52 protein-coding genes and 1 pseudogene (2 of these 53 cut by a window edge) are annotated in these 57,100 nt (G+C 62.1%); 20 read left to right on the forward strand and 33 right to left on the reverse strand.

The window, feature by feature from the left end; genetic code table 11:
- The 9 genes from J2W46_RS02055 to J2W46_RS02095 form a co-directional block, all read right to left on the reverse strand.
- On the reverse strand, positions 1-636 hold the beginning of the coding sequence (locus J2W46_RS02055) for an MFS transporter (RefSeq protein ID WP_310350849.1). Its footprint begins 687 nt before the window's first position; only the first 636 of its 1,323 coding nucleotides appear in the window; the start codon lies at positions 634-636; its stop codon lies off the left edge, out of view.
- Positions 637-648: 12 nt separating this feature from the next.
- Complete coding sequence (locus J2W46_RS02060; protein WP_310350851.1) at positions 649-1,887, reverse strand: MFS transporter; 1,239 nt, start codon at positions 1,885-1,887, stop codon at positions 649-651.
- Complete coding sequence (locus tag J2W46_RS02065) at positions 1,884-3,164, reverse strand: MFS transporter (RefSeq protein ID WP_310350853.1); 1,281 nt, start codon at positions 3,162-3,164, stop codon at positions 1,884-1,886. Before J2W46_RS02065 ends, J2W46_RS02060 begins: the two co-directional genes overlap by 4 nt.
- Positions 3,161-4,207: an amidohydrolase family protein gene (locus tag J2W46_RS02070; protein ID WP_310350855.1), complete on the reverse strand. Its 1,047-nt coding sequence runs from the start codon at positions 4,205-4,207 to the stop codon at positions 3,161-3,163. The genes J2W46_RS02065 and J2W46_RS02070 overlap by 4 nt, the downstream gene beginning before the upstream one ends.
- 12 nt (positions 4,208-4,219) lie before the next feature.
- Positions 4,220-5,371, reverse strand: coding sequence for a porin (locus J2W46_RS02075; protein ID WP_310350859.1), 1,152 nt, complete (start codon positions 5,369-5,371; stop codon positions 4,220-4,222).
- 45 nt (positions 5,372-5,416) lie between these two features.
- Entirely contained in the window at positions 5,417-6,796 is a 1,380-nt protein-coding gene (locus J2W46_RS02080; RefSeq protein WP_310350863.1) for an MFS transporter, read from the reverse strand.
- 73 nt (positions 6,797-6,869) lie between these two features.
- Positions 6,870-7,799, reverse strand: a complete 930-nt coding sequence (locus tag J2W46_RS02085) for an SMP-30/gluconolactonase/LRE family protein (protein ID WP_204521622.1) — start codon at positions 7,797-7,799, stop codon at positions 6,870-6,872.
- Positions 7,800-7,821: 22 nt separating this feature from the next.
- On the reverse strand, positions 7,822-8,769 hold the full coding sequence (locus tag J2W46_RS02090) for an NAD(P)-dependent oxidoreductase (protein ID WP_310350867.1): 948 nt from the start codon (positions 8,767-8,769) through the stop codon (positions 7,822-7,824).
- Entirely contained in the window at positions 8,769-9,467 is a 699-nt protein-coding gene (locus J2W46_RS02095; RefSeq protein ID WP_310350870.1) for an RraA family protein, read from the reverse strand. Before J2W46_RS02095 ends, J2W46_RS02090 begins: the two co-directional genes overlap by 1 nt.
- Positions 9,468-9,632: 165 nt before the next feature.
- Here J2W46_RS02095 and J2W46_RS02100 point away from each other — a divergent pair, with 165 nt between their 5' ends.
- Positions 9,633-10,343, forward strand: a complete 711-nt coding sequence (locus J2W46_RS02100; protein ID WP_020070947.1) for an IclR family transcriptional regulator — start codon at positions 9,633-9,635, stop codon at positions 10,341-10,343.
- Between the two features lie 165 nt (positions 10,344-10,508).
- Here J2W46_RS02100 and J2W46_RS02105 read toward each other — a convergent pair whose 3' ends face one another.
- From J2W46_RS02105 to J2W46_RS02120, 4 genes are all read right to left on the reverse strand, one after another.
- Complete coding sequence (locus J2W46_RS02105; protein ID WP_310350873.1) at positions 10,509-11,813, reverse strand: MFS transporter; 1,305 nt, start codon at positions 11,811-11,813, stop codon at positions 10,509-10,511.
- 83 nt (positions 11,814-11,896) lie between these two features.
- Positions 11,897-12,766 carry a class II aldolase/adducin family protein gene (locus tag J2W46_RS02110; RefSeq protein ID WP_310350875.1) on the reverse strand — a complete coding sequence of 290 codons (870 nt, stop codon included), beginning with the start codon at positions 12,764-12,766 and terminating at the stop codon, positions 11,897-11,899.
- A gap of 115 nt (positions 12,767-12,881) precedes the next feature.
- Positions 12,882-13,790 (reverse strand): LysR family transcriptional regulator, encoded by a 909-nt coding sequence (locus J2W46_RS02115; protein WP_020070950.1) that lies wholly within the window; start codon positions 13,788-13,790, stop codon positions 12,882-12,884.
- A gap of 173 nt (positions 13,791-13,963) precedes the next feature.
- Entirely contained in the window at positions 13,964-14,380 is a 417-nt protein-coding gene (locus tag J2W46_RS02120; protein ID WP_310350877.1) for a cupredoxin domain-containing protein, read from the reverse strand.
- Positions 14,381-14,597: 217 nt separating this feature from the next.
- On the opposite strand from J2W46_RS02120, the gene J2W46_RS02125 reads away from it, so the two are divergent.
- Positions 14,598-15,659: a YncE family protein gene (locus tag J2W46_RS02125; protein ID WP_310350879.1), complete on the forward strand. Its 1,062-nt coding sequence runs from the start codon at positions 14,598-14,600 to the stop codon at positions 15,657-15,659.
- Positions 15,660-15,885: 226 nt separating this feature from the next.
- Here J2W46_RS02125 and J2W46_RS02130 read toward each other — a convergent pair whose 3' ends face one another.
- Positions 15,886-17,574: an alkaline phosphatase family protein gene (locus J2W46_RS02130; RefSeq protein WP_310350881.1), complete on the reverse strand. Its 1,689-nt coding sequence runs from the start codon at positions 17,572-17,574 to the stop codon at positions 15,886-15,888.
- 413 nt (positions 17,575-17,987) lie between these two features.
- On the opposite strand from J2W46_RS02130, the gene J2W46_RS02135 reads away from it, so the two are divergent.
- Positions 17,988-18,590 carry a phosphatase PAP2 family protein gene (locus tag J2W46_RS02135; protein ID WP_310350883.1) on the forward strand — a complete coding sequence of 201 codons (603 nt, stop codon included), beginning with the start codon at positions 17,988-17,990 and terminating at the stop codon, positions 18,588-18,590.
- A 331-nt stretch (positions 18,591-18,921) separates the two neighbouring features.
- Here J2W46_RS02135 and J2W46_RS02140 read toward each other — a convergent pair whose 3' ends face one another.
- The 6 genes from J2W46_RS02140 to J2W46_RS02165 form a co-directional block, all read right to left on the reverse strand.
- Positions 18,922-19,665, reverse strand: a complete 744-nt coding sequence (locus J2W46_RS02140) for a YoaK family protein (RefSeq protein ID WP_020070955.1) — start codon at positions 19,663-19,665, stop codon at positions 18,922-18,924.
- Positions 19,666-19,875: 210 nt separating this feature from the next.
- On the reverse strand, positions 19,876-20,190 hold the full coding sequence (locus J2W46_RS02145; protein WP_204521631.1) for an EthD family reductase: 315 nt from the start codon (positions 20,188-20,190) through the stop codon (positions 19,876-19,878).
- A 162-nt stretch (positions 20,191-20,352) separates the two neighbouring features.
- Positions 20,353-20,844, reverse strand: coding sequence for a (2Fe-2S)-binding protein (locus J2W46_RS02150; protein ID WP_204521632.1), 492 nt, complete (start codon positions 20,842-20,844; stop codon positions 20,353-20,355).
- A complete protein-coding gene (locus J2W46_RS02155; protein ID WP_310350889.1) occupies positions 20,841-21,701 on the reverse strand; it encodes an FAD binding domain-containing protein in 861 nt (286 codons plus the stop codon). The genes J2W46_RS02150 and J2W46_RS02155 overlap by 4 nt, the downstream gene beginning before the upstream one ends.
- Complete coding sequence (locus J2W46_RS02160) at positions 21,698-24,085, reverse strand: xanthine dehydrogenase family protein molybdopterin-binding subunit (RefSeq protein WP_310350892.1); 2,388 nt, start codon at positions 24,083-24,085, stop codon at positions 21,698-21,700. The genes J2W46_RS02155 and J2W46_RS02160 overlap by 4 nt, the downstream gene beginning before the upstream one ends.
- Before the next feature lie 50 nt (positions 24,086-24,135).
- The gene (locus J2W46_RS02165) at positions 24,136-25,473 is read right to left on the reverse strand and encodes an MFS transporter (RefSeq protein WP_310350896.1); all 1,338 of its coding nucleotides are present in this window, start codon (positions 25,471-25,473) and stop codon (positions 24,136-24,138) included.
- A 363-nt stretch (positions 25,474-25,836) separates the two neighbouring features.
- Here J2W46_RS02165 and J2W46_RS02170 point away from each other — a divergent pair, with 363 nt between their 5' ends.
- From J2W46_RS02170 to J2W46_RS02185, 4 genes are all read left to right on the forward strand, one after another.
- Positions 25,837-26,601 (forward strand): enoyl-CoA hydratase/isomerase family protein, encoded by a 765-nt coding sequence (locus J2W46_RS02170; protein ID WP_006047399.1) that lies wholly within the window; start codon positions 25,837-25,839, stop codon positions 26,599-26,601.
- A 51-nt stretch (positions 26,602-26,652) separates the two neighbouring features.
- Positions 26,653-27,564 carry an SMP-30/gluconolactonase/LRE family protein gene (locus J2W46_RS02175; protein WP_310350900.1) on the forward strand — a complete coding sequence of 304 codons (912 nt, stop codon included), beginning with the start codon at positions 26,653-26,655 and terminating at the stop codon, positions 27,562-27,564.
- 88 nt (positions 27,565-27,652) lie between these two features.
- Positions 27,653-28,477, forward strand: a complete 825-nt coding sequence (locus J2W46_RS02180; protein ID WP_310350902.1) for a TetR/AcrR family transcriptional regulator — start codon at positions 27,653-27,655, stop codon at positions 28,475-28,477.
- A 29-nt stretch (positions 28,478-28,506) separates the two neighbouring features.
- Positions 28,507-28,950 (forward strand): VOC family protein, encoded by a 444-nt coding sequence (locus tag J2W46_RS02185; RefSeq protein WP_131318555.1) that lies wholly within the window; start codon positions 28,507-28,509, stop codon positions 28,948-28,950.
- Between the two features lie 126 nt (positions 28,951-29,076).
- Here the strand turns inward: J2W46_RS02185 and J2W46_RS02190 are convergent, their stop codons facing one another.
- Positions 29,077-29,946, reverse strand: coding sequence for a LysR family transcriptional regulator (locus J2W46_RS02190; RefSeq protein WP_088173854.1), 870 nt, complete (start codon positions 29,944-29,946; stop codon positions 29,077-29,079).
- A 152-nt stretch (positions 29,947-30,098) separates the two neighbouring features.
- Between J2W46_RS02190 and J2W46_RS02195 the strand changes: the two genes are divergently transcribed.
- The 3 genes from J2W46_RS02195 (at position 30,099) to J2W46_RS02205 (ending at position 32,764) form a co-directional block, all read left to right on the forward strand.
- Positions 30,099-31,517, forward strand: a complete 1,419-nt coding sequence (locus tag J2W46_RS02195) for an MFS transporter (protein WP_310350904.1) — start codon at positions 30,099-30,101, stop codon at positions 31,515-31,517.
- Between the two features lie 46 nt (positions 31,518-31,563).
- On the forward strand, positions 31,564-32,316 hold the full coding sequence (locus tag J2W46_RS02200) for an SDR family oxidoreductase (RefSeq protein ID WP_006047405.1): 753 nt from the start codon (positions 31,564-31,566) through the stop codon (positions 32,314-32,316).
- 145 nt (positions 32,317-32,461) lie between these two features.
- Complete coding sequence (locus J2W46_RS02205) at positions 32,462-32,764, forward strand: EthD family reductase (protein ID WP_087751126.1); 303 nt, start codon at positions 32,462-32,464, stop codon at positions 32,762-32,764.
- Between the two features lie 45 nt (positions 32,765-32,809).
- On the opposite strand, the gene J2W46_RS02210 is transcribed toward J2W46_RS02205, so the two are convergent.
- The gene (locus J2W46_RS02210; RefSeq protein ID WP_310350907.1) at positions 32,810-33,532 is read right to left on the reverse strand and encodes a TMEM175 family protein; all 723 of its coding nucleotides are present in this window, start codon (positions 33,530-33,532) and stop codon (positions 32,810-32,812) included.
- 445 nt (positions 33,533-33,977) lie between these two features.
- Positions 33,978-34,613, reverse strand: coding sequence for a TetR/AcrR family transcriptional regulator (locus tag J2W46_RS02215; RefSeq protein ID WP_310350910.1), 636 nt, complete (start codon positions 34,611-34,613; stop codon positions 33,978-33,980).
- 271 nt (positions 34,614-34,884) lie between these two features.
- On the opposite strand from J2W46_RS02215, the gene J2W46_RS02220 reads away from it, so the two are divergent.
- Entirely contained in the window at positions 34,885-35,778 is an 894-nt protein-coding gene (locus tag J2W46_RS02220) for an NAD(P)/FAD-dependent oxidoreductase (protein WP_310350912.1), read from the forward strand.
- A 425-nt stretch (positions 35,779-36,203) separates the two neighbouring features.
- On the forward strand, positions 36,204-37,067 hold the full coding sequence (locus tag J2W46_RS02225) for a class I SAM-dependent methyltransferase (protein ID WP_310350914.1): 864 nt from the start codon (positions 36,204-36,206) through the stop codon (positions 37,065-37,067).
- Positions 37,068-37,362: 295 nt separating this feature from the next.
- Here J2W46_RS02225 and J2W46_RS02230 read toward each other — a convergent pair whose 3' ends face one another.
- Both J2W46_RS02230 and J2W46_RS02235 read right to left on the reverse strand, forming a co-directional pair.
- Positions 37,363-37,878 carry a GNAT family N-acetyltransferase gene (locus J2W46_RS02230; protein ID WP_310350915.1) on the reverse strand — a complete coding sequence of 172 codons (516 nt, stop codon included), beginning with the start codon at positions 37,876-37,878 and terminating at the stop codon, positions 37,363-37,365.
- Between the two features lie 140 nt (positions 37,879-38,018).
- A complete protein-coding gene (locus J2W46_RS02235) occupies positions 38,019-38,924 on the reverse strand; it encodes a LysR family transcriptional regulator (RefSeq protein WP_310350919.1) in 906 nt (301 codons plus the stop codon).
- A 145-nt stretch (positions 38,925-39,069) separates the two neighbouring features.
- Between J2W46_RS02235 and J2W46_RS02240 the strand changes: the two genes are divergently transcribed.
- The 5 genes and pseudogenes from J2W46_RS02240 to J2W46_RS02260 all read left to right on the forward strand — a co-directional run bounded on the left by J2W46_RS02240 (position 39,070) and on the right by J2W46_RS02260 (position 45,564).
- Positions 39,070-40,458 (forward strand): M20 family metallopeptidase, encoded by a 1,389-nt coding sequence (locus J2W46_RS02240; RefSeq protein WP_310350922.1) that lies wholly within the window; start codon positions 39,070-39,072, stop codon positions 40,456-40,458.
- Between the two features lie 26 nt (positions 40,459-40,484).
- The gene (locus J2W46_RS02245) at positions 40,485-41,786 is read left to right on the forward strand and encodes an MFS transporter (protein ID WP_310350924.1); all 1,302 of its coding nucleotides are present in this window, start codon (positions 40,485-40,487) and stop codon (positions 41,784-41,786) included.
- Position 41,787: 1 nt separating this feature from the next.
- Positions 41,788-42,921: an aminotransferase class V-fold PLP-dependent enzyme gene (locus tag J2W46_RS02250; protein WP_310350926.1), complete on the forward strand. Its 1,134-nt coding sequence runs from the start codon at positions 41,788-41,790 to the stop codon at positions 42,919-42,921.
- A gap of 128 nt (positions 42,922-43,049) precedes the next feature.
- Complete coding sequence (locus tag J2W46_RS02255) at positions 43,050-44,165, forward strand: cupin domain-containing protein (protein ID WP_310350929.1); 1,116 nt, start codon at positions 43,050-43,052, stop codon at positions 44,163-44,165.
- A 219-nt stretch (positions 44,166-44,384) separates the two neighbouring features.
- A pseudogene (locus J2W46_RS02260) lies at positions 44,385-45,564 on the forward strand (porin).
- A 447-nt stretch (positions 45,565-46,011) separates the two neighbouring features.
- Here the strand turns inward: J2W46_RS02260 and J2W46_RS02265 are convergent.
- From J2W46_RS02265 to J2W46_RS02295, 7 genes are all read right to left on the reverse strand, one after another.
- Positions 46,012-46,791 carry an AraC family transcriptional regulator gene (locus J2W46_RS02265; RefSeq protein WP_310350932.1) on the reverse strand — a complete coding sequence of 260 codons (780 nt, stop codon included), beginning with the start codon at positions 46,789-46,791 and terminating at the stop codon, positions 46,012-46,014.
- 76 nt (positions 46,792-46,867) lie between these two features.
- Positions 46,868-48,136, reverse strand: coding sequence for an FAD-dependent oxidoreductase (locus J2W46_RS02270; RefSeq protein ID WP_310350935.1), 1,269 nt, complete (start codon positions 48,134-48,136; stop codon positions 46,868-46,870).
- The gene (locus J2W46_RS02275; protein WP_310350938.1) at positions 48,133-48,399 is read right to left on the reverse strand and encodes a (2Fe-2S)-binding protein; all 267 of its coding nucleotides are present in this window, start codon (positions 48,397-48,399) and stop codon (positions 48,133-48,135) included. Before J2W46_RS02275 ends, J2W46_RS02270 begins: the two co-directional genes overlap by 4 nt.
- The gene (locus J2W46_RS02280) at positions 48,392-49,573 is read right to left on the reverse strand and encodes an NAD(P)/FAD-dependent oxidoreductase (RefSeq protein ID WP_310350941.1); all 1,182 of its coding nucleotides are present in this window, start codon (positions 49,571-49,573) and stop codon (positions 48,392-48,394) included. Before J2W46_RS02280 ends, J2W46_RS02275 begins: the two co-directional genes overlap by 8 nt.
- Positions 49,555-50,535 carry a 4-hydroxyproline epimerase gene (locus J2W46_RS02285; protein ID WP_310350943.1) on the reverse strand — a complete coding sequence of 327 codons (981 nt, stop codon included), beginning with the start codon at positions 50,533-50,535 and terminating at the stop codon, positions 49,555-49,557. The genes J2W46_RS02280 and J2W46_RS02285 overlap by 19 nt, the downstream gene beginning before the upstream one ends.
- A 277-nt stretch (positions 50,536-50,812) precedes the next feature.
- Complete coding sequence (locus tag J2W46_RS02290; protein WP_288824027.1) at positions 50,813-51,964, reverse strand: branched-chain amino acid ABC transporter substrate-binding protein; 1,152 nt, start codon at positions 51,962-51,964, stop codon at positions 50,813-50,815.
- 310 nt (positions 51,965-52,274) lie between these two features.
- Entirely contained in the window at positions 52,275-53,219 is a 945-nt protein-coding gene (locus J2W46_RS02295; RefSeq protein WP_087751113.1) for a dihydrodipicolinate synthase family protein, read from the reverse strand.
- 410 nt (positions 53,220-53,629) lie between these two features.
- Here J2W46_RS02295 and J2W46_RS02300 point away from each other — a divergent pair, with 410 nt between their 5' ends.
- The 3 genes from J2W46_RS02300 (at position 53,630) to J2W46_RS02310 (ending at position 56,721) form a co-directional block, all read left to right on the forward strand.
- Complete coding sequence (locus J2W46_RS02300) at positions 53,630-54,442, forward strand: PadR family transcriptional regulator (protein ID WP_310350951.1); 813 nt, start codon at positions 53,630-53,632, stop codon at positions 54,440-54,442.
- A gap of 106 nt (positions 54,443-54,548) precedes the next feature.
- On the forward strand, positions 54,549-55,373 hold the full coding sequence (locus J2W46_RS02305) for a siderophore-interacting protein (RefSeq protein WP_310350954.1): 825 nt from the start codon (positions 54,549-54,551) through the stop codon (positions 55,371-55,373).
- A gap of 85 nt (positions 55,374-55,458) precedes the next feature.
- Positions 55,459-56,721 (forward strand): MFS transporter, encoded by a 1,263-nt coding sequence (locus J2W46_RS02310; RefSeq protein ID WP_310350955.1) that lies wholly within the window; start codon positions 55,459-55,461, stop codon positions 56,719-56,721.
- A 37-nt stretch (positions 56,722-56,758) separates the two neighbouring features.
- Here the strand turns inward: J2W46_RS02310 and J2W46_RS02315 are convergent, their stop codons facing one another.
- Positions 56,759-57,100: the 3' end of an enoyl-CoA hydratase/isomerase family protein gene (locus J2W46_RS02315; protein ID WP_310350957.1), read on the reverse strand. Its footprint extends 819 nt past the window's final position; the window shows 342 of its 1,161 coding nt (coding positions 820-1,161); its start codon lies off the right edge, out of view; its stop codon occupies positions 56,759-56,761.

The following is a 57,100-nucleotide window of genomic DNA, read 5'->3' on the forward strand; positions in this document are numbered from 1 at the left end:
CCATTTCGCGTTCTCCGGCTTGTTGGTCAGCATGAACAGACACGCAACGCCTAGCAGCACGGTCGGGACGCCTTCGAGAATGAACAGCCAGTGCCAGCCGCGCAGCCCCCAGAAGCCGTCCATCTGCAGAAGCAGCGCCGAAATCGGCGAGCCGATGAAGCTCGCGGCGGGAATTGCGACCATGAACGTCGCGACGATGCGAGCGCGATACGACGCCGGAATCCAGTACGAGAGATACAGCAGCACGCCGGGAAAGAAACCCGCTTCGGCGGCGCCGAGCAGGAAGCGCAGAACATAGAACGACGTCGCGTTATGCACGAGCGCGGTCGCCGCCGACACGATGCCCCACGTAATCATGATTCGCGCGATCCAGATACGCGCGCCGAACTTTTGCAGCGCGAGGTTGCTCGGCACTTCGCAAAAGAAGTAGGAAATGAAGAACAGGCTGCTGCCGAAGCCGAACACCTTCGCCGACATGCCAAGGTCATGATTCATCTGTAGCGACGCCATGCCCACGTTGCCCCGGTCGATAAAGGCAAGCAGATAGCACACCATCAGAAAGGGAATGAGTCGCCAGACGACCTTTCGTATCGTCCGGCGCTCGATCGCGGACTTGTCCATGAATCCAGTTTGCATCGTCGTCTCCGTTTATTGTGCGCCTGCGCGCTGATTCGTGAATCGTTGCGATGCAATGACGGCGATGACACCGCTGGCGAGCACCACCGCCATGGCTGCAAATGTGTGTCGTACGCCCAGCGCTTCGGACGCGGTCCCGACGAGCAGATAGCCGAATGGCATCGTGCCGTTGTAGGCCATCCCATACATGCCGACGAGCCCGCCGCGCACGTGTTCGGGGCATTGCCGCTGGATGGTCGCGTTCGTCGACGTGGCCGCGAACGTGAGGCTGAAACCGAGTGCGAAAAACGCCGGCACCGTGGCTGCCGCCTCCGATGTCGCGGCGAGCAACGCGAGCGCGCCGACGGCCGTCCACGGCGCCCACGCGATGAATCTTCGCGACGCCGACGTGCCGATCGCCGAAGAAAGCAGAATTGCCGCGCTCAGCGAACCCGCGCCGGCGCACGCGAAGAACACACCCGTAAAGCGCGCCGCGTCGTGGAACCCCTGGTCCGCGAGCAGCGGCACGAGTGTCTGGTAACTGCCCGCGAACAAACCGATGCACGCGAGTATCGGCAGATAGCGGGCGGAAAACGCATCGGACATCACGTAGCCGACTGCGTCGCGCAGGCTGCTGTCCGCGCGCGCGGGCCGAGCCGCCGAGGCCGTTCTGATCGAACGCACGCATGTCGCCATGAAGCAGAGCGCTACCGCATAAATCACAAACGATGTTCTCGGTCCGAGCGTGGGATAGACAAAACCCGCAATCGTCGGGCCGACCATCCGGCCGACGTTGTAAACCATCGTGTTCATCGCCACGGCGTTCGACGTATGCGTCGGATCTTCGAGACTCGTCAGCAGCAAAACCTGACGCGCGGGCGTCTCAACAGCGCTCGATACGCCGATGGCGAGCGCATGCGCGAGTATCAGCTTCACGCCCAGCACGCCGAGCAGCGACAGCGTGAAGAGACTGGCCGTCAGCACCAGCGACGCCGTGAGCACGCACAGCGTCGCGCGCTTCGCATTGGCCGAACTGATGCGCGAGCCGGCGATCGGGGCGACGATCAGTTGCGGTCCGTACAGCAGAAAATTGAGCAGCGCGAGAATCGCCGCCGACCCCGACAGGTGATACACGAGCAGATTTAGCGTGACGTTCTGCGTCCAGCTTCCGAGCACGGACGCGACCTGTCCGCTCAGATAGCGTCGCAGCGACGCCTCGGCTAGCGCCGGAAACAGTCTGCTGACGAAACCGGTTTGCGCGGCCATCGTCATGACAACGCCTTGCCGCGCGTTTCGGGCGCGAAGAACACGACGATGGCGGCGGCGACGAATGCGACGATGGTCGTTGCGAGTCCGAGCACGAATCCGCCGGAAGTCGATGCGAGCGCGCCGATAATCAACGGCGCGATGAAGCCGCCCAGACGGCCGCCGTTATACGCGAGGCCCATCAGAAATCCGCGCGACGCCGTATTGCCGATGATCTCCGCGAGGAACGGACCCGCTCCCGCGAAAATGCCGTTCACACTGAAGCCCGTCAGGAAGATCGCGACCATCAGCAGCAGCGCATTCGACGACACGATGTACACGCCCACGGCCCCCGCCCCCACCAGCAGATAGGCAAGGAACATCGGACGTCGACCAAGGCGGTCGACGAAAGCTGAGAACAGCAGGAAACCGCTGATCGCGCCGAACTGCAGCGCAAGCACGAATTTCAGGCTATGCACGAAGTCGAGATGCTTCACCGTGACGAGGAACGTCGGTGTCCACGTGAAGACACCCCAGTACAGGTACTGCAGAAAGAAGATAAAGCCGAACGCCGTCAGCAGTCCGCGCACATTGAGCGTGTCGCTGCTCGTCGCGTGCACGTTTTTAACCGATGTCTTCGCCTGCTTGCGTTCCAGCCAGATCGGCGATTCAGGCGTTTTTCGCGCAACCCAGAAGAGGATGAAGAACGGCAACGCACCGATCAGAAAAAGCAGACGCCAGCTATTTCCACCGAGTCCGTCATTCACGCCGCTGACGATGCCTGAAATCGTGATGGCGAGGATCGCGCCGATGGGCAATCCCATCTGCATCAGCGCGCCGCCCTTGCCGCGCCGGCTCGCGTGCCATGTCTCGGCAATCAGCGCGGCGCCCGCCGTCCACGTGCCGCCCATGCCCAACGCGCCGAAGAAGCGCAACGTCGCGAACCAGTGCTCGTTCGGCGCGAATGCAAGCAGACCCGAGAACAGCGAATAGATGCCGACGCAGAGCAACGCGGTACGCACACGCCCCAACCGGTCCGATACATAACCGAACAGAATCCCGCCGACGATCTGCCCTGCCGCCGTGATGCTCGTGAACAGGCCGAGCTGCGCCTTGCTGAGACCGAACTGAAGAGCGAGCGTCGGCAGCAGAAGCGAAAGCAGAAACGAGTCGTAGCTTTCGAACGTCCAGCCGAGTCCTGCAAGTGTTAGCGAGCGCCACTCGATGCCCGTGATGTTCCTCAATCCCCTGGCTTCGGCACCGTCCTTGAATTCGGTTGTCGCAACCGTTGCACTCGTTTTCATGTGTTGTCTCCGGCAATCGCGAGGCGATAGGTTGCCGCCGCAGTCCGGCTGAACAGGGCGGCTTTTTCATTGGCGGACATCGCGGACGCGAGTCGTTTGAAGGCGTTCCACAGCACGCCGTAACTGAACATCCCTTTATCGACGGGAAAGTTGCTTTCGAACATGCAGCGATTCACGCCGAACAGTTCGACGCACGTGTCGAAATACGGCCGCCACGCAAAGGCCAGTTCCTCGGAAGAAGGCGGCACTTCGCGCGCGGCGAAATCGAAGCCGAATACGTTCATGCCCGCGCCGCCGAGCTTGATGCGCGTGTTGGGCAAACTCGCGAGGCGCGCGAGTTTTTGCTGCCATTCGGCGCGAACCGCCGCACGTTGACCGGCGTGCGGACCCACTCCCAGCGGACCGCCAAAATGATCGATAACGACCGTCACGCGATCCGCGGCACGCGCGAGTTCATACAGATCGTCGAGTTGCGTGTGATAGACCCATGCATCGAGCGACAGCCCAAAGCGGCCGAGCGCCCTCACACCCTGCCGGTAAGCCGGATTTGCCATCATTTCGCGCGGCGGCGTCACGGGGCTCGAACTCACTTCAGGGCTCGCATGCCACGCGAGCGGATTGCGGATGCCGCGCAGGCGTCCGCCGGATACCTGCAACATCGCTTCGAGGACCGCATCGAGTTCCGCGCCCAACGTCAGATCCGCACCGCCGACGATCGCCTCGCAGCAGCGCGTCCGTCCATACGCGCCGCTCGCGGACATCGCGGCGATTCCGTTGGCGAACTCCACTTCGCCGACGGGCTTCATCGCCTCGGGACCGTCCTCGCGCAACATCGAGCGGCATTGCACGTAGACCGTCGACACGACCCGATGCCCGCTCGCCACGTCGTTGCGAAACTCATCCGCGAGATACCGCCCGGTCTGGCGGTCCCACAGATGATGGTGCGCATCGACAATCGGCAGTTCAGGCTCGAGAACAGGCTCCTTTCGCAAGGCAAGCCACTCCTCTCGAACCGGAAGATGGGGCGCATGGACTATCTGCATTACGCTTTCTCGTCAGAACTTCTGGCGCATGCCAATCGTGATGCCCGTCTGGTTATATCCGGGCGCGACCGTACCGTAGCCATTGACACCAAGTGCGGACTTGTCCTTGTTGTGAGCGAAGCCCGCGGTTGCGTAAAGGTCAGTGCGCTTCGACAGGAAATAGTCCGCGCAGAGCACCGCGAGCCACGGGTCGGCTCCCGTCGAATGCACGTCCTGGTAGTAGCCGGTGGCCGTGATAATGAACGCGGGCGTCACGTTGTACTGCGCACCCGCCCAGTAGAGATTCGCAGCGCTGGCTTGCGAGCCGTTTGCAACGACGATCGGGTTCACAGGCAGGAACGCATTAGATGCACGCAGATACCGGTAGCCCGCGAAGCCCTTCACGGGTCCGATCACATACGAAGCGGCTGCCGTCGCGCGACGCTCGGTGCCCGTGTTGGTCGCGACCGTGTTGCTGTTGCGCTGCTCGTACGACACGCTCGCCGCGAACGGGCCTTGCGCATAGGTCACCGCCCCGCTGAAAAAGCGCCCCGTGATTTCCGCGCCCGGCACTTCGGCGCCATAGCCCGTGTCGTAGCGCGTGCTGTACATCGCCTGCGCCGTCAGCGGCCCGAACACGCCGGTGTACTTCGCCGAGTTGTCGATGCGTCCGGCCATCGCGTAGTCGAGCGACAGCACCGAGTAGCGCGACGATGCGCCCATCGGATCGAACGCAACGGCCTGTTCGTAGAGCAGCGAATTCTGCCGGCCGATCGTCAGTTGCTGACCTTTATACGAAAGACCGACCCACGCCTGCCGGCCGAATAGCCGGGCGGTCGTCGCAGCATTGGCGCCCAGACCTCTGGTCGATTGAGCGGTCGTGCCGTCATTGATGTTAAAACCGCTTTCCAACTGGAAAATGGCCTTCATGCCGCCGCCCAGGTCTTCGGCACCCTTCAATCCCCAGCGCGAGCCGGACAGGTTGCCCGACACTTCGCGCGTCTGTGCGCCGCCAGCGCTCGTATTGTTGATGTGCTCGACGCCAACATCCGCGATCCCGTACAGCGTGACGCTGCTTTGCGCATGCGCAGCGCCGCAGGTAAGACTGACGCCTGCGGCGGCGACTGCGCCGAGCATGAAACGGACGTTCGTGTTGACGTTGTGGCTGGCTTTTTTGAACAGCATGGAGTCTCCAAACAGAGTTTTATGGATTGGTTTTGAATGCGTGGATCAGACCTTGTGAGCCGACGGCGCTTCGCCTGCGTCGGCGCCCGGGTCACCGAGCCAGGCGATGGTCAGCGCACCGAGCAGCAGCACACCAGACACGGCGAGCAGCGGCACGGTGAACCCGCCCGAGAGCTGCTTGAGCGCGCCGATCATCGACGGACCGACGAAGCCGCCAAGGTTGCCCACGGAGACGATGAGCGCGAGGCCGCCGGCCGCGGCCCGCCCCGTCAGAAAGCTGGACGGAATGGCCCAGTAGGTCGCCTGGAAAGCGAGGATGCCGCTCACCGTGAAACAGAGTGCGATGAGCTTCAGCACAGGCGCGTCGAGGAAGGTGCTCGCGCACAGCGCGGCGGCCGCCACGACCAGCGCGCCGGCCACATACGGAATGCGGTTTTGCGAGCGATTCGCGACGCGCGCCCACCAGAGCATCACGACTGCGCCGATTGCATACGGAATCGCCGTGAGCCAGCCCACGACCGTGTGCGCGACGCCGAACTGCTTGATGATTTGCGGCATCCACAGGCCGACGCCGAGCGACCCGACGATGCCGCAGAAGTTGATGAACGCGAGCACGAACACGCGCCAGTTGGTCATCGCGTCGCGCAGCGTGCTGCCGTGACGTGCGCCGATGTCGCCCTGTTCGAGCGCGAGACGCTTCGCAAGCGACGACTTCTCTTCGTCGGTGAGCCACTTCGCTTTTTCGGGGCGGTCCGCCAGCACGAACAGACAGGCGATGCCGAGCAACACGGCCGGTCCGCCTTCGATCAGCAGCAACCACTGCCAGCTACGCAATCCATGCAGGCCGCCGAGTTCGAGCAGCGCGCCCGAAACGGGAGAGCCGATCATGTTCGCGACGGGGATGCCGACCAGAAACGCAGCCGTCACTTTCGCGCGCCACTTGCCCGGAAACCAGTGCGTGAAATAAAGGTAGATGCCGGGCGTGAAGCCCGCTTCGGCGAGACCGAGCAGGAAGCGCGCGGCGGCAAAACTCTTCGGTCCGACGACGAACGCCGTCGCCATCGAAAAGAGACCCCACGTGATCATGATGCGCGCGATCCACACGCGCGCACCGACCTTCTGCATGATCAGGTTGCTCGGAATCTCGAACAGAAAATAGCCGACGAAGAACAGTCCTGCGCCGAAGCCGAACTGCTCGGACGTCAGACCGAGATCCTTGTTCATCGTCAGCGCGGCGAACCCGACATTCGTCCGGTCGAGATAGCTGATGACGTAGCAGATGAAGATGAACGGCAGGATTCGCCGGAACGCCTTGGCGAGCGTGCGCTCGCTGGCCGCGTAGTCCTCGCTCGCGATGCCGGCAATGGGCGGCGGTTCTGTCTGGCGCGTGGCACCGTCGGCGCGCAGGGTGTGCGACATGGTCATGCTTGCTCCTCCATCGCGCTTCTGTCGGCGCAGATGTATTGATGTATGGCGGGCGCTCGCGCCCGCTGCGCGATCAGACGGTTCGCCCGGCCCGTTTCGGAAGCGGTCCGGCAATCGTCATTTCAGCTTTGAGAACCGTTCCCGAAACGGACTCGGTCATGAACAGCGTCTTCATGTCCGCGCCGCCGAAACACAGATTCGTGAGCGAAGCGCCTTCCGGGCTGGTCAGAATTTCGACGGGCTCCGCGCGATGGTTCAGCACCCACGCGCGACCAAGCCCCGGATTCGCGACGAAGAGTCGCCCTTGCGTGTCGATGGTCAGTCCGTCCGGACCGCTCGGGCCATACGACGTGAAGAACTGCCCGACCTTGCTGACGGAACCATCTGCCTGAAGCGGCACGCGCCACACGCAATTGCCGCGCGTCATCCCGACAAAGAGAATCTTCTCGTCGGGCGACAGCACGAGTCCGTTGGGGCTCGGGCAATTGCCGAGCAGCAAGTCGAGCTTGCCGTCCGCCGACAGCCGGTACACGCGGCCCGTCGGATCGTGCAGTCCCGTTTGCCCCTGATCGGTGAAGTATAGGTTGCCGTTCGAATCGAACGTGAGATCGTTCACGCCCCTGAAGCGCTCGGAATTGCGCCGCTCGAGAAACGGGCGCACTTCGCCGCGCGCGATGTCGAGCAGCATCAGGCCGTTGCGATAGTCGGTGATGAGCAGATGCGCATCGTCGAAGCGCTTCATTCCGTTCGGCTCGCCGTCGTATTGCACGACGAGTTCCCACTCGCCCGACGGCGAAATCCGGAAAACCCGGCCGTGCGGAATATCCGTGACGAACAGATAGCCCGCCGGGTCCCACACGGGGCCTTCGAGAAACGAGTCCGTGGCGACGCCGCCGCGATTGGCACGCGCCCAATCGGTCTGGACGTCGCCTTTGCGGAATTTGTCCGGCATACGCGTGAAGACTTCCGCAGTGCGTATTTCGGGCGAGATGAGATAGAACATGATGGGTCTTCTCTTGCGGACTTCAGGCTGTGTTGCGGGCGTGTTCTTCGACGACGGCGAGAACATTGGCGGCGGCGCCCTTACCCATGTTCACGTACGCGGCGTCGCTCACGCCGCCGATATGCGGCGACAGGATTGCGTTCGGGATCTGCTGGAACGGATGCGGATGCGTCATCGGTTCAACGTCGAAGCTGTCGAGACCGGCAAAGCGCAACTGGCCGCTGGCGAGCGCCTCGGCGAGCGCCGCTTCGTCGATCAGTCCGCCGCGCGCGGTGTTGACGAGGATCGCGCCGCGCTTGAACCGCGCGAGCGTGTCGCGGTTGAGCATCTGGCGGTTTTCCGCTGTCAGCGGGCAATGCAGCGAGACGACGTCGGAAGCCGCGTACAACTCGTCGAGCGATACCAGCTTCACGCCTGCGGGCGCTTCTTTCGCGTACGGATCGAACGCAAGCACGTTCATGCCGAACGCCGCGCCGATCGCTGCGACGCGTCGGCCGATCGCGCCCAGTCCGACGAGGCCGAGGGTCCGCCCGTCCAGTTCGACGGACTTGTGCGTGGATTTGTCCCAGTGGCCTTGGCGCATGCGCGCATCCAGTTGCGGCACGGACTTCGCGCACGCGAGAATCAGCGCCCATGCATGCTCCGCGACGGCGGCCGCGTTGGCGCCAACGGCAGCGCGCACCGCGATACCGCGCGCGGCCGCCGCTGCCTGATCGATCACGTCGATGCCGCTGCCATGCTTCGAAATCACTTGCAGGTTTTCGGCGGCATCCATGATGCGGGCGTTCACTTTGCCGTATCGGACGATGATCGCAACAGGCTTGTGCTCGGCGCACAGCGCGACGATGTCGTCTTCGGTGGGCTGCTTGCCCGCGAACACGACGTCGAACTGGGTCAGCATGTCGAGCGCTTGCGGCGCGAGATCGGCGGCCGTCACGAGGACGACGGGTTTATGCGAAGCCGTCTGCATCACAGCGCCTCGCCTTCGGCCAGCATGCCCACGGCACGCAGTTCCTTCTCGATCCAGCCCGGACGCACGTCGCCCTTATGAATCGCCGCGATGCGCGCCGTTTCCATGTCGAGCTTTTTCTGCGCGAGTCCGATGATGCGTGCGACGTCGTTACGCGGAATCACAACGACGCCGTCCGCGTCGCCAACGATGAGATCGCCCGGGTTGATGGCCGTGTCGCCCGCCGAGATCGGCGCATTGACGAGGCCCGCGACACTTTTGGTCGGGCCGCAGGGATTCAGGCCGGCCGCGAAGACCGGGTAGTCGCCGCTGGCGAGTTCGTGCGCGTCGCGCACGGCGCCGTCGATGACGATGCCCGCGATACCGCTCGCCTTTGCCTGCGTCGCCATGATCTCGCCGATCAGCGCGCACGAGAGATCGCCCTTTCCGTCGACGACGATCACGTCGCCCGGTTTCGCGATGGACAGCGCGGCGTGGATGGCGAGGTTGTCGCCGGGACGCACTTCGACCGTGACGGCCGGGCCCGCGACTTTCATCGTCGGCGACAGCGGCTTGACCCGGCCATGCAGCGTGCCGCGACGGCCGGCGACGTCGGCGAGGATGGCGGCCTGATATCGCGCCGCTGCCTCGACCAGTTCCGGCGACACGCGCTCGATATTGCGATTAATGGGAGAAGTGCCTGCGGACATAGTGCTCATGGATTCAACCTCATTTCGTGAGTTTTACTGTGTACAACAGTAGTGTACGGAGTGAAATCACTATAGCCAGAGCAGGCGCGCCGATCCACTGGCGTTTACCCTTTTACGGTATAAACCGTCGTTTTACTGTGTACAATTCACGGAGATGAATGACGGGAGGCGGGAATGGGAAACGAAGGTGTCGTCGCAGTCGAGAAAGCGCTTTCGCTGTTGGACTGCTTCAAGCCGGGAGCCGAGTCACAGTCGCTCGCGATGCTCGCGCAGGCGTCCGGCATGCACAAGACGACGGTCTATCGACTGATGAACTCGCTGGAGCGAATGGGCTATGTCGTGCGCGCTCAATCCGGCAACTATTCGCTCGGACATCGCGTGCTGTACCTGGGCAAGCTGTACGAGCAGTCCTTCCATCTTTCCACGGTAGTAGAACCGGCGCTGCATGCGCTCGCCACGGTGACGAAAGAAAGCGCATCGTACTACGTTCACCACAATGGGCAGCGGCTGTGCCTGTTTCGGGTCGAGCCGTCCGAAGGTCTGCGTGAAACGCGGCTCGCCGGAACGACGCTGCCGCTCGACGACACGGCCATCAGCCAGGTGATACGTTTCTGGGGACTCGGCGAACCGATCTACGACAAGCCGCCAGCACTGCCCGTCTTCACCGCGGGTGCGCGCGATGTGCACACAGCAGCGTTTGCTGTACCGATCTTTGGCGCCGGCGACAAGTTCATGGCGGCGCTGACGCTTTCCGGTCCCGCGTCGCGGCTTAGCGCGGCGCACACGTCGGGCGAGCTGGATCGGCCGCAACTGGATGCGGCCGCTGATCTGTCCCGGAAGCTGGGCGCCAGTGTTGCGTTTTGCGAGAACATCTACGGCATTTGATCGCCGCTTTGCCAAAGGCAGGGTTCAGGTGGACGAGCCGTTCGTCGCGTGACTGCGGACGCATTCGCACAACGCCATGTTCGTGCCACGGCGGCTACTCCGTTGCTGCGGGCAGCAAGCGCCCGGAAATGGGCGCTTTTCAGGTCGATCGGCTGCCGCACAACCTTAGCGGTTGACCACGCCCTTTGGCATCGTCAGCACAACGACTGCCGCCACGAGCAACGAGACCGCCACGCAATACAGGCCCATGTCGGTGCTATGCGTCATGTCCTTGATCCAGCCGACCAGATAGGGACTGACGAAGCCCGCGAGGTTGCCGACCGAATTGATCAGTGCAATACCCGCGGCCGCTGCCACGCCTCCGAGGAATGCGGGCGGAATCGACCAGAACTGGCACAGTGCTCCCAGAATGCCAATCGTGGCGAACGTGAGGGACACGACAGCCGACGTGACGTTGTGCGGTACCAGCGTGCTCGCCACGAGGCCGGCCGCGCCCATCACGGCCGGCAGCGCCACATGCCAGCGACGCTCCTTGCTCCGGTCCGAACTGCGTCCCAGCAGCACCATTGCGATGGCCGCGGCGCCGTAGGGGATCATCGTCAGCAGGCCGACATTGAAAGCGTCGCTTACGCCGGATGCCTTGATGAGCGTGGGAAGCCAGAAGCTGATGCCGTAAAGGCCCATGATGATGCCGAAGTAGCACAGGCACAGCACCCAGACGCGTTTGTTGGTGAATGCACCGCTCGCACTATGCACCTCGATGTGCCCCGCCTCCTTAGCCAGCCCCGTCTCGAGCAGCGACTTTTCTTCATCGGTCAGCCATTTCGCGGCGCTGATCCTGTCGTCGAGATACAGCAGCACGGCAATGCCGCCGAAGATGGAAGGCAACGCTTCGAGCAGAAACAGCCAGCGCCAGCCCGCCATGCCGTGCACGCCGCTGAAGCTGTTCAGAATCCAGCCCGACAGCGGTCCGCCAATGACGCCGGCAATTGGGATTCCGGTCATGAACATCGCGGTAATCTTCCCGCGGCGCGAAGACGGATACCAATAGGTCAGGTAGAGGATGATGCCTGGAAAGAAGCCGGCTTCGGCGACGCCGAGCAGGAAGCGCAACGCGTAAAAGGCGGTGGGCGTCTTCACGAAAATCATCGCGCCGGAAAGCACACCCCAGCTGAGCATGATGCGGGCGATCCATTTCCGCGCGCCAAAACGATGCAGCGCGATGTTGCTCGGCACTTCGAAGATGAAATAGCCGATAAAGAAAATCCCCGCGCCTAAGCCGTAGATCGTTTCGCTGAATTTCAGGTCAGTCAGCATCTGCAGCTTGGCAAAGCCTACGTTGACCCGATCAAGGTAAGCGAAGACGTAGCAGAGAAAGAGGAAAGGAATCAGCCGCCATGTCACCTTCGCATAGGTCCGGTCTTCGCTGTGAGCCGGCGAGACGACATCGCCGTAAGTGGACTTCAACATCGTTGTCTCCTTGAACCGCCGCCGGTGCGCTTCTGGTCGCGCCGGTGCGGTCTGTTGTGTATGTGACGGCCTATGTTGGCCGTTCAGTCGAACATGTCCGGGCTGGTCTGCGCGAGCTGGTCATAAATCGGCTGGAAATGCAGCCAGCCGATGTATTCGCTGCCGACGTGTTCACGGCTGTAGCGCGAACTGTGCTCCGGCACCATGACGGGCTTGATGCCGGTCGCCTCCACCAGTAACTGCTGCTGACAGCAGCGCTCCAGCGCGATGAACCAGAACGCGGCGGCTTCGATGCTGTGGCGGCTCACCGTCAAAAGGCCGTGATTCTGGTGAATGGCTGCCTTGACGTTCTTGAAATAGTCGGCAACCGACAGCCCGGCCTCCTCCTCCACCGCGACCGCGCCGGCCTCGTCCTTTATCACGACATGGTCTTCATAGAAGGCCGCCGCGTCCTGCGTAATGGGGTCGAGCGGCCGTCCGAGCGCCGCGAACGCAGTGCCGTAGACCGTGTGCGCATGGCACATCGCAACAATGTCGGGATTGGCTTCATGCACCGCTGCGTGCAGCACGAAGCCGGCGCGGTTGAGCGCGTACTTGCCTTCCACGACCTTGCCCGTATGGTCAGCGAGAATCAGGTTGGAAAGTTTCACCTGGGAGAAATGCACGGCCATCGGATTGGTCCAGTACAACTCCGGAAACTCGGGATCGCGCACCGTGAGGTGGCCGGCGAAACCATAGTCGAGCTTATGCAGCGCAAAAGCGCGGCATGCGGCGACGAGGCGTTCCTTGCGGTGCTGGCGCTCCTGCGCGAACGTCGAAAAGTCGGGCAGCTCGGGAAACTTCAGCCCTGCCTGCTTCGGGCGATAAATGGAATTGTTCGAGGGATGCGAAATCGTGCGGCGCAGTTCGGCCTGCTGCGCGCTGATATCGATTTTTCCGGTGCCGGTGCTCATGCTGTCTCCTGTCGTAGCGGTGATCGTGTGTCGCTAACGATAAGGAAAGACCGGCCGCCGATCTAGGCGTGGCGGACAATAGGATTTATTACGCCGCCATATAAATCTCGGGCGCCTATGGCTTCTGCCAGGGCGGCTCGCGGAAGACGTCGACGAAGTAATCGATAAAAGCGCGAATGCGCGGCACCAGTTGGCGCTCGGGCAGATAGACGACATGGATTGCGGTGTCGTCCTTCGCCTGGTACTCCGGGAGGAGCGGCACCAGATCCCCTCGGCGAATTGCGGGCAATGCAAGGTGTTCGGCGAGGCGCATGATGCCGACGCCGGCCACGCAGAGCTGAAAAAGCGTGGTGCCGTCGGTGCTGCGGAAACTGCCCTGTACCGCGACCCGTTCGAGCCTGCCGTTGATCATGAATGGCCACAGGTTGAGATGCTCGCGCGGTGACTCCCATGTCAGGCAGGCGTGCCTCGCCAGGCCGAGCGGAGTCACAGGTGTGCCGTGTGCGGCAAGATAGCCCGGAGACGCCACGACGATGCGCTGGAGATCGCAAAGCTTTCGGCTGCGCAAAGAGGAATCCTGCAGCCGGCCCATGCGGACTGCGACGTCGAAGTTATCCTCGATCAGGTTGACGTTGGAGTCCGACAGGGAAAAATGCACGCATACCTTTGGGTAGGACGACAGAAAACCGGGCAGCGCGGCCACCAGTTGATCCATGCCGAACGCGTGAGGCGCGCTGACGCGCAGATTGCCGCTCGGCTCGCTGGACCGGACCTGCGCTTCCGCTTCCTCCAGGCTTTCGAGAATGTCGTTGCAGGACAGCAGAAAGCGCTCACCCTCATGGGTCAGCCGTTGCGTGCGCGTTGAACGATGCAGCAACTGCACGCCGAGCCTTCGCTCCAGAGCGTTGACGCTTTGGCTGACGAACGGTTGGCTCACTCCCAACATATTTGCCGCAGCGGTGAAGCCCCCGGCCTCCACGACCGCCTTGAAGACACGCATCTCCAGCAATCTTTCATCTTTCATCTGTCGGATCCGTGTGCGGCAGTGGGCTCTCTGCAGTTTACCCGGATTGGCATCGATCCCTTCCGTGCCTGCCTGCTCCGCTCGTTCCGTAACGCTGATGTTCACATCACCGCCTTTGATGCCAGACCGTCTTTGCAGTCGTGGCGGATGTCACGCCGCTTGTGGCCCGAACCTCAGCGCGCAACAACGAACGATGTGTGCATGCCCATCTCATAGTGCCCCGGCCGGTTGCAAATCAGCACATAGCGTCCTGGCGCAAGTTTCAATGACAAGCGCTTGGTCGAACCCTGCGCAAGGTCCTCCACCTCGCCCATCTTCCTGAACCGGCTCTCCGTGACCACGCCTTTATGGACAGGCAGATGCGCGTCGTCCAGGTCTGTCCTCAGCACCACGAACTCATGTTCGGTATTGCCGTTCGCTGCGTTGTTCACCTCGAACGTGACGCGACCGGCTTTCGCTGTGCCGGGATCGAGTTGAATCATGTTGTCCGAGAGTTTGACGTGGATCGTTTGATCCGCATGACTGCTCAGCGGCACAACGCCGAGCGCAAGCGCCGCCAGGACAAAAACGGTATGGCTTCTGTCGTTCATGATGTTTCTCCGCGAAAGGGCCGCGCTGCCGCGAGACGCGTCGAGCGACGGTGCCGGGTTCTCCGGCGCCGAAGGCTAGCGAACCTCGGTAATAGAACGTGAGCGGGCTTCGAAATATTCCGTCCGATGTCGCGTGCGGTGTGCTGAAAATTGCCTATGCTCTCCCGGTACTGGTACTCGCCGCATTTCGTCATGCCAGGCCCGGCGGAGATTCGTCATGAAAGACCGTGTCCTCTCGAACCGTCGCTGCTTTGCAAAGCTGTTCGGCATTCTTTCGATGACCGGACTTGCTGCAATAACCATCCATGACAGCGCGGCCGCTGCGGGCACTCCACTCACGGCCGACCTACCGTTGACGCACGTCGCCGACATCCCGCTGCCAGGTCGCGCCACCCGGCTCGATTACGAAAGCTACGATCCTGATAGACATCTGCTGTTCATCGCGCACCTGGGCGACAGCGAAGTAATCGTTTTCGACACGCAACACTCACGCGTTGTCGCCCGAATTGGCAACATCGCCGCCGTTCATGGCGTCCTCGTAGTACGTGAACAGTCGCGCGTGTACGCGTCCGCGACGGGCTCAAACGAAGTTGTTGTCATCGACGAGACCACCCTGAAAATCACAGCACGTATGCCGGGAGGCGTCTATCCGGACGGAATGGCCTATGCACCGGACACCCGGAAACTTTATGTATCGGACGAGACAGGCGGGACTGAAACCGTAATCGATACCCAGTCCAATCGCCGCATCAAGGCAATCCCGTTGGGCGGCGAAGTCGGCAACACCCAGTACGACCCAGTGTCCCGTCATATCTTCGTCAATGTCCAGTCACGAGGACAACTCGTCGAGATCGATCCAACGACCGACGCAATTGTCGCGCGGATCGATCTGCCGGGCGCGCGAGGCAATCACGGCCTCTATATCGTTTCGCAGCCACACCTCGCGTTCGTCGCGTGCGAAGGCAACGACAGACTGCTGACGCTGAACCTGCTCACCAGGCAGGTCGTCCAGTCATTCGACGTTGGCGCCGATCCCGACGTGATTGCATTCGATCCCGGTGCGGGCACGCTTTATATCGCCGGCGAGGCAGGCATCGTGTCGATGTTTGCCGTTGGGTCTTCGACGGTGTCGAAAATCGGCGAAGGCCGCATCGGACCCAATGCGCATGTGGTTGCTGTCGATCCATCAACGCATCGTGCCTATTTCCCGCTGAAGAACGCCGACGGACGTCCGGTGCTGCGCGTCATGGCGCCCCGGTCGACACTGCCGTCTCCGTGAAACGATACCCGCCCCAATGAGTTATAGATTTGAACCTCCGCGCGATCAACCCCGGGCGCGTCCTGACAGACCAGAGCCGCATTGGCCGCGACCGAGGCCGGAGTGAACGGACCCCCACTGCTGCGAGACCAATCGCCAACGGCGCGCTGGCGATTGCATGTTGTTGGGGACCGTTGCTGTTCCCGGCGGCTGCGGACGCCGCGAGCGGCGTCCGCAGCAGAACCGTCTAGAACCTTCGCGCGTCGAAACCCGGCAACGGCTGCGTGCCCTCCATTACCACTGCATTGAGCAGCTTCGGATCGAGCCCGAGCAAGCGCAGAATCGTCGGCGCGACCTGCGTTGTCTGCACGCGCTCACTGACCTCCCGGCCTGCACCCGGCGCGCCAGGCATGTAGACGACAAGGCCCAGGTGGCTGTCATCCGGCGCATTGCCTCCGTGCTCCTCGTCCTTCTTCGTGCTCGTCGTGTAGATGACGCCAGGGTTCGGCTGAACGATGATGTCCGGGGTTCGGCCACCCGCTGGATCGCCAAAGCGCGCGGCGAGCGGACGGCCGTACAGAATATATGCCTGCGGGCCGTCCGCGCAGATCCCTGGCGCGTTGCAACTCAGGTTGTCCTTGAGCGTCTTGACGGCGGCGGCGAGCTGACTCTGATCGCGCAGCCATACGAGCCCGACGTCGTCGGTCTGTATGAAGCCCGTACCTGTAAGTCCGGTCCCGTCGTTGAGGTTGCCGCTTTTGGTGCTCGCCTGTCCAATGTTGCCGTCCGGATCGAAATAGTTGCTCGATTCAAGGAGCTTGGACAGCGTGTCGCCGTTTTTCACCAGCTTCGAGTGATCCGTGGGCGACTGCCCGTGCTTGGACGTGACGATGATCGCGGTGGACTGATAGAGGCCGCGCTGCTTCAATTCGGCCACCATTCGACCGAGGGATGCGTCGATGTACGCGATGGCCGCCGCAACTTGCGGGCCGGGCGTGAAGCTCGCGTCCAGATAGCCACCACCCTTCGCCACCGGCGCCTTCTGTGCAACGCTCAGCGTTTGGAAGTTCGTGCCGAGTACCGCAGGCACACTGGCCGCTGCATCGCCCTTCGATGTCTTTCCGTCGATCTGATTGATGATTGCCGCGACGTGGAAGTCGTCGAATTTCTCGGTATGGCTGTAGACGTCCGTGTAGTCGGTGCCGGTCGCGGGGTCGATCGAATTGATCTCGGTTCGCATGAGATCGTCGACACCGTGCCCGGATGGGCCGTTCAGCCAGTCGTAGCCCCATGCGTGCTTGTCCGCCCAGGCCGTGCGCGCACCTGGAAGGTTTTGTTTGACGACTTCGAAGACCGTGTTGGTCTTCACATAATCGTGCGGATAAACGGGCTTGCAGACGCCACCGATCTTTGCGTGAGGGATAGCCTGTGGATTGAATCCGCCACCGCCATCGAGATGCGTCAGTGCGCCGCCATTCTCGGCGTCAATGCCGGTGGTTTCGTCGAATACGACGTTCCAGCCTTGCGGACCGCTGCACGTCGAATCCGAAGGCGCGTATAGCGTTCTGTCGTATGACACGTCGTAGAAAAGCCCTGCGCTCTTAGGCGACCCACCGGTAACGAGCGCGGCGAGCCCCGGAAAAGAGTCCGACAAACCCGGCGTATGAGCGTCCGTATAAGTGGTGCCGGCCTTTGCAAGAAGCGCAATGTTGGGACATGAATTAGAAGCGATGCATCGCGCTACGTCTTGTTCGTGCAAACCGTCGAAACTGATGAGAAGCACATGTTCGACCTCATTGTGCCTGCGGTGATCGCCGTCTTGCCCGCGATGATGGTCCTCGGCGGGAGATGCATGCGCTGCGCAAGATACCGCCAGCGTCAGGGCGACAGTGGAGAACACGTTTTGCAACGGCCACTGCGGTCTTCTTCGGTTCATGTCTCGTCCTTATTGATGGGTAACAGAACAACCTGCCGGACCATCAATGTGCAACGTGTTTGCGTCGAGTCCGTGAACGTTGACTTACAACTAGCTGTATTTTGCCCGGTTGCACAAGAATTAATTGCGTGCGAGCGTTAGGTTTGCTTAAGGTTTTCTTAAGGATGTCTCTGATCGACCGTTGGCAACCTGTCGATACCGTGTTCGACGCAGCTGATTTGGTACCGAAAGCCCGAACAACTCGATATCGCGCTTTTCCCGTAGGAGGCCGAATCATAAACTCGTTTAATGTGATGAAGCACGCGGCCAGACACCGGGGTCTCGCCGGACCACGAAACTGTACTGGTGGCGCCCTAAGCTTCCCATAAGATTTGGCGGCTAAGATCGACTAATTTTCACTGCGATCTAGACCGATGAATGCACTGGAAGCGCTGAACCGCGCACTCTTTCTGTCGATCAACGCGACACCGTCGGCGCCCGCCTGGCTTATCGACGTAGCCCGCTTTATCGCCGATGATGTGATCTATCTCGTGCCGCTTTTTCTCACCGCGTTGTGGCTCTCGGGCGGCGAACGTCGACGCGCCGCCGCAGTGCGAGTGTGTTGTGCGGTTCTGCTGGCGCTCGGCATCAATCAGCTGATCGGTCTTGGGTGGATGCATCCGCGGCCCTTCATGATCGGCTTGGGCCATACCTTTATCGAGCACGCGCCAGATTCCTCATTTCCGAGCGACCACGTGACCGTGTTGGCAAGCGGTGCCTTGACCTTGCTGCTCGCCGGCGAGCGCCGCTACGGTTTGTCGATGTTGCTCGCGGGTCTTGCCGTGGCATGGGCGCGCGTGTTTCTCGGAGTGCATTTTCCGTTGGATATGGCAGGCGCCGTCGCCGTTGCGTGCATAGCCTATGCGCTGGTCGCTCCGCTATGGAAGATGTCTGGCGCTGCACTGACTCGCGGTCTCATAGCGGTGTATAGGAAGCTGCTGGCATGGCCTATCGGGCGCGGCTGGCTTTCGTCGTGATGGCTTGGCGGCGGATTGGTCGATTGGCGAAGTCCGCATGAAAGCACGGAAGTTGGCGTGAAAAGTCCGCAAGCTCATTCCAGCTTCCTGGCAAGAGCGCCCACCTCCAACGGCTGGGCGAAGTACCTGTAAATCTCCTGCAGCTCCCTCCACCTGGATTCTCTGCCGCCGCTGATTCACATGCGATCGGACTTCGCATAGTAATTATGTCCGCTGACAACCGAGGCGACAGGCGCTCTCCGACCTGATTCGTCGATCAATTACCGCCGATCTGCGTCCGCTTCGCGTGCGAATGCAGACACCTGTCAAGCCGTGCAGCCTGGCGTTTCGCCTAGCCTCGATAACCACGCACATCGTCGACGATGGGGACAACGGCGAGAGTAACAAGGACGATCGCAAGGGGAACGGTCGACGCAAATCCCAGGTGTCTAAAGCCCACTGCGCCAGTAAGTCCACCTACCAGGAACGACAGTAACAGCGATCCGAGAAGCTTTAGTTTCTGCCGATCTCCGCAGACCAGGTTGCCGGGCATTGCCCCGACATTCCAATAGAACAGCTTACCAAGCTCGATGCCAATATCGGTCACGAGACCAGTAACGTGTGTCGTCCGGATTTCCGCCTTTGAAACCTTCGTGATCATAGCGTTCTGCAGTCCCATCACGTAGCAGAGAAGGCAGACGGTAGCCGGCACGAAGAGCACGTGGTGCGATTCGAGGTTCGAGCCGAGAACACCGAAGATCAGAAGCAGCGACGCCTCGAGCATCAACGGCATCGCGTATTGGCTCTGCAAGCGCCTGCGTCGCCCCCAGTTGATCAGGATCGCTGACGTGGCCGCGCCGACCAGAAAGGACAACAAGGAACTCAATCCCGCCACAGCCACATTCATGTCGCCAAGCGCGACGTTATCGGCAAGCGACGAAACAATGCCGGACATGTGTGAGGTGTACTGACCCACAGCGAGGAATCCGCCAGCGTTGGCTGCTCCAGCGACGAACGCGAGCGATCGCCCGAGGCGACGATTCGCGACGTCGCTGCGCTCAGGCGCCGTGAAACCGCGAAGATAATTGATGGGCATGCGGATCAGTTCGGTTTCGGGGGACGGTTCACAAAGGGTTGCACACGAGTGAGCTTGTCGATCCTAACATGAGACGACGCCGCTGCTTCAGCCTGCGTTTCAGATGAACCGTGTCAGCCAACGCGCGTGTCGGGCGTCGCCTGGACTGCCCAATGAGCCATTCGAGGAAAGAAATGAGCGCTGCGTCCGAGCCCGTTCGCAGGTGCCTCGTTATAGCGCCGTCGCACGCACGCGGCGCGGCGCAATATCCGTGAAGCGTGTCACGTCGGCCATCACGGCGGGCGCTTCGGGCGACGTAAAAGCCGCATCGACCGATGCTTCGTCACGAAACCTGCATTCGCAGATCGCAAGCGTTCCGGCCTGCTGCTCGGCGGGGAAAAAGGCCGCGACCCCGACAAGGCCGTAGCGCGACCAGTGATGCATCACAAGGGGCAAATGATGGTCGACGTAATACGCGCGATCGAAGCGCGCACCGGCCTTGCCTTCGTAGGTGACATAGATCGTGACGTTGGCATCTCTCGACATGCTGTTCTCCATTGACTAAGGCGTGAAAGTCGGCATCGATCGGATGCATCGCACCGGTGATGCCGCGCGCGGGCGCCGATGCCAGATTCAGGCGCGTCTCGCGGCTTCACCGTTTATCGCGGCGGACCGATCGGCATCGTGATAAAGACCGCGAGAACGCTGCTAGCCTGGGTTGTCGGCCGCGGCGCACGTCTTGTCGCCGTGCGCCGCGCGATGGATCGCATTGACGATGCTCTCGTAGCCGGTGCACCGGCACAGATTGCCGCTGATCGCGTGACGTATCTCTTCGTGACTCGGCGACGAGTTATGCCTCAGGAGGTCCGCCGCCGCGATCAGCATGCCGCTCGTGCAGAATCCGCATTGAAACCCGTTCTCCGCAATGAACGCCTCCTGCAGCGCCTCGATTCCGCTGAGGCCTTCGATCGTCCGCACGTCGTTTCCGGATATCGACGCCGCAAGCACAAGACAGGACTTCCTTACCTCGCCGTCGAGCAACACCGTGCACGCGCCGCAATCGCCGGTCAGGCATCCGATGCGCGTGCCTTTCGCTTCGAGTGCATCGCGGATGAGTTCGACGAGCAACAGTCGCGAGTCCACTCGTTCAGATCGCGGCTCGCCATTGAGCGTGAGCCGCACCTCGATCGTTCCTTTCATGTCTTCGTTCCCGTGAGCAGGATGCGTAAATGCCGTTTCACGACGCCAGGCACAACGGCGCGCCGATAGTCCGCGTCCGCGAGTTCATCGCTCCAGCCTTCGCCGACAAGATCTCGCGCACTCGCTGCCGCGTGCTCGATAAACGCATCGGGTGAGAGCAACACCCGTTCGTCGGTCGCGAAGCGGCGATACGCCGGCCGTCGGCCGGCCGCGCCGACGGCAAGCCGCACACTGCTCTGCTCGCCCCGATGCAGCGAACACGCAACGGTCACGATGGGCCACGAACTCGCACTCGCCTTGTACTTCTGATACTCACAGGCTACGAACGTCGTATCGCGCGGCACGCGTACGCCAATGAGAAACTCGTCTGCGCGGCGCGCGGTGCAAAAGGCGTCGATAAAAAACTCTCGCGCAGCGACATGACGCACGCCCTGTGACGAGCGCAACTCGAACTCTGCCTCGAGCGCCGCGAGACATCCCGGTGCGTCGGACGAAGGATTCGCGAAGCTTGCTGCCCCACCGAGCGTGCCCTGATTGACGATCGATGCACCACCGGTGACCTGCGCGGCCATCGCCGCAAGCAGCGGCGCATGGCGCGCCACGAGCGGTGAAGCGAGCAATTGCGCATAGGTCGTCATCGCGCCGATGTGCAGATGCGTATCGTCGAGCGCGATTTCATCCAGACGGAGCGCACCAAGACTGATGACATGTCCGGGACACACGAGATTCGCCGACATCGACGGCACCAGTATCGTGCCGCCGCCGAGCACCGAGGCATCCTCGCGAAAGGCGGCTAGCAAGGCGGCCGCTTCGTCGAGGTCCCTCGGTTGGTGAAAATCGAAGTAATGGCCGATCACGCGCGTCGCTCCTCAAGGGACGCCATCACGCGCGCCGGCGTCGCCGGCACGTGCGTCAGGCGCGCGTCGTCACCGAGTGCATTCGCCACGGCATTGGTCACCGCTGAGAGCGCACCGCCTAGCCCCGATTCGCCCGCGCCCTTCATGCCGAGCGGATGAAACGGATTTAGCGTCACGCGATGTCCGACGCGAATGGACGGAAGATCGTTAGCGCGAGGTAGTAAATAACTTTTGAAGCGATCGGTAATCATGCGTTGATGTTCATCGAACTTGATCAGTTCCCAAAGCGCGACACCGATGCCCATCACGACCGCGCCCCTGAGCTGCGCTTCGGCGAGCGCCGGATTGACCATTGCGCCGCAGTCGTGCACCACGGCATAGTCGAGTAGCCTGCTGTTGCCGGTCGCCATGTCGAGCTCGAGCGCCACGGCATGTACGGAATACGAGAACGTCGGGTATGTGGCGATGCGGCCTTGCGCATCCGGCTCCACGCGCACATTCTGCGGCGCGAAGCTGCGCGTCACTTCGAGCGGCAGCGTCACGCCGGCGGCCACGGTGAATGGCCGCAGATGCGCCCCTAGCGCGAGTTCGGCCACTGCGATCTTCGTGCCGTTCGACTCGCGCCACGCATGACCGTCGCGCAGTGAAATGTCTTCCGGCGCACCGCCGAGCAGGTTGACGGCGCACTGAGAGAGGCGTGCGCGCAACTCCTGCGCGGCGAGATACGCGGCGGTCCCGCCGTACATCAGCGCACGGCTGCTGGCGTTGCCGGTGCCGAGCGGCGTCACGTCCGTGTCCCCTTCGATCACGCTGACCTGGTCCGCGCGCAGGCCGAGTTCACCGGCGACCATCTGCGCAATGCCGGTATCGCTGCCGCTGCCCGGAGACGTCACGCCCGTCAGCACCTGCACGTCGCCCGACGGCATCATGCGAACGGTGGATGTCTCGTATCCATTGGGGAAGTTACCGGGCCGCGCGCCGCCTTCCGGCGTCAGTTCGAACGCAATGCCAATACCGATGCGACGCTCGCTGGTACGCGCCGCGCTTGCGCGCTCCTGCCATTGCTCGTAATCGAACATCGTCAGCAACTGCTCAAGGCCGCCCGGATAGTCGCCGCTATCCACGTTCAGCCCGGACGGCAGCAAACGCGGCAAGGCGTCCCGTGCGACCAGATTGCGACGGCGCAATTCGACTGGATCCATGCCAGTTTGCCGTGCCAGCCGATCGATTGCATGTTCCAGCACGAGGTTGCCGATCTCTTTGCCGTAACCGCGTATGGCTTGCCAGGGCGGTCGATTGGTGATCGCGAGAGAGCACTCGACGTCGCAGTGCTCAATCGTATAGACGGTCGGAAACACGGCCGGCGTGACGAGCGCCATCGCCCAGCTATGACCGGCGCCGATAATGCCGACATCCACCATGATGCGGTCACGCCAGCCGATGAGCCTGCCGTGCTCATCCGCCGCGATCTCATAGCTGTGATGCTGCGAACGCGCACCGGCGAGCAGTGTTTCGCGCCGTTCCTCGACCCAGGCGACCGGGCGTTTCGTGATCCGGCTGAACAGCGCGACCAGCACTTCTTCGGGATGCCCAGCCATCTTCAGCCCGAACGTACCGCCGATGCGCGGCGCGATCACGCGGACCTGCGACTCCTTCACGCGCAAGGCCGCTACAATCAGCCAGCGGCTCGTATGAGGGTTCTGGAACGTGCCGGTCAACGTGTAACGCTCGCCGCGTGCGTCCCACTGGGCGACGTAGCACAGCGTTTCCATTGGCGCACTGGTCGACGGGCCGACCGTCAGTTCCCCTCGTGCGATGTGCGCCGCGCGCTCGAATGCAGCATCGGCGTCCCCAGAACGAATGCGGTCGCGCACGAACAGGTTGGTATCCCAGCCGGGCTGAACCACCGGTGCACCTTCGCGCAGGGCGTCGCGTGCGTTCGCGGTTGCCGCTTGCACCTCGTATTCGACGCGAATCTTCGCGAGCGCGGCTTGCGCGTCGTGCACCGACGTCGCCACGAGCGCCGCGACCGGTTGGCCGAAATACGTCGCGTGCTCGAGTGCAAGGCAACGACTTTGTAAAGGCCCGCGTGCGCCTTGTGCGGGAAGATCCATGGCCGGCGGCATTGCATCGCTCATGCGCGCTGCGTCCTCTCCCGTGAGGCCCGCGACGACACCCGGCATGGCGAGCGCACCGGAGAGGTCGATCGAGACGATCGTCGCACACGCGTGAGCGCTGCGCAGGATGGCTAGATGGAGCGCGCCTGCGGGAATGAGATCGGCACTGTAATCGACGCGCCCCGAAACGAAGCGCGCTGCGTCCAGACGCGCCACGTTCTCCCCGAGCAGGCTGCCCGACGACGCGTCCTTGAAAGTCTGTTCCATGTTTGTCGCGCGACGGCCCGATTGCCCGGACCTCGCCGTTCGTTGGTTGCTCATCGGCTCGCCTGGCGTCCCACGCGCACGCAAAGCATCGCGCATGCGCCGAGCGCCAGCAGTGTCGTCATCAGAAAAAGTCCGCTGTTGAGTGTGCCGCTCAGCGTCTTGAGCCAGCCCATCGCGAACGGACTGGCGAAACCGCCGAGCAGACCAAGGCTGTTGACGAATGCGATCGCCGGAGCAGCGGCGGGCGACCCGGCGAAATAGTCGGACGCGAGCGACCACAACAGCGGAATCGTGACGAACACCGTGGTCGATGCGATCGTCAGGAGCACGATGGTCGCAGTCAGATCATGCGCCAGAAGCGGTAGCAGTGAAAGTGCGGTCGCGCCTGCCAGGGCCGCCAGTGCACCGTGCCAGCGACGTTCGAGAAGCCTGTCTGAGTTGCGGCAGATCAGCACCATGCCGATCGTGGCGATGCCGTACGGAATGGCCGAGAGCCAGCCAATGCGCTCCACGCTCGTCGCGCCTGCGCTCTTCAGTACCGTCGGCACCCAGAAGCTCAGCGCATAAGTGCCGCAAATAAAGGTGAAATAGGCGAAGCTGATCACGTACACCTTCGGGTCGGCGATGACCTGCCGCAACTGCCCGGCGTGTTCCGCGCCGGCTTCGCGGCCGTCGTCGCGCAATGCGTGGCGCAAGCTGTCGCGCTCCGGTTCGGTGAGCCATTTCGCTCGCTCGATGTCGTCCGAAAGGGTGAACCAGGTCACGATGCCAAGCAGCACCGCCGGCGCCGCTTCCACGATGTAGAGCCACTGCCAGCCCGCCAGACCCGCAACGCCCGCGAGCCGCGACATCGCCCAACCCGACACCGGACCGCCGATCATCCCCGCGATCGGAAATCCGGTCATGAAGAGACCGAGAATCTGCCCGCGACGGTTGCGCGGGAACCATTGACTCAGGAAGTAGACGACGCCGGGAAAAAAGCCCGCCTCGAACACGCCGAGCAGAAAGCGCAGTACGTAGAACGCGGTCGGGCTCGATACGGTCGCCATTGCGCAGCCGGTGAAACCCCATAGAACCATGATGCGCGTGATGGTCTTACGTGCGCCGATGCGTTGCAGAAGCAGATTGCTCGGCACTTCGAACAGAAAGTAGCCGATGAAAAATATTCCCGCGCCTAGTCCGTACACGGCCTCGCTGAAGCCGAGTGCGTCCTGCATCTGCAGCTTCGCGAAGCCGACGTTGATGCGGTCCAGATATGCGATCACATAGCACACGATCAGAAGCGGCACGAGTCGCATCGCGACTTTGAGGTAAAGCGCGTGCTGCGTGTCTTCCGAGGCCGTTACCTGAGCGGGGGCGTGTACATCGAGAGCGATTTTGCGCGACATGATGACCCTCTCAATGAAGTGGAATGGAACGGCACGTGAATGACGGAAAGCGTTTCATGAGGCTGTCTCCTTGAGCCTGTCGGCGCGCAGATGGTCCGGCGGCGTCTGCTCTTTTTGGGGGGCGCGCCCGAAGGCGGCGGAACGTTCGCGCCGAAAACTGATCGATCGAACAGTCAGCACAGTAGCCGACGAGCCGACTTCCGGTCAACCCGAAACACGGCCGATCTCGCCGGGGACTTTCCCTTGTTGACTGATCGATCAGTCAGGAATAGTATCGGCAGCTGAACACCTCGCCTGGCCAACAGCGACCCGTTTGCGACAGGCGTCAGAGGGACTTTTCAACCTTCATCAGAGGAAAGAGCCGTGAGCACCTTCAACGAGTACTCAGACAAATTCGAGACCATCCGCATGACACGTACCGATGGCGTACTGGAGATGCACTTCCACACGCACGGCGAGCCACTGGTATGGAATCTGACAGCCCATCGCGAGTTCGAGCAGGCTTTTCTCGATGTAGGACGAGATCGCGACAACGAGGTCGTGATCATGACCGGCACGGGCGATGCCTTCAGCGGACCGGCCATTGCGCCCGGCATGCATCAGAACCGCAATTCGATGACGCCCACGGTCTACGATCCGATCTACTGGGAAGCGAAGCATCTGCTCATCAACCTGCTCAACATCGAGGCGCCGGTGATCAGCGTCATCAACGGCCCGGCCGTGCGGCATGCGGAGATCCCGCTGCTTGGAGACATCGTGCTCGCATCCGACACCGCGACGATCCAGGACACCGCACACTTCCAGGGAGGCATGGTGCCGGGCGACGGCATGCATCTGATCATGCCGCTGCTGATGGGTCGCGCGCGCGGCCATTACTTTCTTCTGACAGGTCAGAGCATTCCCGCAAGCGCGGCGCTTGAAATGGGATTAGTGAACGAAGTGCTGCCGTCGGCCGAACTTTTGCCGCGCGCCCGCGAACTCGCCAGGCTGATGCTCAAGCAGCCGCGTCTCGTGCGACGCTATACACGCACCTGCCTGAACCAGGAACTGAAAGCACGACTGCACGACGTGCTCGGATACGGACTCGCGCTGGAAGGCATCGCTCGCATGAGAGAAGTGGCCGCCTGAGCGGGACCCGATACTTCCCGTCTGCATCACTTCACAAATCAAGGAGGCAGCATGACTGTCAGCAGTATTACCAGACCGATCGATATGGTAGGTTCGGTCATCGATGTGGTCGATTCCACGCCCGATGTGCTCGGCGAGTCGATCATCTGGGATGAGAAAACGCAACTTCTCTGGTGGGTGGATGGGATCGGTCAATCGATCCATCGCCTCGACATTTCAAGCGGCGCCAAGAAGAGCTGGCCGATGCAGGAAGAGATCGGCAGCATCGGCCTGCGCGCCAAAGGCGGCCTGATCGTAGGCATGCGCTCGGGCTTCTACTTCTTCTCGCCCGAAACCGGTGAGCTGACCGAAGTTGCGCGTCCCGATGCCGAGCGTCCGAAGAACCGTTTCAATGACGGCAAATGCGACAGGCACGGCCGCTACTGGTCGGGCACCGTGGAAGCGGCCGCATACACCCCGCGCGGACGTTTGTTCCGGCTGGATCCCGATCTGAAGCCGAAACTCATCATGGAAGGCATCACGTGCATCAACGGGCTCAGCTTTAGCCCGGATAACCGCCTGATGTACATGACCGACTCGTTCAGTTGCCAGATCGACGTGTTCGACTACGACTCCGTCGACGGCGCCATCTATAACCGCCGCGAGTTCGCCGAAGTTCCGCTCGGACGTGGTATCTGCGACGGCTCGACCGTCGATGCCGACGGGTGCTTCTGGAGCGCGAACATGGACGGCTGGTGCGTCACGCGCTACGACCCGCGCGGACGAATCGACATGGTCATCAATCTTCCGGTGCGGCGCGTGAGCAGCCTGTGCTTCGGCGGTCCCGATCTCGACACCCTCTTTATCACTACGGCGCGCCGGCGCATGAGCGAGAAGGAGCTCGCGCAGCAACCGCTCGCGGGCAATGTGCTCGCAGTACGTCCCGGCGTGAAAGGACTGCCCGAACCGGAATTTCTTGGGTAACGGCGCGCGCTGCCCGGTATATCGCGTCGTATGCTGATCGCGATATACTGACTGATCGATCGAATAGTACGGTGAGGGAGTCGCCTGGATGAAGACAGAACGCGAAAAGAAGGTGTCGGCACGCACGGGCAACAGTGCTCAGGAACCAGAGCACGCGCCGGGCACCCGCCTCTCCGCGATCCTGAATGCGGCCGAACGGGTGTTCGGTGAGCACGGCTACGCCGGCGCAAGCATGCGGAACATCGCAGAGGAAGCGGGCGTCGCGCAGGCGCTCGTGCATTATCACTACGCGACCAAGGACAAGCTCTACGAGGCCGTGTTCGAGCGACGGTCGTCGGCGATTAATCAGCACCGTGGCAAGCTGCTCGACGCCCTGTTCGCGAGCGAAAGCACCGCGACCGTCGAAGACGTGCTGACGATCGCATTCACCCCGCTGTCGGAAATTTTTCATGGCGAGGACGCAGTGAATCTCGCGCTTTACGTGCAACTCGTCGCGTCCGTCAGTCTCGGCAGCGACGAGCGTTCACGGCGCATTCGCGAAACCTACTATGACCCGATCGCGGAGCGATTCATCGACGCCCTGCATACGGTCTTGCCTGGCATTGCACGCGAGCAGGCGGTGTGGGCGTATCTGTTTTCGGTGGGAGCGCGGCAGCAGGCCCATGCACTCAATGGCCGGGCGATGCGACTGGGCGCACGGGACCGCGCGAGGAAGTCGACGGCGCACTATTCCGACCTCGTGCGCTTCGCGGCGGCGGGCATTCGTGAGCTGGTGCGTAACGAAACGGGCACGAACGCACGATCGAAGGAGCCCGAAGGCCGCGTGGCAAAGCTCTCGAGTGGTCGAACGAAGAAATCGCAAGCCGGCACCGTCGCAAACACACCGACTCGTAGCGTGCGCGGTCGCGAGTGACGTGATGCGCCACCTGTGGAGAAATATGAATGACTGACCTGAGCAAATCGGAGTTGCCGACGCAGCAGTTGATTGAATTCGATAACGTCGCTGTCTCGGTGACTGACATTAATCGATCCGCAGACTGGTACGGGCGCCTCTTCGGGTTTCGTCGAGGATACTCGACCTACATCGAACCACTCGAGGCCGATTTCCAGATTCTCGAAAGAGACGACATGCGGATCGAACTTCTGTCGCGTGCAACGACCGTTCGCAATCCGGACGCGAATATTGTGCCGGGGCCGCACATCGACCGGACCGGGGCGAAGGCGATCGTTTTTCGCACATCGAGCCTCGAAGCCGTCACATCTCACCTCGAGAATGAAGGCGCGGTCTTCGAATGGAAACTCAAGCCTCTCTCTGCAGACGGCTTACGGTCGACGATGGTTCGAGACCCCGACGGTACGATCATCAACATCCTGCAGTACCCGTAGTTATTCACCTACGAGCTCATTGGCCCAAATGCGGGCGTACTCGCGCGTCGACGCGTGCAGCCGACTTGGCAACAAATAATCGGCGGGCTTGAGCCAGCTATCAGTGCAGCATCGCGATCGGTTTACTCACTGGGCTGCAGTCATCGAATCCGACAGCATCGTCTCGGCGATATCCAGCATCGCGCGCAAGCGATCCATGTGTCGCAGGTCCTGATGATAGCCAACCCACAAATCCCGCATGGGAGGTTGATCGGGCGTGTCGATGCGATGCAATCCGGAGATTGCATCGCCAAGTGGCCTTGGCAGCACCGCAATACCTACCCCTCTCAGGCACATCTGTGCCTGGACCGTTCGATTTGTGCTTGTGAAGGCTCGTCGTGAAAGCGGAAACCTCTCCAGCACCCAACTGACGTCGGGAAAGTGCGACTGCGCGGTATTCATGAGAATGAGCCCTACGGATGCCGGATCGTCCTGCAACGCCTGTGCGGTTGCCGCCGACGCATAGAGACCATATTGAATTCGCATTAGACGGCGCTGAACAATGTCCGGCTCGCTGAACGGCACGATGCGAAAGGCGACGTCCGCCTCACGACGTGAGAGATCGAGTAGTCGATAGCTTGCAATCACTTCCGGCACGACAGCAGGATGACGGCGCGTCAACTCGGCCAGGACGGGAGCCAGTACATAACCGGCAAACCAGTCCGCCGATGAGATCCGCAGGATGCCTTCGAGGCGTTGGTTGTTGCCGCTCAGACGCCTTTCCATGGACAGCGCGGCATCCTCCATGGATTCTGCCAGCGCGAGCACGGTGTCCCCGGCGTCCGTGAGCACGAGTCCGTCCTTTGTCCGACGAAAAAGCGGCTGCTTTGCTTCGTCCTCGAGCACCTTGATTCGCCGACCCACTGTCGGATGGCTCACATCCAGCATCCGGGCGGACTCGCCGAAGGACCCGCTGCGAGCTACTGCCAGGAAGATGCGAACGTCGTTCCATTCCATGCCCGATCTCCGTACAAAATTGCACGGCAAATATACATGGACGTCAGTATTCGAACAATGTTGTTCGGAGCACTATACGGCTCGATAAACGGATGTCCCCGCGAACCGACTGCGCGCCAATCCCAAGCCAGTCTGATCTGGAACCTCAAGATATGAATACCGAAGCCCGGCAGGTTGTTATCACTGGGACAGCAGCCTCCGACTCCCGGCGCTGGCTCGCCCTGGCAGTGCTGTTGACCGGCACGCTGCTGCCACCTTTGGACTTCTTCATCGTCAACGTGGCGCTACCTACCATACGTACAGGCCTGCAAGCATCTTCAGATGTCTCGCAGCTGGTGATCTCGGTGTACGCCGCGGCCTATGCCGTCACCCTGATCCTGGGCGGTCGCCTCGGCGATCTTTATGGCCGGAAGCGCGTATTCATCGCTGGCATGCTTGGCTTTGGGGTCGCTTCGGCGTGGTGTGGCCTGGCACCGTCGTCGGACATGCTTGTCGTCGGCCGGCTGCTGCAAGGGATCTCCGCAGCGATCATGGCACCGCAATCATTGGCCTCGATACACGCGATCTTCCCGGAAAGAGAAAAGAATCGCGCGCTGAGTCTATACGGCGCGACATTCGGCCTGGCCTCTGTGGGCGGTCAGCTGCTGGGGGGAATGCTGGTTTCCGCCAGTCCGTGGGGACTGGGGTGGCGCAGCGTATTTTTGATCAACCTGCCGATCATCATCATTGCCGTTCCAGCTGCAACGATGCTGCTGCGTGAAAGCCGAGCCGAGCGTTCGCCTCGCCTGGACGTGCCAGGGGCGTTGCTGCTGGCGGTTGGCTTGCTGGCGCTCGTGGTTCCGCTCATCGAGGGGCAAGAACACCACTGGCCGTGGTGGTGCATAGCGCCGCTGATCCTGAGCATGCCCTTGCTATGGGCCTTCTGGCAGTACGAAAAGGCACAGGAGCGCGCCGGCGGAACTCCTCTCGTTCTGCCCTCGCTTCTAGCCGTGCGCAAGTTGCGACGAAGCTTGGCGTCAACGTTCTTCTTCTACGCGCTCGCTGCGTTCTTCCTGGTGTTTGCCGTGTATGAACAGGCCAGCCTGCGCCACGACGCGTTGACGGCCGGCCTGGCCATCGTGCCGCTCGGCATCGGGTTCTTCCTCGGTCCACTGTGCAGCCCGTACATCGCCCGGCGTATAGGCACGCGCACTGCCGCGTTTGGCATGGTTCTGGAAGTGTTCGGTCTGATCATGGTCGCAGCGCTGGCTTTCGCCGGTGCGTCGTCGTGGCTTGCGTTGCCGTTGTTTTTGATTGGCGCCGGGCAAGGTATCGCCCTTCCTGCGCTAGTGCGCCTGAACGTAGACCATGTGGAAACACGTTGGGCGGGGCTCGCCTCGGGCCTGGTAAGCGCTACGTTGCAGATCAGCGCTGCAGTAAGCGTCGCCTTGTTCGGCGGTCTATTCATAGCGATCGCGCCTGATGGTGCAAGCGCTCAGGACGTGCAGTTGGGCTTTGCGGTGGCTTCATTGGCCATCGGCGCGTCACTGGCACTGGCAGCCGGACTAAGTTGGAGACTCCGGGAATCATGAAGAATCAAGATCGATACGAAATTATCCAAACATAGAAATTCTTGCCATGAACAGTTCCACCTTTCCTCTCGCCGGCAAGCGCGCGCTTGTGACCGGTGCAGCACGTGGCATCGGCGCGGCCATCGCACTGAAGCTGGCCGAAGACGGCGCCGACGTCGCGATCACCTATGAGAAATCGGCCGCAAAGGCCGAGGCGCTCGCCGCTGAAATCCGCGCTCTGGGCCGCACGGCCGTCGCCATCCAGGCCGACGCCGGCAGCCCGGACGCCACGCAGACCGCGGTCGAACAGGCCGTCGCCGACCTTGGCGGGTTGGACATCCTGGTGAACAACGCTGGTGTCCTCATCGCCGGCCCCTTCTCCGAGCAGTCGCTGGAGGAGATGAATCTGCAGTTGAACGTCAATGTGCGCGGCGTCTTCGTGGCGACCCAGGCTGCGTTGAAGCACCTCCCGAACGGCGGCCGCATCATCACTATCGGCAGCAACGCAGGCCTGTCTGTCCCGTTTCCTGGCATAGCCGTTTATTCGGCCACCAAATCGGCGATGGAGAGTTTCACGCGCGGTCTTGCGCGTGAAGTGGGCCCTCGTGACATCACCGTCAATCTGGTGCGCCCCGGCCCGATCGACACCGACATGAATCCCGCCGACGGCCCGCTCGCGCCTTCCATTCTTCCGAACCTGGGAATTGCCCGCTATGGCAAGACCTGGGAGGTTGCCGAGGCAGTCGCCTTCCTCGCCGGACCTGGTGCCGCTTATGTGACCGGTTCGGGCATTCTCGTCGATGGCGGCATCAGCGCCTGAGTGGATGTCCCGAGAGGACGACTAACCTCCCCGGGCGTTGCACCCACGGCAAATCCATCAGATCGACCAGCACGGCCCTCCCCCCAACAACGATGGCGGGCCGGGCGACGTTGCCCTTATGACGGTAATGGAGAGAGAAAGGCATATGACAAAGATGATCGTGGTCTGCACCGGCGACGCCAACACGAAATTCGATCGGGATTACTACGCGAATGATCACTTCGACCTGGCGCGCTCATGCTGGGAAGAGTACGGGATGCAATCTGCGGAGGCGTTTTTTCCTTACGCTGAAGCCGATGGCTGGAAATCCATCGGCGTCTACACCTTTTCCTCGGAACAAGGCGTCCATGACGCGCTGGCGAGCGCTAAAACACAGCAAGTCATGGACGATGTGAAGAACTTCACCGACGCGCAAGTCGTGTTGCGGAGCCTGTTCACGGCGTTCTGAGCGGCATCGCAGCGTCAATGTTTTTGGATTCACCTCGCGCAATAGCTACTTGTTCAATTTCTCAGCCTCGCTCGGCTCCTCTTTGGGCTTGTAGCGCGGCGTGGGCTGTGGCAGCAGAAAGAAGGCGACGCACAGCAGTGCAATGGCGACTCCGATGCGCGACGCCGCGATGACGACGGGAATTGCAGCGATCTGGAGCAGCGTCGCGACGCCGTAGCGGCGTGTCATCTGCTGGAGGAAATCGGGCGCGAGCCGTTCGTCCATCAGCCGGCGGCCTGGCATTGCGTAGAACCACTTCGCCATCCACGTGCAGGCGGTCAGGGCAAGACCGGCAACCAGGGTCACTGACGCGACGCGCTCGAAACCCGTGCCGAGGTGGAAGCACCAGACGCGGATTGGATAAGGAATGACGACGATCGCCAGCAGGAACAAGAGGTTGATCACGCCGAACCAGTGATCACTCTTGGCGTAAATGCGACCCGAATAATGGTGTTGCAGCCAGTACGCCCCAATCACGACGTAGCAGAGAATGAGCGCGAGAAATTCGCGCCACTGCTCCGCCATGGCGCGTGCCAGGTCGCTGTAGCCATGCGTGCCCTCGGGAGATCCGGGGACCTTGATCTCGACGATCAGCAGGGTCAGCGCGATTGCGAAAACCGCGTCGCTGAATCCCTCGAAGCGGTCAAGTCCGCGCTCGGCACCATGAGTTTGCGCGTCGGCAGGTTGGTTTCGCCTATTACGTAACATCATGTGAGTCCTTTCGCGCAAGCCGGAGCCGCTCCTCCCGGCACAGCACGCACAATCCTCGTTGGACTGTCCGAATTACATCCTGCCATGGGAAGTTGCAAAAGAAGCGTTCGAATTGTCTGCGACCTAGTATGAGCGCTTTTGGCCGGTTGCCTAAGATCACCATTCAAGCGCCGCGCGTCCCCATGCCATCTGGGCTAGAACTTCCGGACCCGAGCCATTGCAGCTGGTCGAGCAGTCTCCGTTCTAAGGGTAGGTATCGGAGTGGAACGGTCATTCAGGGCCGTCGCCTGGAGGACAAATCATCGGCCTCTCCGGACGCTCAGATCGGTGATTTGGCGAGGAGGCTTACGCCCTGCAAGGATGACGTCTTTCGCCCACGGATTGCTCTCGAGCCAATCAGCTTGTCATTCAACGGATCGAAACAACTGCTGCGGGTTCTTCATCAAGCCACGATAGCGCACCTTCAGATGCCACCGTGCGCGGCTATGAACATGGCGACGGCCGACCGGCAATAGGATTCGATTTCGTTGTCGTCCGCTGCTCTCACCGGATCGAAGCGTGCGACCATCAGAAGATCGGATCCTTTGAAAAGCGCGGCAAACAAGCGGGCGGACCGGAGAGGATCGGGCACGTTCAGAAGCGCCTTCGCGTGCAATTGACGCAACAGGGCCTCGATCTGGGCGATGACATGGGCGGGGCCAGCTTCGTAATGGAGCTTGCTTAACGAGTTTTGATTCGTCTTGTCGGCCATGACCATGGCCTCGACACTGCGAACATCTGATCTCAACAGCGTGCGAAGCAGTGATGATCCCACCGCCATGAGCTGATCTTCGACCGAACCGTCGACGCCTTCAAGAAGGACCTGAGGTGCAAACAGCTGATGGCAGCCGGCCGCGATGGCCGCGCTGAACAGCGCTTCCTTGTTCTCGAAGTGCCGATAGATGCTGAGCTTGGATATCTTCGCCCGCTGGGCGACCTTGTCCAACGTCGTCGCTTGAAAACCCAATTCCACAAACAGTTCGCTCGCTGCGTCAAGGATCGTTTGGGCAAGCGCCTCATTGGCGGGCCGGCCACGTCGGGCCTGTTGATTTTCGGTCACGACAATTCCAGTACTTGACAGTATCTCAATTATTTAATTACGATACCACGCAGTATCTTGAATGCGCAAGCCAATGGTTGGCGTCCTCCGACGAGGTTCCCCAAAGGGCGCCCGGCGATATCGAAGCGGCAATGGCCCGCCGGTTCACAGTGATGGGCGACTTTCTCGTCGACGCCGAAGCCCTGCTCGCTGCCCATCTTGACCGCGGATCGCTGGACGATATTGCGCACCAGGCCCAGCCCCCTCCATCCACAACACGGAGCCCATCACCATGAATGACGTCATCATCATCGGCGGCAGCTTTGCCGGCCTCGCGGCCGCCCTGCAACTCGGCCGTGCCCGCCGCAACGTCACCGTTCTTGACACCGGCCGTCCGCGCAACCGCTTTGCTGGCCACTCCCATGGCCTCTTCGGCCACGATCACAAGCCGCCACTGGACATACTGCTCGAGGCGCGGCAGCAACTTGCGCGCTATCCAACGATCAGGCTGGTCAATGCCCGTGCCGAGAGCGTGTCTGGCGCCATCGACGATTTCTGCGTGGTCACTGATGATAGCGAAAGGCTAAGGGCGCGCCGTCTGATCCTGAGCTATGGCGTCGCCGACCAGATGCCTGATGTTCCGGGCTTTGCCGAAAGCTGGGGCACGTCCATCGTGCCCTGCCCCTACTGCGATGGCTTTGAAGTCGCCGGCCAGCATTGGGGCCTCGTTTGGTCCGGCCCGCAGTCGCACCAGTCTGTCAGGCTGTTCCACGATTGGACCGACAAGTTGACTGTATTCTCCGATGGTCACGACATTCCATCCGATATCCAGGCCGATCTGGCGCGCCGCAAGATACCTGTCGTCGATGGCCGGATCGTCGAGATCGCCCATCACGAGGGCCATATCGCCACCGTCAATCTCGATACAGGCCGCAATGTTGCGGTCGACGTCCTGTTCGCCCATCCGCGTAACAAGCCGTCCGCGATACTGCATGAATCACTAGGCCTCGCCACGTTGGATACGCCCCTCGGCATCGTTCTCAAGGTCGACGAGCGCCGCCAAACCAGCACGCCCGGCATCTACGCCGCCGGCGACCTCGCAACGCCCTTCTTGCCCTCGGTCACCCAGGCGTCATCGCAGGGCGCGATGGCGGGCATCTTCGCCCAGCAGTCGATGCTGGTTTGAGAGGAAGGTGCGCACCATGGTCCGCCAGGATGCCGGCCGGGCAGAATCGCTGAGAGCACTTGGTGCAGACCTCGCCAATCGCCGCCCACAATGTTGCGCGGTGCGTGACAGAGGTGTTGGCGAATCCCGGGTCTCACCTTGGAAAGGCTTACGAGCTGACCGGTCCCCGTGCGGAGACTCTTCGCGAGGTCGCCGAAGATTTCACAAGAGTCTTGGGGCGTCCAATCACCTACATGGACATCCCGTTGGAACCGTGGCTGGAGAGTTTGCGGTCCATTGGCGCATCCGCACACGTGGTCGCGCACCTGGAGTCGATGGCACTGCGGCACCCAGTGACCAGGTAGCTGGAGGCGGGATCGCTGGAAACGATGCGCACTTTGGGATCGGATGGCTCAGCTAAGAACGAATCAGCCCAAGGAGATGACATGGCAGAGCAAAATGCTTATCAGGTCGCCGACTGGAATGGTCAAAGCGGGAAGCGTTGGGTCGCCAACCAGGCCCGGCTCGACACTATGGTGTCGGTGTTCGGCCAAGCCGCGATCGAAGCCGCCGCGCCCGTCACGGGCGAACGCGTGCTGGACGTCGGCTGCGGCGCGGGCGCGTCGAGTCTGGCACTGGCCGCTCGCGTCGGCCCGGAGGGCCAAGTGCTGGGCGTGGACATATCCGAACCGCTGATCGGCCGGGCGCGCGCGCTTGCGCCACAGGGTACGCCGGCCCTGTTCCAGATGGCGGACGCCAGCAGCGCCGAGCTGCCCGAGGGTGCGTTCGACATTCTGTTCTCACGTTTCGGCGTGATGTTCTTCGACGATCCGACAGCGGCGTTCGCCCATATGCGACGCGCGCTGCGGCCGGGCGGCCGGGTCGCTTTCGTCTGCTGGCGCGGCGCGGCCGAGAACGCTTGGGTGCGCCTGCCGATGGGCGCGATCAAGGGCATCCTGCCGTCGAGCGCGCCGCCCGATCCCGAAGCGCCCGGCCCATTTTCGTTCGGCGACCGGGGGCGGGTGTCGCGCATCCTGACGGCAGCCGGCTTCACCGATATCGCCATCGCGCCGTTCGATGCTTCCGTCCCGTTTGGCGAGGGCGGGACGCGGGACGCTGCGATTGACGACGCGGTGAAGATGACGCTCGAGGTCGGCCCGCTGTCGCGCGTGCTCGCTGATCAGCCCGACGACATCCGCGCCCGCGCGTCGGCCGCAGTTCGTGCCGCCTTCGCGGGCCTCCCCGGTGAGCGGTCGGTGATGATCGACGGCGCGGCGTGGATCGTCACGGCACGCAATCCGGCAAGCTGACAGGGACTATCAGGGGAGACGCCCCTGCGCGGTGGAGCTAGGCGTCTTTGGCCGCAAAGATTGATGTGCCTTCTGGCCGATGAACGAGCACTCGCCTTGTGACAATCAGACGGCCGGTTGCGAAGCAGAGCCGACTCCTAAGCGGCCTACAGGCGGCGCATGTGAGCAGCAGTTTGTGGCCGAAATGCGAAGAAGACCCGATCTGTCGAAAGTATGAACTGCAATCCATCCTGACGCCGAGGTCTTACGCGTGCCGTTTCGGGTGGTGCCGATCCTAGTGCGGCATGGACGGCCCTTACAGCTGGGTCTGTGACCGCGATACAACCACGCCTGTCCCTATAAAGTTGAATGGAGCCTTGCCGCTTGCCTTTCGCTCCGCCGGTTGACGGGCATAGTAGATGTCCCATTCGTCTTCACTAGTCTGTACGAAGCCATGCCGTCTGTAAAAGCGGTTCGAATTACTGCCGCGCAAGGCTCCGAGACGGACTGGCATGCCTTGCCCGTCCGCGCTCGTGAAGACGTCGCGTAGGACGGTCGCGCCGATACCCTTTCCCTGGTGCGCCGGCAGAATATAAAAGTGATCGAGTAACCAGTGGTCTGCTTGCGGGCGAATGACAATGAAGCCAGAGCGAACACCATTGACCTCGATGAATCGACACAACGCAGGATCGAACGACGTTAGAAACCGCTCCCGCGCGCGCTGCGGGTCGAAACGATCGACACGCTCCAGGCTCTCGCGCATCGCGGCAATACGAATGGCAACGAGTGTTTCGGCATCGGACTGCGTCGTAAGGGGATAGGCGATGTTCATTAAAGGCGGCTTCCGGAAAACGGTCATGCGGCGCTGCCAATAATAACGCCGCGAATCGGGAGTTCAGACGAATTTTAGCCGGCCCGAACGGCTCGACGACCGCGACTCGGAACAAGGGCAAGCCTCCGACAAACCACAGGTCACGCCTGCTTCAGATCACCGATGATCCATTCAAGACACGATGACGCAAGATCGTCCAGGCTGCGGCCCGCAAGCGTCAGCACCTGGAGACGGCGCTGCGTCAGCAGCGGGTTATCGAATGGAATCGCCTTCATGCGGTCCACGCCGAGCCGCTTCGCGACGGACACATATCCCGACGGCATGATCGCCTCCGGTACCACCAGCGCGAAACGGTACAGCGCCGCGACGTAGCGGCTCGTCATCATCGGCACGATTTCGATGTTCTCGACATTGCACGCGATGTCGAAGAGCTGGCGGTTGGTCGTGCCCTTGTCCTGCAGCACCACGGGATATGTCGTCAGATCCTTCAGCGCGACTTTCGCCTTGCTCGCGAGCGGATGCGTCTCGTGCATCAGCGCCATGACCGGCGCGCGCTGCGTGTACTGCACAGTGACGCCCGGCTCTGGCTTGAAGTTGAACGCGAGCGCGAGTGACGCCTCGCCCGACAGCAGCAACTGACTCGCCCGCTCGGACGACACAACTTCGAGCTGAATCACGATATCCGGATGCGCACGGCAAAACGCGCCCAGCGACACGGGCAGAAAGTCGAACGCGAAGCCTTCGGTACACGCAATGATCAGCGTGCGCGCGCGGCGCCGTTCGTCGCCCTGGATTTCGTCGAAGACCGCTTGCGCGTCGGATAGCGTTCGTTGCGCGTGGCGCAGCAACAGACGCCCGGCTTGCGAAAGGACCATGCCGCGCGCATGGCGCTCGAAGAGCGGCACGCCGATATCGCCTTCGAGCTTGGCGATATGCCGGCTCAACGCGGACACGGTCAGCCCGAGCTTTTCGGTCGCCGACGTCAGCGAACCGGCCTGTGCGACGACCGAGAAATAGTAAAGCGACGGCTCCAGCAGCTTGCGCATAGCGATTACGATCAGGTGGGACGAGCGTGTGCTCAGTGTGACTCAAGGTTTGAGTAAAACGCAAATGTACCTTGTTTGATTGCGAATACACGGATGCTCGCGCGGCGCTAATCTGGTGTCACCGGCCTTACTTCGACTCCACGACATGTCCCGAAACAGCGCTCTCGCTCTCGCCCAATCGCACTTCGACAGCGGCGAGTTCCTCGTCACCTTGAGCCGGCGCGTCGCGCTCGCCACCGAAAGCCAGCGCGCCGACGCAGCGCCCGCGCTGCGTCGCTATCTTCGCGAAGAAATCGAAGCCTCACTGTCATCTCTCGGATTCACCTGTGAGATCGTGGAAAACCCTGTGGCAGGCATGCCCCCGTTTCTCGTCGGCGAGCGCATCGAATCGTCGTCGCGTCCCACGGTACTGCTATACGGCCACGGCGATGTGATCGACGGCGACGCCGTCAACTGGACGCAAGAGCGTTCGCCCTGGCGCGTGAGCGTCGAAGGCGAGCGCTGGTACGGACGCGGCATCGCCGACAACAAGGCGCAGCATTCCATCAATCTCGCCGCGCTTGCGGCAGTGTTCGCGGAACGCGGCGAGCTTGGCTTCAACGCGAAGATCGTCTTCGAAATGGGCGAGGAAGTCGGCTCGCCCGGACTCGACGCGCTTTGCGGCTTGTTGCGCGAACGCCTCGCAGCGGACCTCCTGATTGCATCGGACGGGCCGCGTCAGCGCGCCACATCGCCCACGATGTTCCTCGGCTCGCGCGGCGCCCTGCACTTTCGGCTGCGTACCGCCAATGCGTTCGGCGCGCGTCACTCCGGCAACTGGGGCGGCGTGCTCGCCAATCCCGCGACGGTGCTCGCCAACGCGATCGCGAGTCTGGTCGACGGGCACGGCCGCATTCGCATCAATGGTCTGCTGCCGCCAACGATTCCGCCGCAGGTGCGCGAACGCGTTGCCGGTCTGGAAATCGGCACCGACGAAGGCGATCCGCCGTTGTCATCGAACTGGGGCGAGCCGGGTCTCACGCCCGCCGAGCGCGTCTTCGCATGGAACACACTGGAAGTGCTCGCGATGCAGTCCGGCAACGTCGCAAACGCGGTGAGCGCGATCCCGGCCGCGGCGGAAGCTGTCTGCCAGTTGCGCTTCGTCGTCGGCACCGAGTGGAAGCGCTCGAAGGAGCTCATCGAAGCGCATTTCGCGCGCGAAGGCTTCGAGGGCATCGACGTGACCATCGAGGCATCTGGCGCGGCGACGCGGCTCGATCCGAACGATCCGTGGGTCGCATTCACGGAGGGTTCGATCGAGGCATCGACGGGCAAGCGCGTGACCTTGCTGCCGAATCTCGGCGGCACCATCCCGAATGAATGCTTCGCCGACACGCTCGGCCTGCCGACGATCTGGATTCCGCACTCCTATCCGGGCTGCCGTCAGCATGCACCCGACGAACATGTGCTCGCGCCGGTCATGCGTGAGGCTTTGCAACTGATGACCGGCGTGTTCTGGGATCTCGGCGAAACCGACACGCCGCACGCTCGCTAACCGTCCCTTTAATGGAACCCCAAGACATGGATTCGACTGTCATCGAGGAAAGCCCGCCGAAGATTGGCGCGACACCCATGCGGCGCCTTATCGTCGCGACCAGCATCGGCAATGCGCTCGAATGGTTCGACTTCACCGCGTACGGTTTTTTCGCCGTCACGTTGTCGAAGCTGTTTTTTCCCGCGCACGACGAGACCGTTTCGCTACTGATGACGTTCGGCACCTTCGGCCTTTCGTATGTGTTTCGCCCGCTCGGCGCACTCATGCTCGGGCGCTATGCGGACCGTCGCGGGCGCAAGGCGGCGCTGCTCATGGCGCTCGGGCTGACTACCATCGGCACGCTCATCTGCGCGGTCATTCCGACATACGCGCAAATCGGCGTTGCCGCGCCCATCGGCCTGATGACGGCGCGCATCCTTATTTCGTTCTCGACGGGCGGTGAATTCGGCAGCGGCACCGCGCTCATGATCGAGCAGAAGAGCAAGCGCAAGGCGTTCCTCGGAAGCTGGCAGTTTTCGAGTCAGGGCATGAGCACCGTGCTCGCGTCTTGCGCGGGGCTCGTGCTCAGCACGCAGTTGTCGCCGGAGCAGATCGAATCGTGGGGTTGGCGCGCGCCATTTATCTTCGGCTTGCTGGTCGCGCCAGTGGGACTGTATATCCGCAAGCACATCGACGATACGCTGCCCGCGCATACGCCCGACGTGAATGCCGCCGCGCGCAATGCGCCCGTGCGCGAACTGCTCGCGCACAGCAAAGGCCGCATCCTGCTCGCCGCAGGCATCATGGCCGTATCGACCGCCGCGAGCTATCTGATGATTCTGTATATGCCGACGTACGCGGTGAAGCAGTTGCATCTGCCGGCATCCACGGGCTTCGCCTCGACGGTCGTCACCGGCATGATCCTGATGCTGTTCACGCCGCTGATGGGCCATCTCGCCGATCGCTACGGACGCAGCCGCATGATGGTCGTCTCCGCGCTCGTCACGCTGCTCACGATCTACCCGTGCTTCGCGTGGCTGCTGGCCAGTCCGTCCCTGACCGTGCTGATGACGATCATGGTGCTCGCGGGAGCATTGAAGGCGATCTATTTCGGGCCGCTCGCCGCCGTGCTGTCGTCGCTCTTTCCGACCCACATCCGCAGCACGGGTCTCGGCTTCAGCTACAACATCGGCGTGATGGTGTTCGGCGGCTTCACGCCGTGGCTCGTGACCGCGATGATCGGCGTGACGCACGATCCGCTCTCTCCCGCGTTCTATCTGATGGCGTGCGCCGTGCTGAGCCTCGGCTGCATCGCGGTCTATCACTTCAAGCTCGTCAAGCACATCTAACATGAATACTCGAAACGACGATTTCAGCGGCTGGCTGATGTATCACTCCGTCGGCGTGTATCCGGGACATCGCGAAGCGATGACCGACTCGCTCGCCCGTTTCGCAACGAACTGGTGCGCGCCTGACGACACGCGCTGGGACGAAGCGCTCGCCGCGCGCGGCCGTCTGCTCGCGGACTGGGCGACGATGATCGGTGCACGCGAGGCCGACGTGTTCGGCGCGCAAAACGTGACCGATTGCTTCGCGCGCTTCCTCGACGGTCTCGCCGACGACGTGCTGCGCGATCGCACCGTGCTCGTCGCCGCTGATTGCTTTCCGAGCCTGCATTTCCTGCTGTCGGGTCTCGCCGCCCGCCGCGGCTTCACGCTGCGCACCGTGCCCGTGCGCGATGGCGAAGACTACGTGCGCGACGAGGACTTCATCGAGGCATGGACCAGCGATGTCGCGCTTGCGCTCGTCACGTGGATATCGTCGCTCACGTCGAAGCGCGTGAACCTCTCCGCGATGTGCGAGCAGGCGCGCCGCCGCGGCAGCCTCGCCGCGCTCGACGTGACGCAAGGCATCGGCATCCTGCCGTTCGATCTGAACCACACACCGTTCGACTTTGTCTGCGGCTCCACGCTCAAATGGCTGTGTGGCGCGCCTGGCACGGGCCTCGGCTACATCGCGCCGCATGCGCTCGCGCTCGGCGTCGAGCCTGCGGTGCGCGGCTGGTTCAGTCAGCAGAATCCGTTCAACTGGAACATCGACGCATTCTCGTATGCATCGGATGCACGCCGCTTCGACACGGGCACGCCTTCCGTGCTGCCGTTCGTCGCATCGCAGCCAGGCATGTCGTGGATGCTGGCGCAACCGGCGGGAAGCGTGCGCGCGCACAACCTCGCGCTGTGCCACGAACTCATCGCGATGCTCGACGACAAGCGTTATCGCCTGCTCTCTCCGCGTGCCGATGACGAACGCGGTGCGAGCATCATGGCCGAAGCGCCCGCGCATCTCGATGCCGCGAGCATCGTCGTGCAACTGAAGGAAGCGGGCCTCTTCGTCGATTCGCGCAGCCGCACGTTGCGCTTTTCGCCGGGTGTCTGCACGACCCGCGCAGGACTTGCGAGACTGGCGCAATGTCTGCCGCGATGAAGCGTCAGGGCTCGCGCATTCTTTCCAGCGCGCCGCGACGCATCGGCATCGCTTGTGTGCTGACGGGACCGCCGTCGCGCGCGTAAATGACGCGCCGCCGCTTCCCTTTCACCGCTTATGCGAATCCCATGAACACATCTTCCATGACGTCTGATGCGCCTATCGCGGGCGTACAAGGCTTTATCGTGCCGATGCATTGCACCGACCTTCCCGCCACGATGCAGTTCTTCATCGCTCGGCTCGGTTTTCGGCTCGATGCGATCTTTCCCGCAGATGGCCCGCGCAACGCAATACTTTCGCGCGATGGCTTCCGCCTGAGGCTCGGCCTCGATGTGCGCAATGGCATCGATACGCTGAACGTGCTCTGCGACGACCCCGCGCAATTGCCAGGTGAGATATCCGAACTCGTCGCACCCAACGGCGTCGTCGTGCGACTCATGCACGCGAATCCGCCGATGATGCTGCCGCCCACGCGCCAGCAACTCGTGCTGTCGCATGCAGGCAGCGACGCACACTGGAGCGTCGGGCGCGCGGGCATGCGTTATCGCGATCTGCTGCCTGAGCGGCACGGCGGCGCGTTCATTGCATCGCATATCCGCATACTCGAAGGCGGGCCCGTGCCCGATTACGTGCACTTTCATAAGATCCGCTTTCAGACGATTTTCTGCCGCAAGGGCTGGGTGCGTCTCGTGTACGAAGGACAAGGCGAACCGTTCATTCTCGAAGCGGGCGATTGCGTGTTGCAGCCGCCCGAGATCCGGCATCGCGTGCTCGAAAGCTCGGCGGGTGCGGAAGTGATTGAGCTCGGCAGTCCCGCCGAACACATCACGATGGCCGAGCACGACATGACCTTGCCGAACGGCGTCTACGATCCCGACTATGAATTCAACGGCCAGCGTTTCGTGCGGCATGTCGCCAAAAATGCATCGTGGAAACCGTGGAAATCGCCGGGATTCGTCGTTGCAGATACAGGCATCGGGGCGGCTACCGATGGCCTCGCCGGCGTGCGCGTCGTGCGTCCTCTGGGCGATGGACAGCAAGCCTCGCGCATGCACGACACCGAGTTCTGCTTCTTCTTCGTGCTCGCGGGCAGTTTAGATGTCTTGCAGGGGGAGCAGCACTGGCGCCTCGCGGCCGACGACAGCATCGCAATTCCGGGCAACCTGCCCTACACATTCGCGCAGTGCAGCGCCGATCTCGAACTGCTGGAAGTCACCTTGCCCGCCGACTTCTCGCTCGCCTGAAGCATCACTACGCTGCTCATCAACAACGCGCGCGTGAACCGCGCGACGAACCGGCTCGACGTCGCGCTTCTTCTCGTGCGTGATAGAGCGTTGCGAATCTCGCAAACCCTGCTTGATTGATTGCGAATACTCGATCGATAGCGAGCCGGTAATGTTGCATCAGGAGCCACCGACATATCCGCTCCGCACGCGATGGATTCCCACTTAAATTACTTCGTCATGCCAATGAATACTAAAATCTTCTCGGCTTCCGTGCTACTCGCCGTCTGCGGCGCTGCTCATGCCGATGTCAGCTCCGTCACACTGTACGGGCTCATCGATTACGGTGTGAACTACCAGAGCAACAGCGCCGGCGGTCGCATCCTCGGCGGTGCCAGCGGCATCGCAAGGCTCGCGCTGGGGCTTCAAGGGCGTCGAGGATCTGGGCGGCGGTCTGTCGGCGATCTTTCAGCTGGAGAACGGTTTCGATCTTGGCAAAGGCACTGCATTGCAGGGCGGCACCCTGTTCGGGCGGCAAGCGTATGTCGGGTTGTCGAGCAACGCGTATGGCACGCTCACGCTCGGACGTCAGTACGATTCGCTCGTCACCTTCGTCGAATCGCGCATGAACTCAGCAAATTATGGCGGCGGCACGACTGCGCATCCGGGCGATCTCGACAACCTCAACAACAGCAAGCGCGTGAACAGCTCGGTCAAGTATGCGAGCCCGAATTTCGGCGGCTTCACCGTGGGTGGCGTATATGGCTTCGGCGGACAGGCGGGCGATTTGACACGCAACCAGATCTGGTCCATTGGCGCCGGTTACGACTACGGCAACTTCTCGGCGGGCGCGGCGTATATGAACGTGCGCAATCCGAACCAGTCGTTTTTCACAAGCACGCCGACCAACGTGCCGGGCGCAAATCTCAACAACATGACCGCGAGCCCGGTCTATAGCGGCTATGCGTCGGCGCACTCGTATCAGGCGATAGCGGCAGCCGGTCGCTATACGCTCGGTCCCGCGACTTTCGGGCTCGTCTACAGCAACGTGCAGTTCAAGGATCTCGGCGATACGTCGTCCGGCTCCAATCCGCTCCGGCTGACGGGCACCGCAAAATTCAATACCGGTGAATTCAACCTCACATACTTCTGGACGCCCGCACTGGCGAGCGAGTTCGTCTACAGCTATACACACGGTTCGGGTGTGGGCACGATTGGCTCATCGAGCTACAACACGCTGTCTTTGTCGCTCGACTACTACCTTTCGAAACGCACGGACGTCTATGTCATCGGCAGCACCCAGTTCGCGAGCGGAACCGATTCGACCGGCCGTGCGGCGCGCGCGACGCTCAATGCTCTGACGGCTTCATCGACGGATCGGCAGACATTCGTGCAATTGGGCATTCGGCACAAGTTCTGACACCGTGCAAGCGAAAATGGGCCCGTTGCTCAATTCAGCGAGTTTACCGTCTGAGAGCGGAAGGACCGGCGATCCAGGCAAGACGTAGTCCGGCGAGCGAATGCGTCTTCGACATATTGCCCGTGCCGATGCCGCGCTCGTAGAGGTCGGCCATCGGCGCGCGCCCGCGAGAATATGCTTGCCCGTCGTGCGTTCCCGCGTTCGCGTTTGCGCTCCGTCATCGAGCCGTCGTATGGCGTAGTCATGCAGACCCAGCGGCTGCAGACATCGACAAGCGGTGAAATGCTCGATGTGAGACTCGAACGCTGCGCTAAAACAATAGCCGCATTTCAGGTCGCCCGAGGCCGTTCACCGTTGAAGGATCATTCCCCAACCTTTCGTCTGCTCCCATGGGTTTTGCGGCGACGCTTCAACAACGACGAAACGGTATCTGGACCTCACTGCTTTTCAATGCTTACCGACCGACGTCGTCGCCGGTTGCAGCAACGAGCGATATTGGGTCGGCGTAATCCCCACCGTCGTCTTGAATTGACGCGTGAATGCACTGTGATCGGTGTAGCCGCAACGCGTCGCAATGTCGGTGATGTTAAGGTCACCCGCGAGCAATTGCGAAGCTGCATCAAGCCGCGTTTTGAGTAGCATCTGTCGAGGCGTAAGGTGAAAGACTCTGAAGAAATAGCGCTCTACCTGCGCAACTGACATGTCGATAAGTGCTGCAAGATCCGCTAACTTCAGCGGATGCGCGTAATGATCCTGAATGTGCTTTACTGCAATCGCAACACGTTGATACGAGGGATGTGTACTTGCAGCCGCTCGAAGATCGCGCGAGATACCTGCGACGCCCAGGACGCGACCCTTTATATCGCGCAGCGGTACTTTCGAGGTAAGGCACCAACCGGGCTGGCGACCTGGATAGAGATGCAGTTCAAGTTGATCGACCAGCCGGTTGTTATCTCGCACAACCGCCTTGTCCTGTTCCATATAGATGCGGCCAAAGCGCGAAGGGAATGCTTCTGCTGCTGTCTTCCCCAGCAATGACTGCCGGTCCTTGTAACCGCAGCGGGCCGCGAGGGTCGCATTGGCGATCACATACCGTGCCTCGTGATCCTTTACGAAAAAGACCACATCGGGCATGGCATCGAAGAGCGGCACGAGCAGCGCGTAATGCGCCACCATCTGCTGCAGGGTCGTGTTTCCAGTGACGGCGGAAAGGAGCAGTTGGTTCATGGCTAAGTGTTGCGAATCAGGATTGGCTTGATTATGCCGACGCCCAGGTCACTCGAACGCTCGCGGTTCCCGGCGTTCAGACCGGCGTCTGGAAGCTCATTAAAGTGCTCACGCGTGCAGGCGAGAACGGCGGACGCTGCCCATAGCGCGACCAGCCGAGGCAAAACGCTGCTGCTTCCCCGCAAATCTTGCCTTGGCAAGGCCCCATGCCGCAGCGTGTGTGCAACTTGGCATCGCGCCAGCCGCGATGCTGCGCGACCTCACCAAAGCTGACGTCCTCACAGCGGCACATCACAGTGTCTGCGGTGGCGAGTCCGCGGAGTTGCGGATCGAGGGCGAAGGCCGTATGCATTTTCGCTGCAAAGCGGCGGTAGCGCTCGCGCTCCGCAAAGAGAGCACGCGCATCGGCTACGTTGCCAATCGCAGCAAGCGCGGCGATTCGCCCTTCGACAGCAGACAGTTCCATGCCGCCGACGCCCGTACATTCTCCGGCCGCATAGATGCCCGGCTGGGTGGTTGCCTGAAAATCATCGACGACGAGGGCGAGCACGCCGTCCGTTTCGGCGACATCGCAACCAAGTGCCGTGCCCGGGATCGTGTTGGGGACGAGACCATACGCGCAGGCGAGCCTGTCGCAATCGATCTGCGTTTGCCTCGTACCCTGCTGCACCACGACCTGCGTGATCTTCTGATCGCCGTGTGCGGCGCTCACATAGGCGCCCCGCAGATAGGGCGTCGCGCGCAAAGCGAACCGCATGCGCGCCGCCTGGGCGAGTTTCGCTGGCGTGCTCACGAGCGACATTGCGAACTGCCGCACTGCATGCGTCGGCGCCTGCTCGACGATCGCCGCAACGTGCGCGCCCTGTTCGCTCGCGGTCACGGCCGCCGCCCACAATAACGGGCCTGTTCCTGCGATAACGATGCGCTCGCCACGCACCGGCATGCCGCCCTTCACCAGCGCCTGCAACCCGCCCGCCCCTGTCACGCCAGGGAGTGTCCATCCCGGGTATGGCAGAAAACGCTCGCGCGCGCCGGTTGCGATGATGAGCTTGTCGTAACCGATCGGATAGCCGCGTGTAGCATCCTCCACGAGCAACTCGTGTTCGCGAAGCGCCTGCACGACGCGCGTACCGTGCAAACGCGCCACGTTCGGGGCTTGCGCCACCGCATCGATTGCTTCGCGTCCGCGCCCTTGCGGTCGATGATGCGGTCCTTGTCGCCAGATCTGACCGCCAGGCAGTGCGTTATCGTCGACGATGCCAACTGTAGCACCTGCTTGCGCAGCGACACTTGCAGCATGCAGTCCCGCAGGCCCCGCACCAATGATCAGGATATCGAAATTCATGATGCAGACCTTGCTGTCCTGATGTTCATGCCGTCGGTGCAGAGCGTCTGACAGGCGAGCCGATGGCGCACGCCGTCGATCGTCACGCGGCATTCCTGGCACACGCCCATTCCGCACAGCGGCCCGCGTTGCGCGCCGCTCACGGATTCACGCGTCACCACATCCGCACCGCCCGTCACGAGCGCGATAGCCGCTACGACCGAACTGCCGCGCTCGACCTGCACGTTGCGTCCGTCCACGCTAATCGTCACGGGGTCACGCATGATTGGCTCCCACGTTTTCGAAGCGTGCAGGCAGGTACGGCGCAGCGTCGATTGGCAGCACGTCGCCCAGATCGAGCATCTGCGCGGCGATCAGTTTGGCGGTAGCGAGTGCCGTCGTGACGCCGAGGCCCTCGTGACCCGTCGCGAGCCACGTAGAACGGTGACAGGAGTCGTCCCCGAACGGTGCTGCGGGCCCGATCAACGGCAAGCCGTCACTCGTGGCCGGACGAAAGCCGGTCCAGGCCCGAATCGCGTTGAGGGTCGGCAACGTCGGCAGATACTCCGCGGCGCGGCGTAGCATGCGTGCGAGAACGTCTGGTTCGATAGCCGGATCGACAGTGTCGAATTGCCGTGACGATCCGATCAGGATCTGACCGGTTGGACGCGGCTGCACGTTGAACGCCACCGACGTACCGCTCGCGTTGTGGGCGCTCTTGATATAGCCGAGTTCAAGTATTTGATGACGGATCGTGCCCGGATAACGATCGGTGATCAGCAAATGCCCTTTTTTCGCCTGCATCGGTAGCCCGGGCAGCAGATCGGACGCTTGCAGACCGTTCGCCACTAGCACGGCGCCCGCTGCGATCGCCTCACCGCTCTCGAGCACGACGCCCTCGCGATTCACGCGCGCAACCTGCGTATCGAGCCTGCACGTCACGCGTCCTTTCACTGGCCGCGCGAGTAGCCATGCGGCAGCGGCAGGCGCATACACCACGGCGTCGTCGGGGAGCATCATGCCGCCACGCAGGCCTTCGCGCAGTTCGGGTTCTGCTTCGCGCATCTGCTGTGCGTCCAGCAACGAGCAGTCGACGCCCGCCTGCACAAGTGCCTGCTGGCGCGTTTGCGCGAGTTCGTATTCCTCGTCGTCTACGGCGACCCAGAGTGTGCCGCATCGCACGAACGCCTCGCGCGCACTCAGCCGCGGCGCGAGCTCGAGCCACAGATCGCGCGACCAAGCAGACAACGCGAATTCGGCAGGCGAGTCGTCCATCAGCACGAGGTGGCCCATACCCGCTGCCGTCACTCCGCCGCCCACGCCCGCGCGATCGAGCACGAGCACGTCAGCGCCCTGCTTCGCCAGTTCGTGTGCACAAGCCGCGCCGACGATGCCCGCGCCGACCACCACGACGTCGGGACTCGACTGACCCGGCTGAATCACGCGCGAATGCCCCATGCGAAAGGATCGTCGGCGGAGAAAATCAGCTTTGCCTCCGCGCTCACGTGCGCCGTGCCGCGAATGCTGGGACGCACGTAGCGGCGGCTGGCATTGTCCACGTTATGACTCGTGTCTTCATGAGGCTCGTAGCTCGCTTCGAATATGCTGCCGATGATGCTTTCCTGCCGCCAGGTTGCGCCGGGTGCGAGATGAGCGTCGGCGGCGAGGCACGCGATCTTTGCACTCGTGCCGGTGCCGCATGGCGAGCGGTCGTACGCCTTGCCGGGACACAACACGAAGTTTCGGCTATCGACACCGGGCGTGGTCGAATCCGCAAACAATTCGATGTGGTCGATGAGCGCACCGCCTTCGCCAGTGATGCCGTTGGCTTCGAGCGCGGCGCGAATTGCCCAGGTGACATTCGTGAGCGATTCGACGTTCGCAAATTCGAGCGTCTGCCCGTGATCGGCGACGAGGAAGAACCAGTTGCCACCCCATGCGATGTCGCCATGCACGCGGCCGAGTCCCGGCACGTCGAGCTGCACTTCCGTGCGATAGCGATACGCGGGCACGTTACGGACGCTCACGCTGCCGTCGCCGTGCAATTCGGCTTCGACTACCCCCACGGGCGTTTCGATGCGATGTACGCCCGGCCTGATGCGACCCATGTGCGCGAGCGACACGATCAGGCCGATCGTGCCGTGTCCGCACATGCCGAGAAAACCGACGTTGTTGAAGAAAATCACGCCCGCCGAGCACCTCGCATCATGCGGTTCGCAAAGCAGCGCGCCGACCATGACGTCGGAGCCGCGCGGTTCGTTGACCACGCCCGCACGCACGTGATCGAAATCGCGGCGAAATATGTCGAGCCGCTCAGCGAGCGGGCCACGGCCCAGATCAGGGCCGCCTTCAACGACGAGCCGTGTAGGCTCGCCGCCGGTGTGGGAGTCGATAACGGTAATGGAGTTCATGTCCACCATCCTACGCATCGGCCGCAAGGCCGTCTTGTTCGAACGCCGCTATGGCAGTGACGATTTGGGCACAGCAAAGGGAAGTGCGCCACGACACCTGGACGCACCGTTAAGCACTGCCAGTACCCAACCACGCGAGCTATGCGAGAGTAGAAACTTGCGAGGGAATCTCGACGGGCATCGTCGCGGTATCTGGAGGCAAATCGCTCACGTGTTCCGCGCTTCCGATGACGTGAGCAGTCTGCGCGGGCGGTGTCTGAGGGCACCGCCCATCTTCGATGGTGACTTACTTCGTACCCACCGTTTGCAGCGGCTTCCATGTGCCATTGACGACCTTGTACACCGTCACGCCGCCGTACTTGAGGTCGCCATACTGGTCGTAAGAGAGTTCACTTGTCGTGACGCCCTTCATATTCGTGGCCTTCAGCGCGCTCAGGAACACATGCGGATCGGTCGAGTCCGCCTTCTTCATCGCATTGAACACGGCCATTGTGCCGTCGTAGGCATAGGGTGCGTACAGCTCGACCGGCTGGTTAAAGCGCTTCTGGTAACGCTCGGCAAACGCCTTGCCGCCCGGCATCTGCGAGAGGGGGCTGCCCTCGGACGCGGCCAACGTGCCTTCGGACGCCTCGCCTGCAATCTTGATCAGGTTATCCGACTGGAGCATGTCCGGACCGAGCAGAGTCGACTTGATTGCGAGCGAGCGCATCTGCTTGAGCATCGGCGCAGCCTGAGTGTCGGCGCCGCCGTAGAACACCGCGTCGACATTTGCCTGCTTGATCTTGGTGAGAATCGCGCGGAAGTCCACGGCCTTGTCGTTCGTGTATTCCTCGGTGACCACCGTCGCGCCCGCCGCCTTCGCGGCCTTGGCGAACTCTTCGGCCACGCCTTGTCCGTAGGCGGTGCGATCGTCGACGATCGCGAGGCGCTTGAACTTGAGCCCCTTCACAGCGAAGTCACCGAGCACGGCGCCGAGTTGCGTATCGGAAGTCAGCAGGCGGAACGTGGTGGGCAGCCCGAGGCGCGTGTAGCTGGGGGCAGTGGCCATCGCAACTTGCGGCGTGCCCGCTTTCGCGTAGATCGGCGCGGCCGGAATGCTGGTGCCCGAGTTGTAGTGGCCAATCACGGCGACCACGCCGTCGTCCACGAGTTTTTGTGCAACCGTCGTGCCGGTGCGAGGATCGGCCTGATCGTCCTGGGCGTCCAGTACGAAATGCACAGGCTTGCCCCCGATAATCGGATTCGTCCCGTTCATATCCTCGATGGCGAGCTGCACGCCGCTGCGGAAATCCGCGCCATAGTGGGCTTGACCGCCGGTGAGGGGCGCAGCGAAGCCGATCTTGACATCGACCGGCGTTGCGGCATAGGAGCATGGTGCGCCTGCCAGGGCGAGGCCCATGACGATTGCGCTGGAGATGACGGTCCTATGGAATTGCATTGTTCTTGTGCTCCTCGTTTAGTGGATTACCGCGGTACCCGCGCCCGCACTTGTGTGGCAGGCACATGCCTGTCGCCTTCCGGTCCGACCGGTGGATGGCTTGAGCAATATAAGAGTCCAAAAATCGCGGAGTCTTGAGGGAAATCGACAGCAACCAGGCAGAAATCTGCATAGTCGTCGGCGCACTCGCGCGTCGCTTTAACCGGAGCAGGCGCGGCTGTCTCTAAGGGTTTTCTCTCGCGGCTTCCAATGAAAAAAGCGCCCACGTGGGGCGCTTTCCGATGTTGCATGCACTGCAGTTGCTCAAGCCTCAAGCATTCACTTCCTTCGACCACTCCGCATACCAGTTGCGGAACAACTCGTACTGCGTCTGCGCGTAACGACGCTGCGCCTCGCTCAGCGCATCGGTTTCGTAGAAATGCAGCGAATATTCCGTGTCACCGTTGAGCACCATCAGGTACTTGTAGTAAAGCACCAGGTCGGTCCCTTCATCGAACGACGACAGCACAGCCAGCGCCGATTCCAGTTCCCGCGCCTGACGGCGCGCGGTGACATCGCCCTTCGCCGCCTTGCGGCACAGGTCGACCAGTTGGAGGACTTCGCGCGGCAATGCGTTGCCAATGCCGGTAATAGCGCCCGTGGCGCCGCAGTTGACGAAGCCATGGAAGACCTGCGTGTCAACGCCTGCCATGAGCGTCACCGTGTCGTCCTGGCTCGTGATGTGCTCGGCTGCGTAACGCATGTCGGCAGCACCGCCAAACTCCTTGAAGCCGATCAGATTCGGATACCTGGCGCGCAGTTCGAAGAACAGGTCGGCACGCGTAGCGAAACCATAGTACGGGCTGTTATAGATGACGGCGGGTAGTGCCGGAGCCGCTTCGAGAATCGCGGCGAAGTGCGCTTTCTGCGCGGCGGGCGACGCCCCGCGAGACAGCACACGCGGGATAACCATCAAGCCGCTCGCCCCTACTTTTGCGGCGTGCGCAGCATGAGAAATCGCTTCTTTCGAGTTGACCGCGCCGGTGCCAACGATGGTGGGGATGCCGGCGGCCACGAGCCGCGCGACACCTTCCTGACGTTGGGCTTCGGTCAGTAGCGGCCAGTCGCCCATCGAACCGCAATAAACGACGGCGGACATGCCGAGATCAACCAGTTCGCGTGCTTTGGCGACGAGTGCGTCGTAATCGGGCAGGCGGTCGGCGGTGCACGGGGTCATGAGGGCCGGAATCGTGCCAGTGAAGATGTTGTTGCTCATGCTGTTTCCTTTTGATTTGGGAGGTTTGGAAGCCGCTTTCCCGATTTGCTTTACGAGGCTTGTTCAAGCTGAGCAAGCGCCCAGGTAAGCCGATGCACTCAACAAGGGACGACTCGCGCTAAGCGCCTGTACTGGAAGCAGGTCGCAGTGACAGTATTTATGCGGGGAATTTTAGGCAGCGCTTATCTGGCCGTCTTGTCTCCGTGGCGCGCTGACGACGACGATTTCTGCATAGAGTCGCGTTTGGGGAAGCGCTGCACACAGAATCTGGGCACTGTTACCAAGCACGGTCGCTGCCTTGCGTTCCCGCAGACTTTGTTATGCGCTCATACCTCCTCTCAAAAACTTGACAACCTATCTTTAGATATATATCTTAAGACACATCTTAAGACACAAATGGAGTGTGCGAGATGCGTCATCACCATCGTTCAGGCCGCCCCCACGGCGGCGACTATCCTTCGGGCGCGGGTTTCGAGCGCCGGTTGCTGCACGCGTGGTGGCATGCGTTCGGCCATCATCGTGAAGCTCACGGCCAGGGTCCCGGCGAACACGCCGATGCGGGCCATCGCTTCTCACCGCATGCGCTCTGGCATGCGATTGGACGCCACCATGACCACCGCGGCGGGCGCGGCCATTTCGGCGGCGGGCCGGGCGGCTTCGGCGGCGAAGGCGACGGATTTCCGCGCGGCCGTAAATTCAGCTCCGACGATCTGCAACTGCTGTTGCTCTCGCTGATCGACGCGCAACCGAGCCACGGCTACGAACTCATCAAGGCGCTGGAAACACGCTCGAACGGCTTCTACAGTCCGAGCCCCGGCATGGTCTATCCGGCGCTCACGTATCTGGAAGAACTCGGCTACGTCACCGTGCAACTCGAAGGCAATCGCAAACGCTATGAACTGGCGCAGGCGGGGCGCGACTATCTCGCGGCCAACCGCGACCGCGTCGAGCTGATGCTCGCGAAGCTCAGCCACATCGCGCGCAAGATGGATTCGGTGCGCCGCGCGTTTGCCGGTGAAGAGCCGGCCGACATCAGCGAAGGCGGTTGGGCGCCCGAGTTGAACGAAGCACGCCGCGCGCTGAAAAATGCGCTGCTGCGTCGTGACAATGCGCCGGCCGACGAACAGCGCCGCATTGCCGCGATCCTGATGCGCGCGGTGAAGGAGATCGAAGGCGAGCGCAATCCGGGCAGCGGTCATAGCGACGACGCATCCACCGCGTGACGTCGCGAACGCCGGCGCCTTACGCCCGGCTCTTCACTGCACGCACGCCGCGCTAACGCGCGGTACGCGGCTCACCGAACCTACCGCTTTGCATCGGACCAGCTCAATGACGACTTCAGAAAACCGACCCGACCTCGCCGTGCATCGCGTGCGGCACCCGCTCAAATTCCGCCTGCTGCAAGTCAGCAAAGTGCAGGCGCTGACACCGCATCTGATCCGCGTGACCTTTACCGGCGAAGACTTGCACGACTTCGTGTCCGCTTCGTTCGACGATCACATCAAGGTGTTCTTCCCCGAACCGGGCGCGGACAAACCCGTGCTGCCGGAAGCCGGTCCCGACGGCCCGGTGTTTCCCGAAGGGCGCCGCCCCACCGCACGCGACTTCACGCCGCGCCGCTTCGATCGCGAGGCTCGCGAACTCGACATCGAATTCGCCATGCACGAAGCCGGCCCGGCAGCCACATGGGCTGCGCAAGCGCAGGTCGGGCAGTACCTCGGCATCGGCGGGCCGCGTGGCTCACTGGTGATCCCTGCCGCTTTCGACTGGCATTTGCTGATCGGCGACGACACCGCGCTGCCCGCAATCGCGCGCCGACTCGAGGAGCTGCCGGCCGGCAAGCGCGTGGCCGCCGTGATCGAAGTGGCCGACCCGTCGGCTCGCATCGAGTTCGAGACTCGGGCCGAGCTGCGTCTGGTGTGGCGTTATCGCAGCGAAGCCGGCTCTCGCGGCGAGGCTTTGCTGCAAGCGGTCCGCGAAACGTATCTGCCCGAAGACGGCGAAGGCTATGTATGGGCTGCGGGCGAATCGGCGACCATCCGCGCGATTCGTCATCATCTGTGCATGGAACGCGGCGTCGACAAAGCGCGTATTCGCGCGGCGAGCTACTGGAAGCAGGGCGCGGCGGCCGTGCATGAAACGATAGACGACTGAGCGCCGTACGAGCATCCGGCTTATGCGATAAGCGGCCAGACGCGTGCAAGCGGCGCGCTTATAACAACAACAAGGAACCTTGCCAATGTATTCAATTGACGCAAAGCACGAGCGCCGTTTGCTCTGGCTGCTCGCGCTGACCCAGTTCACCATCATCATGGACTTCATGGTGATGATGCCGCTCGGTCCACAGATCATGCACGCGTTCGGCATTGCGCCGGCCGGCTTCGCCACCGCGGTGTCGGCGTATTCGTGGTGCTCGGGTCTGTCCGGACTTTTTGCGGCTACCTACATCGACCGCTTCGACAGACGGCGTCTGCTGCTCACCATGTATGCGCTCTTCGCGATGTCGAATCTCGCGTGCGCGCTGGCGAGCAGCTTCGCGTTGCTGCTGGCCGCGCGAGCTTTCGCAGGGATAACGGGGGGCGTGCTGGCATCGGTGATCATGGCGATCGTCGCCGACGTGATTCCCGTGCAACGACGCGGCGCCGCAACCGGCACGATCATGACGGCCTTCTCTCTCGCCGCAATCGCCGGCGTGCCGGCCGGCGTGATGCTAGGCGCGCATTTCAGTTGGGCCGCGCCATTCTTCCTGCTGGTCGGGCTGTCGTTCGCCGTGTGGGTGGCGGGCTGGCAACTGGTGCCGTCGCTGGCCGGACATCTCAGCCGGCGCCAACCGCCGCTCGCCGAAATACTGCCCGATCTGTTGCGGCTTCTCGGCAACCCACGGCATATGTCGGCCTTTGCACTGACCTTCGTAATGATGGTCGCGCATATGCTGGTCATCCCGTTCATTTCGCCCGTGCTCGTTGCCAATCACGGCGTGTCGCCCGAGCAACTGTCGTGGCTATACATGGCCGGTGGAGCAGCAACGTTCTTCACCTCGCGACGGGTCGGCAGGCTCGCAGACCGGTTCGGTGCACGCCGCGTCTTCCGTATCACGGCGCTGCTTGCGTGTCTGCCAGTCCTTTTTGTCACTCATCTGCCGGACCTGCCGTTCTATGCGCTGCTTCTGTTCTTCCCGGTTTTCATGGTGTTGATGTCGGGGCGAATGGTGCCGATGCAGGCCCTCTTGACCACCGTGCCGCAGCCCGATCGACGCGGCGCGTTTCTCAGCGCGAACAGCGCGCTCCAGGCGCTCGGCACAGGATGCGGCGCGTGGATCGGCGGTCTCATGCTCGGCAGTTCGTCCGCCGGGCGGATAGTCGGCTATGGAACCGTCGGATGGGCGTCGGTCGCGGTCGCGCTCAGCGGCGTGCTGTGGGTTTCACGAGTTCGAGGCGCGCGCAGCGACGGCGCCGCACCGGCACCCGCGGTCGTGCACGGTGAGGTCGTCGGCGAAAGCTGAAGCTCACGGTCCCTACCGCACGGCCTCGGCGCGATCATCACACCGGTTCCGCGCCGAGATCCGCCAACGGATGTGCCTCCTGCTTCCACGGCGAACTCAGAAAGTGTCTGACGCGCTCGGGCCGCACTTCTGCGAGCGTGGCAGGCGCCCAGCGTCCTTTGCGATCTTTATCGATCAGCTGCGCGCGCACGCCTTCGCAGAAGTCGCCCTCCTCGATTGCGCGCTTCACGATGCCCAGTTCCATCCGGAAACACTCGGCGAGCGTCATCTGGCGGCCACGCAACAGCGCCTCACGTGTGACGGGAAGCATGGTGGGTGAATGCGCGGCGAGCGCGTCGTAAGTGGACTGCAGCCACTGCCTGACTTCGCGCGGCGGGTC

This window comes from Paraburkholderia strydomiana (assembly GCF_031456815.1).
GTDB classification, from domain to species: domain Bacteria; phylum Pseudomonadota; class Gammaproteobacteria; order Burkholderiales; family Burkholderiaceae; genus Paraburkholderia; species Paraburkholderia caledonica.

What these genes read in the sequence shown, in the direction of transcription:
- J2W46_RS02060 (WP_310350851.1), bottom strand. Translation starts at nt 1,887, where the DNA reads ATGACGATGGCCGCGCAAACCGGTTTCGTCAGCAGACTGTTTCCGGCG.
- J2W46_RS02065 (WP_310350853.1), bottom strand. Translation starts at nt 3,164, where the DNA reads ATGAAAACGAGTGCAACGGTTGCGACAACCGAATTCAAGGACGGTGCC.
- J2W46_RS02070 (WP_310350855.1), bottom strand. Translation starts at nt 4,207, where the DNA reads ATGCAGATAGTCCATGCGCCCCATCTTCCGGTTCGAGAGGAGTGGCTT.
- J2W46_RS02075 (WP_310350859.1), bottom strand. Translation starts at nt 5,371, where the DNA reads ATGCTGTTCAAAAAAGCCAGCCACAACGTCAACACGAACGTCCGTTTC.
- J2W46_RS02080 (WP_310350863.1), bottom strand. Translation starts at nt 6,796, where the DNA reads ATGACCATGTCGCACACCCTGCGCGCCGACGGTGCCACGCGCCAGACA.
- J2W46_RS02085 (WP_204521622.1), bottom strand. Translation starts at nt 7,799, where the DNA reads ATGTTCTATCTCATCTCGCCCGAAATACGCACTGCGGAAGTCTTCACG.
- J2W46_RS02090 (WP_310350867.1), bottom strand. Translation starts at nt 8,769, where the DNA reads ATGCAGACGGCTTCGCATAAACCCGTCGTCCTCGTGACGGCCGCCGAT.
- J2W46_RS02095 (WP_310350870.1), bottom strand. Translation starts at nt 9,467, where the DNA reads ATGAGCACTATGTCCGCAGGCACTTCTCCCATTAATCGCAATATCGAG.
- J2W46_RS02100 (WP_020070947.1), top strand. Translation starts at nt 9,633, where the DNA reads ATGGGAAACGAAGGTGTCGTCGCAGTCGAGAAAGCGCTTTCGCTGTTG.
- J2W46_RS02105 (WP_310350873.1), bottom strand. Translation starts at nt 11,813, where the DNA reads ATGTTGAAGTCCACTTACGGCGATGTCGTCTCGCCGGCTCACAGCGAA.
- J2W46_RS02110 (WP_310350875.1), bottom strand. Translation starts at nt 12,766, where the DNA reads ATGAGCACCGGCACCGGAAAAATCGATATCAGCGCGCAGCAGGCCGAA.
- J2W46_RS02115 (WP_020070950.1), bottom strand. Translation starts at nt 13,790, where the DNA reads ATGAAAGATGAAAGATTGCTGGAGATGCGTGTCTTCAAGGCGGTCGTG.
- J2W46_RS02120 (WP_310350877.1), bottom strand. Translation starts at nt 14,380, where the DNA reads ATGAACGACAGAAGCCATACCGTTTTTGTCCTGGCGGCGCTTGCGCTC.
- J2W46_RS02125 (WP_310350879.1), top strand. Translation starts at nt 14,598, where the DNA reads ATGAAAGACCGTGTCCTCTCGAACCGTCGCTGCTTTGCAAAGCTGTTC.
- J2W46_RS02130 (WP_310350881.1), bottom strand. Translation starts at nt 17,574, where the DNA reads ATGAACCGAAGAAGACCGCAGTGGCCGTTGCAAAACGTGTTCTCCACT.
- J2W46_RS02135 (WP_310350883.1), top strand. Translation starts at nt 17,988, where the DNA reads ATGAATGCACTGGAAGCGCTGAACCGCGCACTCTTTCTGTCGATCAAC.
- J2W46_RS02140 (WP_020070955.1), bottom strand. Translation starts at nt 19,665, where the DNA reads ATGCCCATCAATTATCTTCGCGGTTTCACGGCGCCTGAGCGCAGCGAC.
- J2W46_RS02145 (WP_204521631.1), bottom strand. Translation starts at nt 20,190, where the DNA reads ATGTCGAGAGATGCCAACGTCACGATCTATGTCACCTACGAAGGCAAG.
- J2W46_RS02150 (WP_204521632.1), bottom strand. Translation starts at nt 20,844, where the DNA reads ATGAAAGGAACGATCGAGGTGCGGCTCACGCTCAATGGCGAGCCGCGA.
- J2W46_RS02160 (WP_310350892.1), bottom strand. Translation starts at nt 24,085, where the DNA reads ATGGAACAGACTTTCAAGGACGCGTCGTCGGGCAGCCTGCTCGGGGAG.
- J2W46_RS02165 (WP_310350896.1), bottom strand. Translation starts at nt 25,473, where the DNA reads ATGTCGCGCAAAATCGCTCTCGATGTACACGCCCCCGCTCAGGTAACG.
- J2W46_RS02175 (WP_310350900.1), top strand. Translation starts at nt 26,653, where the DNA reads ATGACTGTCAGCAGTATTACCAGACCGATCGATATGGTAGGTTCGGTC.
- J2W46_RS02180 (WP_310350902.1), top strand. Translation starts at nt 27,653, where the DNA reads ATGAAGACAGAACGCGAAAAGAAGGTGTCGGCACGCACGGGCAACAGT.
- J2W46_RS02185 (WP_131318555.1), top strand. Translation starts at nt 28,507, where the DNA reads ATGACTGACCTGAGCAAATCGGAGTTGCCGACGCAGCAGTTGATTGAA.
- J2W46_RS02190 (WP_088173854.1), bottom strand. Translation starts at nt 29,946, where the DNA reads ATGGAATGGAACGACGTTCGCATCTTCCTGGCAGTAGCTCGCAGCGGG.
- J2W46_RS02195 (WP_310350904.1), top strand. Translation starts at nt 30,099, where the DNA reads ATGAATACCGAAGCCCGGCAGGTTGTTATCACTGGGACAGCAGCCTCC.
- J2W46_RS02200 (WP_006047405.1), top strand. Translation starts at nt 31,564, where the DNA reads ATGAACAGTTCCACCTTTCCTCTCGCCGGCAAGCGCGCGCTTGTGACC.
- J2W46_RS02205 (WP_087751126.1), top strand. Translation starts at nt 32,462, where the DNA reads ATGACAAAGATGATCGTGGTCTGCACCGGCGACGCCAACACGAAATTC.
- J2W46_RS02220 (WP_310350912.1), top strand. Translation starts at nt 34,885, where the DNA reads ATGAATGACGTCATCATCATCGGCGGCAGCTTTGCCGGCCTCGCGGCC.
- J2W46_RS02225 (WP_310350914.1), top strand. Translation starts at nt 36,204, where the DNA reads ATGGCAGAGCAAAATGCTTATCAGGTCGCCGACTGGAATGGTCAAAGC.
- J2W46_RS02230 (WP_310350915.1), bottom strand. Translation starts at nt 37,878, where the DNA reads ATGAACATCGCCTATCCCCTTACGACGCAGTCCGATGCCGAAACACTC.
- J2W46_RS02235 (WP_310350919.1), bottom strand. Translation starts at nt 38,924, where the DNA reads ATGCGCAAGCTGCTGGAGCCGTCGCTTTACTATTTCTCGGTCGTCGCA.
- J2W46_RS02240 (WP_310350922.1), top strand. Translation starts at nt 39,070, where the DNA reads ATGTCCCGAAACAGCGCTCTCGCTCTCGCCCAATCGCACTTCGACAGC.
- J2W46_RS02245 (WP_310350924.1), top strand. Translation starts at nt 40,485, where the DNA reads ATGGATTCGACTGTCATCGAGGAAAGCCCGCCGAAGATTGGCGCGACA.
- J2W46_RS02250 (WP_310350926.1), top strand. Translation starts at nt 41,788, where the DNA reads ATGAATACTCGAAACGACGATTTCAGCGGCTGGCTGATGTATCACTCC.
- J2W46_RS02255 (WP_310350929.1), top strand. Translation starts at nt 43,050, where the DNA reads ATGAACACATCTTCCATGACGTCTGATGCGCCTATCGCGGGCGTACAA.
- J2W46_RS02265 (WP_310350932.1), bottom strand. Translation starts at nt 46,791, where the DNA reads ATGAACCAACTGCTCCTTTCCGCCGTCACTGGAAACACGACCCTGCAG.
- J2W46_RS02270 (WP_310350935.1), bottom strand. Translation starts at nt 48,136, where the DNA reads ATGAATTTCGATATCCTGATCATTGGTGCGGGGCCTGCGGGACTGCAT.
- J2W46_RS02275 (WP_310350938.1), bottom strand. Translation starts at nt 48,399, where the DNA reads ATGCGTGACCCCGTGACGATTAGCGTGGACGGACGCAACGTGCAGGTC.
- J2W46_RS02280 (WP_310350941.1), bottom strand. Translation starts at nt 49,573, where the DNA reads ATGGGGCATTCGCGCGTGATTCAGCCGGGTCAGTCGAGTCCCGACGTC.
- J2W46_RS02285 (WP_310350943.1), bottom strand. Translation starts at nt 50,535, where the DNA reads ATGGTGGACATGAACTCCATTACCGTTATCGACTCCCACACCGGCGGC.
- J2W46_RS02290 (WP_288824027.1), bottom strand. Translation starts at nt 51,964, where the DNA reads ATGCAATTCCATAGGACCGTCATCTCCAGCGCAATCGTCATGGGCCTC.
- J2W46_RS02295 (WP_087751113.1), bottom strand. Translation starts at nt 53,219, where the DNA reads ATGAGCAACAACATCTTCACTGGCACGATTCCGGCCCTCATGACCCCG.
- J2W46_RS02300 (WP_310350951.1), top strand. Translation starts at nt 53,630, where the DNA reads ATGCGTCATCACCATCGTTCAGGCCGCCCCCACGGCGGCGACTATCCT.
- J2W46_RS02305 (WP_310350954.1), top strand. Translation starts at nt 54,549, where the DNA reads ATGACGACTTCAGAAAACCGACCCGACCTCGCCGTGCATCGCGTGCGG.
- J2W46_RS02310 (WP_310350955.1), top strand. Translation starts at nt 55,459, where the DNA reads ATGTATTCAATTGACGCAAAGCACGAGCGCCGTTTGCTCTGGCTGCTC.